This window comes from Microbacterium sp. MYb54 (assembly GCF_002979515.1).
Classification (GTDB): Bacteria; Actinomycetota; Actinomycetes; order Actinomycetales; family Microbacteriaceae; genus Microbacterium.
The window spans coordinates 111707-167748 of the sequence record NZ_PCPA01000007.1; the positions used below are offsets into that span (position 1 = coordinate 111707).

The 56042-nt window shown below is 68.5% G+C and carries 57 protein-coding genes (1 of these 57 cut by a window edge); 26 read left to right on the forward strand and 31 right to left on the reverse strand.

Annotation, left to right across the window (positions count from 1 at the left end; translation table 11 throughout):
- Positions 1-446, reverse strand: partial view of an RES domain-containing protein gene (locus tag CQ040_RS09930; RefSeq protein ID WP_181156861.1) — the 5' portion only. 235 nt of this gene lie to the left of the window's left edge; only the first 446 of its 681 coding nucleotides appear in the window; its start codon is at positions 444-446; its stop codon lies off the left edge, out of view.
- A 50-nt stretch (positions 447-496) separates the two neighbouring features.
- Positions 497-898 (reverse strand): hypothetical protein, encoded by a 402-nt coding sequence (locus tag CQ040_RS09935; protein WP_105527203.1) that lies wholly within the window; start codon positions 896-898, stop codon positions 497-499.
- Positions 899-1058: 160 nt separating this feature from the next.
- Here CQ040_RS09935 and CQ040_RS09940 point away from each other — a divergent pair, with 160 nt between their 5' ends.
- Entirely contained in the window at positions 1059-2060 is a 1002-nt protein-coding gene (locus tag CQ040_RS09940; RefSeq protein WP_105527204.1) for a DUF2971 domain-containing protein, read from the forward strand.
- Between the two features lie 54 nt (positions 2061-2114).
- Here the strand turns inward: CQ040_RS09940 and CQ040_RS20470 are convergent, their stop codons facing one another.
- The gene (locus CQ040_RS20470; RefSeq protein ID WP_146113899.1) at positions 2115-2456 is read right to left on the reverse strand and encodes a hypothetical protein; all 342 of its coding nucleotides are present in this window, start codon (positions 2454-2456) and stop codon (positions 2115-2117) included.
- A 6-nt stretch (positions 2457-2462) separates the two neighbouring features.
- Between CQ040_RS20470 and CQ040_RS20475 the strand changes: the two genes are divergently transcribed.
- Entirely contained in the window at positions 2463-3293 is an 831-nt protein-coding gene (locus tag CQ040_RS20475) for a hypothetical protein (RefSeq protein WP_146113900.1), read from the forward strand.
- 7 nt (positions 3294-3300) lie between these two features.
- Entirely contained in the window at positions 3301-3783 is a 483-nt protein-coding gene (locus tag CQ040_RS09955; protein WP_146113901.1) for a hypothetical protein, read from the forward strand.
- A gap of 37 nt (positions 3784-3820) precedes the next feature.
- On the opposite strand, the gene CQ040_RS09960 is transcribed toward CQ040_RS09955, so the two are convergent.
- The gene (locus CQ040_RS09960; RefSeq protein WP_105527208.1) at positions 3821-4153 is read right to left on the reverse strand and encodes a thermonuclease family protein; all 333 of its coding nucleotides are present in this window, start codon (positions 4151-4153) and stop codon (positions 3821-3823) included.
- 256 nt (positions 4154-4409) lie between these two features.
- Between CQ040_RS09960 and CQ040_RS09965 the strand changes: the two genes are divergently transcribed.
- Genes CQ040_RS09965 through CQ040_RS09985 form a run of 5 tightly spaced genes read left to right on the forward strand, consistent with a single transcriptional unit; the run spans position 4410 to position 8586 of the window.
- Positions 4410-5783 carry a D-alanyl-D-alanine carboxypeptidase family protein gene (locus CQ040_RS09965; RefSeq protein WP_105527209.1) on the forward strand — a complete coding sequence of 458 codons (1374 nt, stop codon included), beginning with the start codon at positions 4410-4412 and terminating at the stop codon, positions 5781-5783.
- Positions 5784-5817: 34 nt separating this feature from the next.
- Positions 5818-6612: a HesA/MoeB/ThiF family protein gene (locus CQ040_RS09970; protein WP_105527210.1), complete on the forward strand. Its 795-nt coding sequence runs from the start codon at positions 5818-5820 to the stop codon at positions 6610-6612.
- Positions 6609-7844, forward strand: a complete 1236-nt coding sequence (gene glp / locus CQ040_RS09975) for a gephyrin-like molybdotransferase Glp (protein ID WP_105527211.1) — start codon at positions 6609-6611, stop codon at positions 7842-7844. Before CQ040_RS09970 ends, glp begins: the two co-directional genes overlap by 4 nt.
- On the forward strand, positions 7841-8356 hold the full coding sequence (gene moaC / locus CQ040_RS09980; protein WP_105527212.1) for a cyclic pyranopterin monophosphate synthase MoaC: 516 nt from the start codon (positions 7841-7843) through the stop codon (positions 8354-8356). Before glp ends, moaC begins: the two co-directional genes overlap by 4 nt.
- Positions 8353-8586, forward strand: a complete 234-nt coding sequence (locus tag CQ040_RS09985) for a MoaD/ThiS family protein (RefSeq protein ID WP_105527213.1) — start codon at positions 8353-8355, stop codon at positions 8584-8586. Before moaC ends, CQ040_RS09985 begins: the two co-directional genes overlap by 4 nt.
- 10 nt (positions 8587-8596) lie before the next feature.
- Here the strand turns inward: CQ040_RS09985 and CQ040_RS09990 are convergent, their stop codons facing one another.
- The 5 genes from CQ040_RS09990 to CQ040_RS10010 form a co-directional block, all read right to left on the reverse strand.
- The gene (locus CQ040_RS09990; protein WP_105527214.1) at positions 8597-9031 is read right to left on the reverse strand and encodes a molybdenum cofactor biosynthesis protein MoaE; all 435 of its coding nucleotides are present in this window, start codon (positions 9029-9031) and stop codon (positions 8597-8599) included.
- Positions 9028-9516: a molybdenum cofactor biosynthesis protein B gene (locus tag CQ040_RS09995; protein ID WP_105527215.1), complete on the reverse strand. Its 489-nt coding sequence runs from the start codon at positions 9514-9516 to the stop codon at positions 9028-9030. Before CQ040_RS09995 ends, CQ040_RS09990 begins: the two co-directional genes overlap by 4 nt.
- A gap of 38 nt (positions 9517-9554) precedes the next feature.
- A complete protein-coding gene (locus CQ040_RS10000; protein ID WP_105527216.1) occupies positions 9555-11165 on the reverse strand; it encodes a molybdopterin-dependent oxidoreductase in 1611 nt (536 codons plus the stop codon).
- A 94-nt stretch (positions 11166-11259) separates the two neighbouring features.
- Positions 11260-11547 carry a hypothetical protein gene (locus CQ040_RS10005; RefSeq protein ID WP_146113902.1) on the reverse strand — a complete coding sequence of 96 codons (288 nt, stop codon included), beginning with the start codon at positions 11545-11547 and terminating at the stop codon, positions 11260-11262.
- An 89-nt stretch (positions 11548-11636) separates the two neighbouring features.
- Positions 11637-12371 (reverse strand): GTP pyrophosphokinase family protein, encoded by a 735-nt coding sequence (locus CQ040_RS10010; protein ID WP_105527218.1) that lies wholly within the window; start codon positions 12369-12371, stop codon positions 11637-11639.
- Positions 12372-12618: 247 nt separating this feature from the next.
- On the opposite strand from CQ040_RS10010, the gene CQ040_RS10015 reads away from it, so the two are divergent.
- Positions 12619-14739, forward strand: coding sequence for an APC family permease (locus CQ040_RS10015; RefSeq protein WP_258131469.1), 2121 nt, complete (start codon positions 12619-12621; stop codon positions 14737-14739).
- Positions 14740-14883: 144 nt separating this feature from the next.
- Positions 14884-15012: a hypothetical protein gene (locus CQ040_RS20985; protein WP_258131468.1), complete on the forward strand. Its 129-nt coding sequence runs from the start codon at positions 14884-14886 to the stop codon at positions 15010-15012.
- Positions 15013-15019: 7 nt separating this feature from the next.
- On the opposite strand, the gene CQ040_RS10020 is transcribed toward CQ040_RS20985, so the two are convergent.
- Positions 15020-16426, reverse strand: coding sequence for a PLP-dependent aminotransferase family protein (locus CQ040_RS10020; protein ID WP_105527220.1), 1407 nt, complete (start codon positions 16424-16426; stop codon positions 15020-15022).
- On the opposite strand from CQ040_RS10020, the gene CQ040_RS10025 reads away from it, so the two are divergent.
- Genes CQ040_RS10025 through CQ040_RS10035 form a run of 3 tightly spaced genes read left to right on the forward strand, consistent with a single transcriptional unit; the run spans position 16425 to position 18609 of the window.
- Positions 16425-17372: a DMT family transporter gene (locus tag CQ040_RS10025; RefSeq protein ID WP_105527221.1), complete on the forward strand. Its 948-nt coding sequence runs from the start codon at positions 16425-16427 to the stop codon at positions 17370-17372. The two genes, CQ040_RS10020 and CQ040_RS10025, sit on opposite strands and share 2 nt — an antisense overlap.
- On the forward strand, positions 17372-18016 hold the full coding sequence (locus CQ040_RS10030; RefSeq protein ID WP_105527222.1) for an FMN-binding negative transcriptional regulator: 645 nt from the start codon (positions 17372-17374) through the stop codon (positions 18014-18016). The genes CQ040_RS10025 and CQ040_RS10030 overlap by 1 nt, the downstream gene beginning before the upstream one ends.
- On the forward strand, positions 18013-18609 hold the full coding sequence (locus CQ040_RS10035; protein WP_105527223.1) for a GNAT family N-acetyltransferase: 597 nt from the start codon (positions 18013-18015) through the stop codon (positions 18607-18609). Before CQ040_RS10030 ends, CQ040_RS10035 begins: the two co-directional genes overlap by 4 nt.
- Positions 18610-18660: 51 nt before the next feature.
- On the opposite strand, the gene CQ040_RS10040 is transcribed toward CQ040_RS10035, so the two are convergent.
- A complete protein-coding gene (locus tag CQ040_RS10040) occupies positions 18661-19110 on the reverse strand; it encodes a hypothetical protein (protein WP_105527224.1) in 450 nt (149 codons plus the stop codon).
- 151 nt (positions 19111-19261) lie between these two features.
- On the opposite strand from CQ040_RS10040, the gene CQ040_RS10045 reads away from it, so the two are divergent.
- Positions 19262-20206, forward strand: a complete 945-nt coding sequence (locus CQ040_RS10045) for an alpha/beta fold hydrolase (RefSeq protein WP_105527225.1) — start codon at positions 19262-19264, stop codon at positions 20204-20206.
- An 86-nt stretch (positions 20207-20292) separates the two neighbouring features.
- Here CQ040_RS10045 and CQ040_RS10050 read toward each other — a convergent pair whose 3' ends face one another.
- Entirely contained in the window at positions 20293-21456 is a 1164-nt protein-coding gene (locus CQ040_RS10050; protein WP_105527226.1) for an SLC13 family permease, read from the reverse strand.
- A 307-nt stretch (positions 21457-21763) separates the two neighbouring features.
- Between CQ040_RS10050 and CQ040_RS10055 the strand changes: the two genes are divergently transcribed.
- Genes CQ040_RS10055 through CQ040_RS10080 form a run of 6 tightly spaced genes read left to right on the forward strand, consistent with a single transcriptional unit; the run spans position 21764 to position 29527 of the window.
- The gene (locus CQ040_RS10055) at positions 21764-21853 is read left to right on the forward strand and encodes a potassium-transporting ATPase subunit F (protein ID WP_017201862.1); all 90 of its coding nucleotides are present in this window, start codon (positions 21764-21766) and stop codon (positions 21851-21853) included.
- Positions 21853-23532 carry a potassium-transporting ATPase subunit KdpA gene (gene kdpA / locus CQ040_RS10060; protein ID WP_105527227.1) on the forward strand — a complete coding sequence of 560 codons (1680 nt, stop codon included), beginning with the start codon at positions 21853-21855 and terminating at the stop codon, positions 23530-23532. Before CQ040_RS10055 ends, kdpA begins: the two co-directional genes overlap by 1 nt.
- A 2-nt stretch (positions 23533-23534) precedes the next feature.
- Positions 23535-25676, forward strand: coding sequence for a potassium-transporting ATPase subunit KdpB (gene kdpB, locus CQ040_RS10065; protein WP_105527228.1), 2142 nt, complete (start codon positions 23535-23537; stop codon positions 25674-25676).
- Between the two features lie 25 nt (positions 25677-25701).
- Positions 25702-26304 carry a K(+)-transporting ATPase subunit C gene (kdpC, locus tag CQ040_RS10070; RefSeq protein WP_105527229.1) on the forward strand — a complete coding sequence of 201 codons (603 nt, stop codon included), beginning with the start codon at positions 25702-25704 and terminating at the stop codon, positions 26302-26304.
- Positions 26301-28859 (forward strand): ATP-binding protein, encoded by a 2559-nt coding sequence (locus CQ040_RS10075; protein ID WP_105527230.1) that lies wholly within the window; start codon positions 26301-26303, stop codon positions 28857-28859. Before kdpC ends, CQ040_RS10075 begins: the two co-directional genes overlap by 4 nt.
- The gene (locus CQ040_RS10080) at positions 28856-29527 is read left to right on the forward strand and encodes a response regulator (protein WP_105527231.1); all 672 of its coding nucleotides are present in this window, start codon (positions 28856-28858) and stop codon (positions 29525-29527) included. Before CQ040_RS10075 ends, CQ040_RS10080 begins: the two co-directional genes overlap by 4 nt.
- On the opposite strand, the gene CQ040_RS10085 is transcribed toward CQ040_RS10080, so the two are convergent.
- Positions 29509-30312, reverse strand: a complete 804-nt coding sequence (locus CQ040_RS10085) for a tryptophan-rich sensory protein (RefSeq protein ID WP_105527232.1) — start codon at positions 30310-30312, stop codon at positions 29509-29511. The two genes, CQ040_RS10080 and CQ040_RS10085, sit on opposite strands and share 19 nt — an antisense overlap.
- A gap of 150 nt (positions 30313-30462) precedes the next feature.
- Between CQ040_RS10085 and CQ040_RS10090 the strand changes: the two genes are divergently transcribed.
- The gene (locus tag CQ040_RS10090) at positions 30463-31305 is read left to right on the forward strand and encodes an alpha/beta fold hydrolase (protein ID WP_105527233.1); all 843 of its coding nucleotides are present in this window, start codon (positions 30463-30465) and stop codon (positions 31303-31305) included.
- A gap of 231 nt (positions 31306-31536) precedes the next feature.
- Here the strand turns inward: CQ040_RS10090 and CQ040_RS10095 are convergent, their stop codons facing one another.
- The 18 genes from CQ040_RS10095 to CQ040_RS10170 all read right to left on the reverse strand — a co-directional run bounded on the left by CQ040_RS10095 (position 31537) and on the right by CQ040_RS10170 (position 50929).
- Positions 31537-32499 carry a siderophore-interacting protein gene (locus CQ040_RS10095; protein WP_105527234.1) on the reverse strand — a complete coding sequence of 321 codons (963 nt, stop codon included), beginning with the start codon at positions 32497-32499 and terminating at the stop codon, positions 31537-31539.
- Positions 32489-33289 carry an ABC transporter ATP-binding protein gene (locus CQ040_RS10100; RefSeq protein WP_105527235.1) on the reverse strand — a complete coding sequence of 267 codons (801 nt, stop codon included), beginning with the start codon at positions 33287-33289 and terminating at the stop codon, positions 32489-32491. Before CQ040_RS10100 ends, CQ040_RS10095 begins: the two co-directional genes overlap by 11 nt.
- The gene (locus CQ040_RS10105; protein WP_105527236.1) at positions 33286-34368 is read right to left on the reverse strand and encodes an iron chelate uptake ABC transporter family permease subunit; all 1083 of its coding nucleotides are present in this window, start codon (positions 34366-34368) and stop codon (positions 33286-33288) included. Before CQ040_RS10105 ends, CQ040_RS10100 begins: the two co-directional genes overlap by 4 nt.
- A complete protein-coding gene (locus tag CQ040_RS10110) occupies positions 34365-35414 on the reverse strand; it encodes an iron ABC transporter permease (RefSeq protein ID WP_028503033.1) in 1050 nt (349 codons plus the stop codon). The genes CQ040_RS10105 and CQ040_RS10110 overlap by 4 nt, the downstream gene beginning before the upstream one ends.
- A 33-nt stretch (positions 35415-35447) precedes the next feature.
- Positions 35448-36473: an iron-siderophore ABC transporter substrate-binding protein gene (locus CQ040_RS10115; protein WP_028503032.1), complete on the reverse strand. Its 1026-nt coding sequence runs from the start codon at positions 36471-36473 to the stop codon at positions 35448-35450.
- A gap of 193 nt (positions 36474-36666) precedes the next feature.
- Positions 36667-36870: a cold-shock protein gene (locus CQ040_RS10120; protein WP_017831237.1), complete on the reverse strand. Its 204-nt coding sequence runs from the start codon at positions 36868-36870 to the stop codon at positions 36667-36669.
- 74 nt (positions 36871-36944) lie between these two features.
- Positions 36945-39839: a helix-turn-helix transcriptional regulator gene (locus tag CQ040_RS21170; protein ID WP_181156863.1), complete on the reverse strand. Its 2895-nt coding sequence runs from the start codon at positions 39837-39839 to the stop codon at positions 36945-36947.
- 68 nt (positions 39840-39907) lie between these two features.
- Positions 39908-40144, reverse strand: a complete 237-nt coding sequence (locus CQ040_RS20690) for a hypothetical protein (protein WP_181156864.1) — start codon at positions 40142-40144, stop codon at positions 39908-39910.
- A 253-nt stretch (positions 40145-40397) separates the two neighbouring features.
- Positions 40398-41462, reverse strand: a complete 1065-nt coding sequence (locus CQ040_RS10130) for a DUF998 domain-containing protein (RefSeq protein WP_219844718.1) — start codon at positions 41460-41462, stop codon at positions 40398-40400.
- Between the two features lie 76 nt (positions 41463-41538).
- Positions 41539-41703, reverse strand: coding sequence for a hypothetical protein (locus CQ040_RS20695; RefSeq protein ID WP_181156866.1), 165 nt, complete (start codon positions 41701-41703; stop codon positions 41539-41541).
- Positions 41704-41740: 37 nt separating this feature from the next.
- Entirely contained in the window at positions 41741-43291 is a 1551-nt protein-coding gene (locus CQ040_RS10135) for a hydantoinase/oxoprolinase N-terminal domain-containing protein (protein ID WP_105527238.1), read from the reverse strand.
- Positions 43291-44439, reverse strand: a complete 1149-nt coding sequence (locus CQ040_RS10140) for a DUF917 domain-containing protein (RefSeq protein WP_105527239.1) — start codon at positions 44437-44439, stop codon at positions 43291-43293. The genes CQ040_RS10135 and CQ040_RS10140 overlap by 1 nt, the downstream gene beginning before the upstream one ends.
- On the reverse strand, positions 44436-45752 hold the full coding sequence (locus CQ040_RS10145) for a cytosine permease (protein WP_258131463.1): 1317 nt from the start codon (positions 45750-45752) through the stop codon (positions 44436-44438). The genes CQ040_RS10140 and CQ040_RS10145 overlap by 4 nt, the downstream gene beginning before the upstream one ends.
- 178 nt (positions 45753-45930) lie before the next feature.
- On the reverse strand, positions 45931-46509 hold the full coding sequence (locus tag CQ040_RS10150; protein WP_105527241.1) for a TetR/AcrR family transcriptional regulator: 579 nt from the start codon (positions 46507-46509) through the stop codon (positions 45931-45933).
- Positions 46510-46602: 93 nt separating this feature from the next.
- Positions 46603-47868 (reverse strand): Gfo/Idh/MocA family protein, encoded by a 1266-nt coding sequence (locus CQ040_RS10155; protein WP_105527242.1) that lies wholly within the window; start codon positions 47866-47868, stop codon positions 46603-46605.
- A complete protein-coding gene (locus CQ040_RS10160) occupies positions 47865-48683 on the reverse strand; it encodes a carbohydrate ABC transporter permease (RefSeq protein WP_105527243.1) in 819 nt (272 codons plus the stop codon). The genes CQ040_RS10155 and CQ040_RS10160 overlap by 4 nt, the downstream gene beginning before the upstream one ends.
- On the reverse strand, positions 48680-49603 hold the full coding sequence (locus CQ040_RS10165; RefSeq protein WP_105527244.1) for a carbohydrate ABC transporter permease: 924 nt from the start codon (positions 49601-49603) through the stop codon (positions 48680-48682). The genes CQ040_RS10160 and CQ040_RS10165 overlap by 4 nt, the downstream gene beginning before the upstream one ends.
- A gap of 3 nt (positions 49604-49606) precedes the next feature.
- Positions 49607-50929: an ABC transporter substrate-binding protein gene (locus tag CQ040_RS10170; RefSeq protein WP_181156867.1), complete on the reverse strand. Its 1323-nt coding sequence runs from the start codon at positions 50927-50929 to the stop codon at positions 49607-49609.
- Between the two features lie 121 nt (positions 50930-51050).
- On the opposite strand from CQ040_RS10170, the gene CQ040_RS10175 reads away from it, so the two are divergent.
- The 5 genes from CQ040_RS10175 to CQ040_RS10195 all read left to right on the forward strand — a co-directional run bounded on the left by CQ040_RS10175 (position 51051) and on the right by CQ040_RS10195 (position 56042).
- Positions 51051-52166, forward strand: coding sequence for an ROK family transcriptional regulator (locus tag CQ040_RS10175; protein ID WP_105527246.1), 1116 nt, complete (start codon positions 51051-51053; stop codon positions 52164-52166).
- A 93-nt stretch (positions 52167-52259) separates the two neighbouring features.
- On the forward strand, positions 52260-53543 hold the full coding sequence (locus CQ040_RS10180) for a glycoside hydrolase family 16 protein (protein ID WP_181156869.1): 1284 nt from the start codon (positions 52260-52262) through the stop codon (positions 53541-53543).
- 54 nt (positions 53544-53597) lie between these two features.
- Positions 53598-54236 (forward strand): hypothetical protein, encoded by a 639-nt coding sequence (locus CQ040_RS10185; RefSeq protein WP_105527248.1) that lies wholly within the window; start codon positions 53598-53600, stop codon positions 54234-54236.
- A 79-nt stretch (positions 54237-54315) separates the two neighbouring features.
- Positions 54316-55353 (forward strand): aromatic acid exporter family protein, encoded by a 1038-nt coding sequence (locus tag CQ040_RS10190; protein WP_105527249.1) that lies wholly within the window; start codon positions 54316-54318, stop codon positions 55351-55353.
- Between the two features lie 20 nt (positions 55354-55373).
- The gene (locus CQ040_RS10195) at positions 55374-56042 is read left to right on the forward strand and encodes a DNA alkylation repair protein (protein WP_105527250.1); all 669 of its coding nucleotides are present in this window, start codon (positions 55374-55376) and stop codon (positions 56040-56042) included.

Here is a 56042-nt window from a genome sequence, read left to right on the forward strand (position 1 = left end):
GCGATCGTTCGAGTCACGCTGCGTCGGTTCGCGTTCTTGAGGAGCGCGACGTCGACCTCACTCGGGGAAACTCCCAGCGAGGCGAGCACGCCGGCGTCGACGAGGTAGCCAACGCCCTGTGACGTGGTGATCTCGGCGTAGCTTCCCCTCTGGCGTCCGCGAGCGAACATGCGTCCGCTGAGCCACGAGAGCCCGATGGCGCCCCGCTCCGGATCCGGATAGGTGTCGACGAGGGCAGCATCGTCCTGGATCTCGTTCAGCTCGAGGAAAGCCGTGTCGTTGGGGCGCTGCGGGGCCAGGAGCTCCAGGAAGCACCCCAAGAGGCTGTCCGACGTGTAGAGAGTGCGAAACTGCGCGTTCTGGTCGTCCCACCGGCCATTGAAACGCCCACCATCCGAGGCGAACTGCCACGGCGCCCACTGCCACGGGTCGGGCGCGTAACCCACCCGCCACACCTCCCCGGGATCGCCAGAGACTGGCAACGGCAAATGCGAGCTCATCCGACGAAAGCGAACGAGTTCGCAGCGGCCATCACATCGCGCGCGGCATCGACGGGATGCTCGTTCCGGATGTATCGGGCCGGCGCCTCGAAGTCCAATGCCGGGTTCGACCCCAACATCCAACTCTGAATCGTCGCTGGTTCATAGCGCTCACGCAGAAGGCGCGCAGCCTGAAAGGCCAGCCGAAGGCGGGCCTCATCCTCCGCACCAGGAGAACGGAGACCTGCGGCCCAGTCACTCACCGGACGAGTGTTCTTCACGTTTCCTACATAAGCCACCAGCCGCACACCCAGCAGATCTCGAAGCCGAGTGACCAGCTCAGAGAAAGAGAGCTCGACCGACTCGCGCTGCGCCTGCAGCCCGGGACGCTGATCGGAAACAACTGCACGGGTGCTCATGCCATCCATGCTACCCCACATCTAGGTAATCCGACCTTAAATCGGCACCTTTATCACGCTCATTTTCAGTAGTCGAATCGCCGACATCGGCTACTATGTCAACTTAAATTGACGGGGTGGCCATCCTTCCCGCTTCTCGCTGCCGTGCTTGAATGAGCGAATGGACCATGCAGCAGCGATGACGCGCGCGAGAACCCCGGGCGAACTCGTCTGGCATTACGCCACCCTCGATACGCTCACACTGATCCTCCAAAGCAATTCGCTGCTGGCGACCGAGGTGAGCTTCCAGAACGATATCCGCGAGACATCCACGGCCGACTCCGCGTTTCGCGAAGCTCTAGAAGCGATGCTGGGCGAGTCGGATGACGCGGGCTTTGCACGCGAGGCCCTCAACCTTCTCAGGGACATCGACAGTGGGCTAGCGTCGTCAGATTCCATGATTGGTGAGCTCACACGGGATGCGCGATTCATCTTATGTGGCACCGACGACCCAGACTCGCTGTATGCATGGCGCACCTATGCGCATGATGGCATCGGATGTGCGATTGGACTCGATCCCTCGGTCGCGCTCGGGATCGTGGATCCTTCCCTCTCCTCGTTCCAACGCCGCATACGTCACTGGCGCCCTGTGGTGTACGAACCAGACGAGACAGCCAGGTTCGCGCGATCGCTTCTCCTTCAGCTCCGGCGGCGATGGCTGGAGGCGCGCGGAAGGACCCCCACCGAGGAGTCGGCAGGTGGGGCATTCGGGATTCTCATTGCCAATCTCACGGAGGCCCGGTCCCGGGTGCGTGCCATCGCGAAAGATCCGTCGTTCCAGGACGAGCACGAACAACGGGTGACGGTCGAAAGCTTGACACGCCACGCGATCGTCACAACCCCGAGCAGCATGGGTCCACGTCCCCACGTGCGACTAGTCGCGGCCGATCACGGCGCCTGGGGTCACGCAATCACGGATGCCGCCGACGCTCCGAAACTCCCCATCCGCGCAATCAGACTTGGCCCCAACGCGCCAGATAGCGCCCTGACTGCCACCAAGTGGTTGCTGTTCGCGAATGGATATGACCTCGACCCTGTGTACATCGAAGAGCACTCGACAGCTACGACGTTCGCAACATCCGTCGTTCTTGACACCTCCCGACACCCGTATCGAACACGGTAGACGCCGGCATCGACTTCAAGGTCGAATAGTACTCCGGAGTACTAATGCGATCCGCTATCGGGAAGACCCGCCGCTCATCGATCGCGCATGGTGGTGCTGCGCTGCTCGATAGACGCTGGTACGCGAGGTGTTGAACAGGCCGGCGATCTCGACCAGCGTCATGTTGCCATCCTCGAGGGGCTTGGCGATCGCCGCGTCCTGTTTCGGCGAGAACCGCGGCTGGCCCCACGCCCGGCTGTCGATGTCGACGACCTGCACGGCCCAGCACAGACGCTGATTGGCTGGGAACCGGGTTGCCTTGATGCAGAATCGCCGACCGTTTCTGCGAAATTCCAGCGGCTTCGCGCGATGTCCGCCAATTGGGGGACAGACGCCAACCCACCAGATCAATAGCATCCAATCATGACAAGACGTAAATCAATACTGATCATCGTTCCGCTCCTGGCTGGTCTGCTCGTGGGTGCGCCGGCCACAGCCGCTATGGCGGAGTCGGTAGCACAAGCGCCCGAAGACGCATGTCTTAGCCGTGCAGCTGAGTACATAGAGGAGAACGCCCAGGCCGAGCAGATTCACTACGCTGCATGCGTAGGGAACACTGCGACGATCTCAGTCCCTGATGGCGCCGGCGGGGCAGTCGTAGTCGCCTCAGAGCAGAGTGCGAGCGATCCGGCTGAAAGAACGCCGCTGGATGGGCAGCAGTCGACGACGACGCGACGAGCAGACGATATGACCGGGAGTTGCACAATTTACGGCTCCTACGAGGTCGGCTGCCAGTGGAAAATCAAGTACACGAAGTGGCAGGGCACGACCCCGGTCTGGACCCGCAGTATTACCGAGACCGCGACACTTTTCCTGCAGACAAATAGCCATGAGTTGAAGTTGAAGTTCAATCACGATCAAGGCATCCCCTTCTTCCTGACCGGGAACGCTGACGTTATGAACATGCAGGGATGGGCGCCTCCGACTGTTGACGACCCCTATCACTACTCGGTGTATGCGTCCCTCGGGTCAACTAGCTTTTCTAACTGGACCGGAAGGTCCAATAGCGGCGCTGCGAAGTTCGCAATGTACTTCACCACCGACTCGATCACCGACGAGGCAGAACAGGCCACGATTCCGATCACGGGCATCGTCATGACTCCTCGGTTCCAGTGCGCCGCCGTTCCGGTGAACGATCCGACTACGGACGTGCAGTGTGAGTATCCGAACGGGGAGGAAGCTCCTGTCTTCTAATCTCAATATGCTCGCAGAACTCGCCGCGGTCGATCCCCCATCGCTGATCCGAGTCAAGGCGCACTGGAGATCTTTCGACAGATCGGAGATCTGGGATGCCACTGTTGATCACGCAAATCAAAAATGGTCAGCCACAGATCTGACCAATGGTCGAACAGTATCCTTCTCTGAAGGATTGATTCACACCGAGACAACCTCCTACCCATCGGCCGCATATCGTTCCCAGGCGCCGGCTTTTGTCCTCAAAATGCTTATCCCGGAGCTCATGAGTGTCTGGGGAAGGCGCAACGACCCCTTGAGGCCCGTGAGCGTGAGAACCATCGAGGACGGCCTGAAACTGCTCACCGTGCAGCACAAGGATGAAGCGGCCGTCCTCGAGACACTGGTGTTGGATATGAGGCTTGGTATCGTCGTCAAGCACTTCGGTATGTTGACCGCGACAGAAGTGGAAGTTCAAGAAGTGCGGCCACCTGCCCCGGTGATTCTCTGAAAGATCTGGATCGGAAGAACGGCAAGGGCCGGTCCCCCTAGGGCCGGCCCCGATGACACCGTTCGGCGATCCCGCTGGTCCCGTCGATGAGCACATATCGGAGGATGCGTCCGCACTTGTCGACGTCTGCTTGCGTGGGGTCGCTGAGGAGTTCGACGTCTTGCCCGTAGACCAGCTCGTTGAGGAATGTGCGGGCTTCTTCGGCGTAGCATTCGCTGGTCTCTCCCCCGCGTCCGATCTCTGGGGTATCGATCCCGATCAGTCGCACCCGTGCGGTCCCGTCGGCGGTGGTGAGGTCGATTGTGTCGCCGTCGATGACCGCCACGACTTCTGCCGTCTCCCTGACCAGCTCGGTCATCGCGGTGTCCATGTCGTGCGTGCAGCCTGTGAGGCCAGGACGGCGAGGAGGGTCGTTGCTCCCCCGGTCAGGCGGTTCATGCGACGGGGCTTTGTTGTTCGGCGGGCTGCCATTCGCCGGTGGGCTCGTCCGCGCCGCGGGAGCGCCGGCGGCGCATGAGCTGCCGCTCGAGGTCCGTGTGGTTGGCCTTTTGCGCCGAATGGCCGATACCGCATGCGTCAGATTTCCGCGAAGATGGCTGTTCGACGCACTGGAGAGGCTCTCGACGATGACGGCACCGAATCAACCGACGGACGACCTGTCCGACTTCGCCGAGCTGATGACCCACGAGCAGGAGTTCCTCTCCCCTCGTGATCGAGTCGATCCGGAGGTGCGCCGGAAGCGCAGGCGGCGGGGGCTCATCATCACGGGGGCCTTCATCTTCCTGCTGCTGGCTGCGGCCGGTGGGTACATCGCGTGGGCTCTCACCACTCCCGTGAATCCGCCGACGGTGACCACCCAGACGCCGCAGGTCCCGACCGTCGAGGCCGCGTCGATAGCCACACCCCCGGCGGGCGCCTCGGCACTCAGCGTCGCCGGTGCAGACGCCTATCTGGGCGAGGGAGCGAGTGGAATCTGGTCGTCGAGTGGAACCGGCGAGGCCCTCCCCATCGCGAGCATCACCAAGCTCATCACTGCACTGGTCATCCTCGACGCCGTCCCGCTCGCCTCTGCCGAAGATCCAGGCCCCACGATCACCTTCAGCAAGTCCGATCACGACCTCTACGACCGGTACTACGTGCTGGGCGCGACCATCGCCCCCATGCCGACCGGCACCTCGATGTCGCTGCACGATGCCCTGGCCGCCATGCTGATCCCTTCGGCGAGCAACTACGCCGAGGCGTTGTCGTCCCGGATCTTCGGATCGCAGAACGCGTTCCTCGGCGCGACGCGCGATTGGCTCTCCGCCAACGGGCTCGCCGGAACGACGATCACGGAGCCCACCGGCATCAGCCCCCGCAACACGAGCACGCCTTCCGACCTCCTGGCGATCGGGAAGCTCGCCGCCGCGAATCCGGTGATCGCTCAGATCGTGGCGACCCCGTCGATCTCGCTCCCCGGCGCCGGTCAGCTCCACAACACCAACGGCCTCCTCGGAACCAGCGGGATCACGGGGTTGAAGACCGGCACGCTGGGCGAGGGCACCTACAGCCTGCTGTACACGGCGACCCTCGTCGTGGGCACCGCCGATCCGCTCGCGGTGACCGGCGTCGTTCTCGGAGGATCATCGCGTGAGTCGGTGAACACCAGCGTGATCGCCACACTGGACAGCCTCCGTGCCGGTTTCCACGCGGTGCCTGTCGCGACGTCCGGGCAGGAGGTCGGCACGATCGCGACGCCCTGGGGTTCCACGGCCCGGCTGGTCATCGGCGAGGAGGCATCGATCTTCACCTGGTCGGATACACCGATCACCGTGACGATGGACATCAAGACCCCGCCTTCCTATCGAGATGGTTCGGCGGTGGGGACCGTGACCTGGACCGCGGGCCCGAACACCGTCACCGCCCCGGTCGAGATCAAGGGGAGCATCGACCCGCCGTCCGAGTGGTGGCGGCTCACCCACCCGTCCGAGCTCGGCTCGATGGCGGATGCCGCCGACTGAGACACCATGCAACTGCCGGGCATACGCTGAACGCATGCAGCCCCTCGTCGCCCCCGCCGCCGCGCTGGACCCGGAAGAACTCGTGCGCACCGCGCGGCACGCCGTGCTGGCCGGTATCGGCGAAGAAGGGCAGCGCCGCCTGAACGCCGCCCATGTCGCGGTCGTCGGTGCGGGAGGCCTCGGCTCACCGGTGCTGCTCGCACTGGCTGCGGCGGGGATCGGCGCGATCACCGTGATCGATGATGACGTCGTCGAGCTGACCAACCTGCAGCGCCAGCTCGCACACCGGGTGGAAGACATCGGGACCAGGAAGACCGCCTCAGCCGCGCGCGCGATCACCGCGCTCGCCCCGCAGTCCGTCGTGACCCAGATCGCCGAACGCCTCGACGCCGCCAACGCCCGACGCCTGCTCGAGGGTGCCGATGTGGTGGTCGACACGAGCGACTCCTTCGCCACCCGCCGTGACGTGGCCGCTGCGACCGAGACGCTCGGGCTGCCGCTCGTGTGGGGTGCCGTGCAGGAGTGGCACGCGCAGGCCACCGTGTTCTGGTCGCGACCGACCGAAGGAGACCCCGTGGTGCTCACCGACCTCTTCCCGCTCGACACCGAGGGCGAGCCGCCCAGCTGTGCCCAGGTCGGCGTGCTCGGCGCCCTGTGCGTGCAGGTCGGCGGGATGCTGGCCGGCGAGGCGATCAAGCTCGTCACCGGAGCGGGCGAACCGCTGCTCGGACGCCTGGCCATGATCGACGCACTCACCGGCCGGCAGCACGAGATCGCGATCCGGTCGGCTGCAACAGCGTCGGCATCGGCATCGGCGGTGTCGGCATGAGCGGCCGTCGGACGGTCGAAGAGCAGCTCGACCGCGTGCTCGACGCCGTGCAGGTGCTCGAGGTCGAGACGCGCCCGGTGCGGGATGCTGCGGGGCGCACCCTCGCCGATCCGGCGACCGCCGCCCACGACATCCCCCTCTTCGACAACTCGGCGATGGACGGCTTCGCAGTGCGCGAAGCGGATGTCGCCGGCGCATCAGAGGAGCATCCGGTCACCCTGCGAGTGGTCGCCGACCTTCCAGCCGGCGTCGCGACCGACCCTCCACTCGGCAGGGGCGAGGCCGCCCGCATCATGACCGGGTCGCCGACCCCGACGGATGCCGACGTGATCGTGCCCTTCGAGGACACCGCGGGCGGGCTCGCCGATTCCCTCGGCGAGGTACAGGTGCTGCGGGCGCCGGCCAAGCCCGGCGTCTTCGTGCGGCGCCGAGGGGCGGATCTGCATGCGGGCGACGAGGTCGTGCTCGCCGGCGAGCGCCTCGGGGCCTTCCAGGTCGCGGCCGCCGTCGCCGCCGGCATCGCCGAGGTCACGGTGACGCGTGCGCCTCGGGTGGCCGTGGTGTCGACGGGCAGCGAGCTGCTCGCTCCCGGCGACACCCCAGAACGCGGCCGCATCCCCGACTCCAACGGTCCGCTGCTGGAGCAGCTGGTGGCGGATGCCGATGCCGAGGTGGTGCTGGTCGCGCGCGTTCCCGACGAGGCCGACGCCGTCAAGGCCGTCACCACCGAGGCCACAGCCCTCGGGGCAGACGTGATCGTCTTCACGGGTGGCGTCAGCGCCGGCGCCTACGAGCCCGTGCGCGGCGCCTTCGACGGCGGTGGCGAGGTCGAGTTCAGCGCCGTCGCGATGCAGCCGGGCAAACCGCAGGCCTTCGGGGTGCTCGAAAGCGGGTGCCTGGTCTTCGGGCTTCCGGGAAATCCCGTGAGCGTGGCGGTCTCGTTCGAGGTGTTCGTGCGACCTGCGCTGTTCGCGATGCAGGGACGCACTCAGATCCACCGCCCGCGTGCGCCGTTCACCGCCGACGCGTCGTGGACGCCGCCACCCGGTCGTCGCCAGTACCTTCCCGCCGTCGTCGATCTCGCCGCGCGCACCGTGCGTCCGGCCACCGCCGGCGGATCGGGTTCGCACCTCGCCGGCGGGCTCGCCCGTGCACACGCGTTCGCGATCGTGCCGGCGGAGGTCGAGACCGTCGCCGTGGGCGATGTGATCGATGTCATGCTGGTCGGATGAGCTTCCCTCACCTTGACGCGGCTGGCCGCGCGCACATGGTCGACGTGACCGCGAAGCAGCCGACCGTCCGCACCGCGACCGCCCGAGGCTTCGTGCGCTGCAGCGACGACGTGATAACCGCCCTCCGCGACGGCACCGTGCCGAAGGGTGACGTGCTCGCCGTGGCACGCATCGCCGGGATCCAGGCGGCCAAGTCCACCCCCGCGCTGCTGCCGCTCGCGCACGTGATCGGCGTGCACCGGGCGAGCGTCGACCTCGAGATCGTCGACGACGGCGTGCGCATCGAGGCGACGGTGGGCACAGCCGACCGCACCGGTGTCGAGATGGAGGCTCTCACGGCCGTGTCGGTCACCGCCCTGGCGATCGTCGACATGATCAAGGGCGTCGACCGCGCCGTCGTGATCGAAGACGTGCGCATCGTGGCGAAGTCGGGCGGGCGCTCTGGCGACTGGGTGCGCCCCGGCGAAGCCAGCCCCTTCGTCGAATCCGGGAACACCGGAGACGCCCGATGACACGCGTGCGCTACTTCGCCGCGGCCGCCGAGGCCGCGGGCACCGACAGCGAGGAGCGCGGCGAGACTTCGCTGGTCGCGTTGCGCGCGGAGATCGTGGCCGAGCATCCGGCACTCGCCGAAATCCTGCCGCGCTGCGCGGTGCTCGTCGATGGCGTCCGCACCGACGGCGACCTCGCCCTCGACGACGCCGAGCTCATCGACATCCTCCCGCCGTTCGCCGGCGGTTGACGCGAACGGCTCAGCCGCCGATGCCCTTCCACGACGACGTCCCGTCGACCTCGAGCTGACGCTTCCACACGGGGAGGTCGCTCTTGATCGCCTCGATGACCGCCCGACACACCTCGAACGCCTCGGCTCGATGCTCGGAAGCGACCGCGATCACGACGGCCGCGTCGCCGACGTCCAGATGTCCGATGCGATGGCTCACGGCCACCACGGCCGGGGTCGACGCTTCGGCACCAGCCTCTTCGGCGATCCGCCGCAGCGTCGCCTCGGCATCGGGGTGAGCGCTGTATTCGAGCCCGACCACCGGCGTGTCCGCGTCAGGGTCGTTGTCTCGCACTCGACCGACGAAGGTCGTCACCGCTCCCAGCCGGGGGTCTTCGACCGCGGCGAGGTGCGCATCGAGATCGAGGCGCTCCTCCGACACCGCTGCGATTCTCACGTCGTTCATGAGTGGTCTCCGCCTTCTACTTGGTCCAGGATGTGGGCGGCGACGCCGAGCACCACGGGTATGCCGGATGCCACGGCGCGCGGGGATCCGGGAAGGTTCACCACGAGCATGCCGGCGGGGTCGACGATGCCGGCGAGCCCACGAGACAGCAACGAGAGCGGGGTGTCGGCGAGGCCGCTACGCCGCAGCTCCTCGGCGATGCCCGGGATCTCGCGGGTGATCATCCGCCGGGTTCCCTCCGGCGTCAGATCTCGCGGCCCGACACCGGTTCCCCCTGTGGTCACGACCAGCCGGATTCCACGCGCTGCCGCTCTGCGAAGAGCATCCGCCACCGAGTCGACGCCGTCTGCGACGATCTCGGCATCCGGGCAGTGCCACCCTGCCTCGCGCAGCAGACCGACCGCGATCGGGCCACCGCGATCCTCACGCTCACCCGCGAAGGATCGATCCGAGACGGTGATCACACAGGCGGGGAGTGGCGTCATGGCTCCACCCTAGGTCGTGCGGATCGTCACCGCACGGGTCAGTTCACCCGGACGAGCGAGCGCTGCCACCCCGAAGAACCGTTCGGCGCGATCGGCGCACGCTCCTCGATCTGCAGGTCGCCGTTCTTGTTCACCGCGCGCACCGCGACGTAGTGCGTGCCGGGGGTCGCATCCCACTCCATGAACCACTGCACCCAGGTGTCGTCGTTGATCGGAGCCGACAGCGTCGCCGCAACCCAGTCGCCGTCGTCGATGCTCACCTCGACGCGTTCGATGCCCACCGACTGCGCCCAGGCGACCCCGGCGATCGGGATCTTCCCGGCATCGACAGCCTCGCCGATCTTGGGGGTGTCGACGCGGGAGGCGAACTTGATCGGGGCCTCGGCGCTGTAGCCGCGCGGCGTCCAGTAGGCCTCGTCGTCGGCGAAGGTGGTGACCTTGAGCTCGGTGAGCCACTTGGTCGCCGAGACGTAACCGTAGAGCCCCGGCACGACCATGCGCACCGGGAACCCGTGCTCGAGCGGCAGCGGCTCCCCGTTCATCGCCACCGCCAGGATCGCGTCGAGGTTGTCGTCGGTCAGCGCCGCGAGCGGTGTGCTCGCCGTGTAGCCGTCGACGCTGCGCGAGAGCACCATGTCGGCGCCGGACTTCACGCCCGCCTTCTTCAACACGTCTCGCAGCGGAACGCCGAGCCACTTCGCGTTGCCGACGAGCTCGCCGCCGACCTCGTTCGACACGCATGTGAGCGTGATCGCGTACTCGTCGAGCCCCATGTCGAGGATGTCCTGGAAGCTCATCTCCACCCGCTGGTCGACCATGCCGTCGATCACGAGACGCCAGGTCTCCGGGTCGATCGAGGGAACCGTCAGAGCGGTGTCGACACGGTAGAAGTCCTTGTTCGGGGTGAACAGCTTGCTGAGCCCCGGGATGTCGAGCTCCGCGCCCTGCGGGACCGGCACGGTGCTCTTCGGCGATGGCAGCTTGAGCGCACCGCGGATGGCTTCGACCGACGACACGGCCATGCTCACAGTGCGAGCGGTGATGCCGACGATCAGTGCTGATGCGCCGGCGACGGCGGCCAGGACGAAGAACCGGCGGCGGTCGAACCCGGGCCGGATCGTCTCGCCGTCGGACATCTCGACATCGGTCGCTGCGGTTTCGCTCTTCTCGTCCGCTCGGACGCCGACGAGGGATTCTCTCCACCCGCGCAGACGGCGGCAGAGGAGGACGAGGATGAACGAGCCGACGATCGTCCCGAGAACAGGCGGGAGGAAGGCGAGCGGCGCCACGGCGGCCCGGGTCACGATCGCCGCCGTCGAGAGAGCCCCCGCGATCACCAGTGCGATCACGCCGAGCGGCGGGCGCACCAGCTGCAGGATGCCGGCGATGGCCGAGGCGATGAGAACTGCCAGGCCGAGGCCGGCCAGCAGCGCGATCTTGTCGTACTCCCCGAAGGTGGCGATCGCGAACTCTTTGAAGGGCTGCGGCACGATGTCGATCACGAACCCGCCCACCGCGAAGATCGGGCTGGCCGCGCGCGCGAAGAGCAGGGCGAACACCTCCGCCGTCGCGAGGAAGACGCCGCCGCCGATCACCCCTGCGAGGGCGGCCCAGACGAAGAATCTCTTGCCACTGCTGCGCTGCGCCATGGTCGTCTCCCGTTCCACCGTCGCCGGTGCTCCCCCGTTGTTCGGAGCCGAGGCGCGATCGGATGTGAGGAGCTTCGGGAGACGCCCTCGCCGGTCAGAGGCGACGCACGGTGATGGCCTCGCGGCCCTGGGCCTGCCGCAGCGTGCGCATGCACCGCGAGCACAGGATCTCGACCCGGCGCGGATGGCCCTCGCCGCAGACGCAGTCGACCGTGACGCGCCACTTCGCCTTGCGTCCGCACGGCTGGTAGCCGTCGTCGTCGCCGTGGTCGCACTCGCAGATCTGCCGCCCGCGGTCGATGCCCGCGAGTTCGTCGATGCGCGCGAGCTCGTCGACATCGTGCTCGGCGTCGACAGCCACGGCTTCCTGAGTTCTCACCACTGACCGATGTTCCCAGGGCCGCGGTGCACGCGCAACACGGCTCGATGTCGCGCGAGCGTCTTGCTGCTGCGGGACGAGAGTTTCCTGGACTAGACCCCGACGACCCGCGGGTCGATCGGGGCGGTCGGCGCAGCAGGCGGGGCAGGAGGGGGCGGCGGGGCGAGCTGGCGCAGCGGAACGCCGTGCGCCTCGCGGTGCAGACGCTCCATCCGGCTGTCGAGCTCGGCGGCGGCATCCGCGGCATCCGACAGACTGTCGACGAGGTGAGAGGGCACCTGGTTCGAGAACTTGTAATAGATCTTGTGCTCGAGGCTCGCCCAGAAGTCCATCGCGATCGTGCGGAACTGCACCTCGACCGGCACCGACAGCGCACCGGTCGACAGGAACACGGGCACCTCGATGATCGCGTGCAGGCTCTTGTAGCCGTTGTCCTTCGGGTGCGCGATGTAGTCCTTGACCGTGCGCACGGTGATGTCGTCCTGCGCAGTGAGCAGGTCGAACAGACGGTACACGTCGGCGACGAAACTGCACGTCACGCGCACACCGGCGATGTCGGTGATCTCCGCACGGATGCGGTCGAAGTCGGGCTCGTCGATCCCCTTGCGGGCGATCTTCTCGACGATGCTGTCCGGCGACTTCAGCCGACTCTTCACGTGCTCGATCGGGTTGTACGCGTGGTCGTGCGTGAACTCGTCGCGCAGGATCGAGATCTTCGTCTCGACCTCCCGCATCCCGAACTCGTACTCGCGCAGGAACCGCTGCAGCTCGTCGCGCAGCTCGCGGGCCTGGTTGATCGTGTCTTCGGTGACGTGAACGGTCGTCATGCCATCGACGTTACGGCTCCGTGATCGGAAACCGCTGTGGATCCCCGATGTCCCTACGGTTCGCGAACGGGTGCCTGCGGTGGGCACCCCCGCGCTTCGGTCGCACTTTCTGCTGCCTCCCGCTCACCGGGGCGACAGGAAGTGCGACCGGAGGTAGGCGCGTGAGAACTTCCGTGTAGCTTTGCGCGTAAGGATTCCGTGAGGACAGCGCATCCCCCCGTAGGGATTCCGTGAGGATCGCGTGAGGATGCCATCAGGAGGCGTAGTGTCGCCGGACGTGTCAGACGAAAACAGGGAGAGCGCGGACGCACCGCCGCTCGCGAAGCGCATCCTCATCGGAGACCCGCTCACGAGCGCTCAGGTCGACGATCAGCTCCTCCCGAAGCGGATGGCGCTGCCGATCTTCGCGTCCGATGCGCTGAGCTCGGTGGCCTATGCCCCGCAGGAACTGGTGATGATCCTGCTGATCGGCGGGCTCACCTTCCTGTCGTTCACGCCGCTCGTGGCGAGCGCCGTCGTGGTGCTGCTGATCGTGGTCGTGCTCAGCTACCGGCAGCTCATCAAGGCCTACCCGTCTGGCGGTGGCGACTACGAGGTCGCGTCGAAGAACCTCGGCGAGATCCCCGGCGTGATCGTGGCCGCAGCCCTTCTCGTCGACTACGTGCTGACCGTGGCCGTGTCGGTCGCATCGGGTGTCGACAACATCATCTCGGCGGTGCCGGGGCTCGATCCGTTCCGCGTCGAGCTCGCGGTCGGCTTCGTGATCCTCATCATCATCGTGAACCTCCGTGGGGTGCGCGAGGCGTCGCTCGTGTTCGCGATCCCCACCTACGTTTTCATCGCCTCGGTCGGCGTCATGATCGTCACCGGCCTGATCCGCACGTTTCTCGGCGATGCGCCTGTTGCCTCGAGCGCCGACTTCTCGGTGCAGGCCGAGAGCCTCGGTCAGGCGGCCGTGATCCTGCTGATCCTGCGCGCATTCTCGAGCGGATGCTCCGCCCTCACCGGCGTCGAGGCCGTGTCGAACGGTGTGCCCGCCTTCCGGGCGCCGAAGGTGCGCAACGCCCAGTCGACCCTCGTACTGATGGGGTCGATCGCCGCCTGCCTGTTCGCGGGTCTCACAGCCCTCGCCCTGATCACCGGCGTGCACTACGCCGAGAATCCGTGCGACCTGATCGGCTTCGACTGCACGGCCCCGCAGCCCAGCCTGATGGCGCAGATCGCCGCAGCGACGTTCGGCGGCGGCAGCATCGCCTTCTTCATCGTGCAGGCCGCGACCGCCTGTGTGCTGCTGCTCGCCGCCAACACCGCGTTCAACGGGTTCCCGCTGCTGGGCGCTGTCCTCGCCCGCGACGGCTATGCCCCGAAGTCGCTCAACACCCGCGGCGACCGCCTCGTGTTCTCGAACGGCATGATTCTGCTCGGCATCGGCGCGATGATCGTGCTGGTGGTGTTCCAGGCGAAGCTGACGACGCTGATCCAGCTGTACATCATCGGCGTTTTCGTCTCGTTCTCGCTCGGGCAGATCGGCATGGTGAGGCACTGGCGGAAAGTGCTTCGCGGCCCTGCGGAAGACTCGGCCGGTTCCGGGATCGACGGAGCATCGGCATCCGATCGCCGCTCGGCGAAGGTCGGCCTCATCATCAACTCGGCCGGGGCGGTGATGACAGTCCTCGTGCTGCTGATCGTCACGATCACCAAGTTCACGCACGGCGCGTATCTGGTGTTCTTCGCGATCCCGATCCTCGCGTTCCTGATGCTGGGGGTGAAACGGTACTACCGCGACGTCGAGCATGAGATCGCGATCGACGACACCACGAAGTTCGGCGCGACCGGCGACCTCGCCATCGTGCTCGTCAACCGGCTGCAGAAGCCGGTCGTGAAGGCGATCGACTACGCGATCGCAGCCAAGCACGGCAAGACGCTGGCGGTGCACGTCGCTGTGGCCTCCGACGATGCGGCCGCACTGCAGAAGGACTGGGCCGACCACCTCGTGCCGATCCCGCTCGTGATCGTCGAGTCGCCGTACCGCTCGTTCGCGCAGCCGGTGTCGCAGTTCATCAAGCAGTACCGCGAGAAGCACGGCTCGTCGGTGGTGACCGTGTACCTCCCGCAGTACATCGTGGGGCACTGGTGGGAGTCGTTCCTGCACAACCGCCGCGCCCGTCGCCTGGCCAATCAGCTCATGCTCGTGCACGGAGTGTCGATCACGCTCGTGCCGTGGCTGCTCGACTCGTCGGAGCTCATCTACGGCCGTCGCTCCCGTCCGCTGCCCGGCCAGGAGCGTGCGGGTCGTCCCGTGGTCGTCAACGGCCGTCGGGCACATCGGCCGGCCGGACCGCCTCAGGACGGCGCACCCGGGGCCTGAGACTGCTTCGACCCGGCCCATCGTCCTTCCGGTCGCACTTCCTGTCGCCCTTCGCGGCTCGCGAGCGGCAGGAAATGCGACCGGAGCGGGTTCTCGCGCACGAACCTCCGTGAACTCATCGGCCCGGATCGAGCAATACAGGGTGTGAGCAACCTCGACGACGCGATCTTCCACCCGGCCCTCGACCCGGCATCCGTTTCGCTGCCGCCGACCGTCCAGGTGGATCTCACCTGGCTCTGGGCCGATCTCGGAGCGAAGCCCGAGCAACGCTGAGCGCCCGTCAGACTCCGTCGAGCACGCCGCCCAGGATGCCGGCGGCCTCGGCGAAACGCGCAGGGTCGGCGTTCGCGTAGTTGAGGCGCACGTACGAACCGGAGGGTTCGGCGGGGAACCACTCGTGCCCCGGTGCGATGATGACCCCGCGCACCTCGCACTCTCGCACGACCTGCACGACATCCATCCCCTCGGGCAGTCGCACCCACAGGTTGAGGCCGCCGACCGGGACTCCCTCGACGTGCGCGGAGGGGGCGTGCGCGGCCAGACTCGAGATCAACAGGTCTCGGCGCACACGCAGGTGCTCGCGGAATCCGCGCAGGTGTGTGCGCCAGGCGGGCTGGGTGACCACGTCGAGCGCGGCCGCCTGCAGCAGCCCGCTCACGTACATGGACTCGGCCGCGCGGTCGGCGAGGATGCGATCCCGCGCCGGGCCACGGGCGATCACGGCCGCGACGCGCAGGGCGGGCGAGGCGCTCTTGGTGAGCGAGCGCAGGTAGACCACGTGGCCGTCGTCATCGGCCGCGGCGATCGGACGCGGGTCGGCGTCGATCCCCAGGTCGTGCGCCCAGTCGTCCTCGATCAGGAAAGCCCCGTGACGGCGGACCGTTTCGAGCACGGCCTCCCCCGTCGAAACGGGCCACTGCGCCCCGGTCGGGTTGGCGAACGTCGGCTGCGCGTAGAACGCCCGAGCCCCGGTCTGCGCGAACGCCCGCTCGACGTCGTCCGGATCGGGACCGTGCGGACCGGACGGGATCGGCACCAGGACCACACCGGCCTGTGCGGCAGCGAGCATCGCGCCCCAGTATGTCGGCGACTCGATCAGCAGCGGTTGTCCGACGCCCACGACCGCCCGGAAGATCGAGCTCAGCCCGCTCTGGCTGCCCGAGATGATGAGGGCGTCCCTGGCCGAGGCCGGGGTGATGCCGGCGGGAGCGGCGGATGCGAGCTCGCCGGCGAACCAGGCCTGCAGCTCGGGGATGCCGGCCGCCGGGGAACGGGTCAGCGCCGCATCCGACCGGGCGGCACGCACGAGCGCCTGTCGCACGAGCCGTTGCGGCAGCAGGTCGACCGCGGGGTAGCCCGAGTGCAATCCGATCGCATCGGGGGCGACCGTGCGCTGCGTCGACGACAGGCTGATGAGCCCCGTGGGTGCTGTGCCGAGGGCCGCCGTCTGCCAGCCGTAGTCGACCGAGCGGGCACTGGGCACGGCACGCACGAACGTCCCTGCACCGGGACGCGACTCGACCAGCCCGAGCCGCACGAGCTGCTGCATCGCCTTCTGCACCGTCACCGGGCTCGCCCCGTATTCCGCCATGAGCGCCCGGTTCGACGGGACGCGTGCACCCGGGGATGCGGAGGTGATCCACGCACGCACTCCGGCGACGATCCGGTCACTGCTACCCTGACTCATGAAAGTAGACAGTAGCGTTATCGCGCCACGATCGACAGTGCTATCGACGCATGCGGGCCTCTGGTGGGGGCTTCTCGGCGTCTTCGCCTTCTCCTTCACCCTCCCGTTCACGCGCATCGCGATCGGCGGGCTCTCGCCGCTCTTCATCGGATCCGGCCGAGCGGTCGTGGCCGCCCTCCTCGCCGGGATCGCCCTGGCAGCGACTCGTCAGCGGCCGCCGACCAGGGCCCAATGGGCACGCCTCGCGATCGTCGCCGGTGGGGTCGTGGCCGGCTTCCCGCTGCTGACCTCGTTCGCGATGACCACGACACCCGCCAGCCACGGGGCCGTCGTGATCGGCCTGCTTCCCGCGGCGACCGCGGTCGCGGTGGTGCTCCGCACACGCGAGCGCCCCGCCCTCACCTTCTGGATCTTCGCGCTTCTCGGCGCCGCCGCGGCCGTGTTGTTCGCGGCGCTGCAGAACGGCGGGCTCGGCTCCCTCTCCGGCGGCGACCTGCTGCTGTTCGGTGCCGTCGTCGCTGCGGCGATCGGGTATGCGGAGGGCGGCCTGCTCGCTCGCGAGCTCGGCGCCTGGCAGACCATCTCCTGGGCGCTGATCGTCGCCGCTCCGTTGATGGCGGTGCTGACCGTCGTGTCGGCGATCCAGCAGCCGCCCGCAGCGACCCCCGTGCAGTGGCTCGCGTTCGCCTACCTCGCCGCCGTGAGCATGTTCCTCGGCTTCTTCGCCTGGTACCGCGGTCTCGCGATCGGTCCGATGGCGCAGGTCAGCCAGATCCAGCTCGTCCAACCCGTGATGAGCATCGCGTGGGCCTCGATCCTGCTGCACGAGCCGATCGACTGGGCCACCGCGGTGGGCGGGTTCGCCGTGATCGCCTGCGCCGCACTCGCGGTGCGCACCCGCCTGATCGACCGCCGACCGACCACGCGCAGAACAGAGGACTCCTGATGCGTCACACACCGCGCTACCTGATGACCGACCCCGACGAGGTCAAGCGCCTCATTCGCGGCAACCCGTGGGCGACTTTCGTCTCCCCCGCGAGCGGTGGCCTCGTCGCCTCTCACTACCCCGCGCTGCTGGTGGAAGACGAGGACGACATCGTGATCGCCAGCCACTTCGGACGGCCGGACGATCAGCTCCACGAACTCGGTCGACACGAGGTGCTGGTCATCATCCAGGGCCCGCACGACTACGTGTCGCCGAGCCTGTATGCGCCCGGCGACCTGGTGCCGACGTGGAACCACGTCACCGCGCACCTGTACGGCATCCCCGAGATCCTCAGCGAGGAGGAGAACTACGCCATGCTCACCCGGCTGACCGACCACTTCGAGAACCACCAGCCGCACGGCCGGCATCTGTCGGAGGACGAGGAAGGCACTCGCCGCGCCGCCAAGGGCACCGTCGGCCTGCGCCTGCGCGTCACCCGCTTCGACGCCCGCGCCAAGCTCAGCCAGAACAAGTCTGCCGAGGTGCGCGCGAACATCACAGCGCGGTTCACGGAGACGAACACCGCCCTCGCGACCGAGATGCGCCGGGTCGGCGGGGAAGCCTCCGGATCGGTGTCGACGGACGAACGCAGGGTGGAGCGATGACCGACACGCGAACCCCGGCGCCGTGGCCGGCAAGGACACCTCGGCTGCAGGTGCGCCCGAGCACTTCCGCCGACATCGATGCGATGTGGGAGTGGCGTCGACTCTCCGAAGTCAACCGGTGGCTCGGGGCCGCGCCCGACACACTGGCGGCATTCCGGGAGCGGTATCTCGACCCCGAACGACTCGCGTGCCTGTACGTGGTCGAGCTGCTGGCCGAAGACGAGGCAGCGGCCCCGACCCCGATCGGCGACATCATGGTGCGGCGCGGCGACGGGTGGGCGCAGCTCGAGGTCGAAGCCGACGCGAAGGGAGTCGAGGCCGAGCTCGGCTGGGTGCTCGACCCCGCATACACCGGGCACGGCTACGCGACCGAAGCGATCCGCGCCGTGATCGACGTGTGCTTCGGACCGCTGGGCTTGCGGCGGGTGCATGCCGGATGCTTCGCCGACAACGAGCCGTCCTGGCGCCTCATGGAACGACTCGGGATGCGCCGCGAGGAGTTCAGCCGCAAGACGACACTGCACCGCTCGGGCGAATGGCTCGACGGAATGCACTACGGCCTGCTCGCCGAGGAGTGGCCGACCGCAGACTGACCGTGGCCCGCGCGGTCTCACCGGTGGGGTGAGCCCGCGCGGACGGGCGTCTTAGATGCACGTCCAGCAGTAGAGGCGGTGATCGGATGCCGCGGCACGGCGTGCGAGGGCGGCGAGGTCGCGCGCGAACGCGGCCAACTGGGCCGGATCGGCCCCCTCGAGCTCTTCGGTCTGCGACCACGGCTCCGCGACCTCCGCCAGACGAGCGTCGTCGGCTGCAGCGAGGGCTGTAGCCAACGCATCCGTCACGGTGATGACGATCCGGTCGTAGTCCTCGCTCATCGCGAGGTTGTGGCCGGCACGCGCGTCGTCGGTCACGTCGTCGTAGGGCGTGCCCGTCAGCAGTGCCTCGAGGGTGCCGAGCTGCACTACCGGGTCGATGCCGCCGAGAGTACCGGCGTCGAAACCGGAGTCCGCCGAGGTCGGCCCGCCCTCCACCTCGAGGACCTGCACGGCCTGCTCGTCGTTCGGCGCGGAGAAGTAGTCGTAGAGAACACCCATGACCGACATCCTGTCAGCCCCCGCCGACGCCGGCATGTCGTGACACAAGTCATTGCCGGGGGTGACGCGGCGACACTTCCGAGGAATGCGCGGTTCGGATGGACTGGACATCAGATGCGGAATCCCGAATCCGCGATCGAGAAAGAGAACCATGCGCAAGCCCTGGAAAGTCGTCCTCACCACCCTCGGAGTCATCGTGGCGGTGCCCGTTCTCGCCGTCGCCACGACCGCGATCGTGAACGTGATCGCGACGAAGGTCGAAGCATCCGTCTTCACCCCCTACGGCGAGACCGTGTCTGTCGACGGCAAGAACATGAACGTCGTCGTGGCCGGCGAGGGAGACCAGACCATCGTGCTGCTGCCCGGCCTCGGCACGGCCGCGCCCGCACTCGACTTCCAGCCGCTGATCGCCGAGCTGCAGGATACGTACCGGGTCGTCGCGGTGGAGCCCTTCGGCACCGGGCTCAGCGACCAGACCGATGTCGCCCGCACCGCCGACAACATCACCAGCGAGGTGCACGAGGCACTGCAGGACCTCGGCATCGACCGGTACGTGCTGATGGGACACTCGATCTCCGGCATCTACGCGCTGACCTACACCGCCGCCTACCCCGACGAGGTCACCGCCTTCGTGGGCATCGACAGCAGCGTGCCCGACCAGCCGGGGTGGGACGACCCGATCCCGACCTCGACCATCAGTACGCTCTCGACCCTGGGTCTGACCCGCGTGCTGAGCGGGATCGCCGCCGACCCCTACGAGGGACTGCCGTACGACGACGCGACCAAGGATCAGATGCAGGTGCTCACCGCCAGAAACGCGGCAGCTCCCACCCTGCTCGACGAGATGGACCATGCCCCGTCGAACTTCGCCGCGGTCACTGGGACGACGTTCCCCGCAGACCTTCCCGTGCTGCTGTTCGTGGCGGATGAGGATGCCGAGGTTCCCGGCTGGCTGGAGCTGCACGAAGCCCAGGCCGCGAGCGTCACCCGTGGCGAGGTCGTCAGGATCGACGGAGCCCACTACCTCCACCACACGCGGTCGCCCGAGCTGGCTGCTCAGACACGGACGTTCCTGGACTCGCTCGGGGCCGACTGACAGTCGGGCACTTCCGGTTCCGGTCGCAGTTCCTGCCGCGGTTCGCGCCTCGCGGGCGGCAGGAACCGCGACCGGAACGGCTGACGCTAGCCCGAGACGAGCATCAGGACGAACACGGCCGCGAGCACGGTCGGCACCGCGGCCACCACACCCCAGAGCATGAAGCGGCTCCAGCGGATGGTGACGCCCAGCGCGACGATCCGGTGATGCCACAGCAGGGTCGCCAGCGATGCCCACGGCGTGATGAGCGGGCCGATGTTCACGCCGATCAGCAGGGCCATCAGCGCGACCGGATCGCCGGCGGCGGGCTCGAGCACCAGGTAGGCCGGGAGGTTGTTGATCGCATTGGCGCTCACGGCCCCGAGCGCAGCCAGTCGGAACAGGTCGCCGGGAGAGTCGCCGTTCGCGGTCGGCGAGGTCAGGAAGTCGAGGAGTCCCTGCGCGTGCGCGGCCTCGACCAGCACGAACAGCGACGCGGCGAGCGCGAGCGCCTGCCACGGCACGAGTGAGAGCCGCAGCGCCCGCCGCCGCCGGACGGCGAAGAGTCCGATCAGCGCGAGCGCGGCGACCGTGGCCGGAATCCACACGTCGTGGGTGAGCGCGAGCAGCGGCATCAGCACGAGGAGGATACCGGTGGCACTCCAGAACAGCATCGGGTCGGCGGGCCGGCGCGGTGCCGGGGTCTCGTACTTGCCGAAGACCGTGCGCCGGTGCATGACCGTGAGGATCGCGACGGGCACGAGGATGCCGACGAGCGTGGGCGCCCAGCTCAGCGCGATGAACGCCGCAGGGCCGTCGCCGATCGCGGGGGCTGCGAGCAGGTTGGTGAGGTTCGAGACCGGGAGCGCGAGGGATGCCGTGTTGGCGAGCCATACGGTGGCCAGGGCGAACGGCAGGGGTGAGACGCCGATGCTCTGCGCGAGCACGACCACGACCGGGGTGACGATCACGGCGGTCGTGTCGAGCGAGAGGAACACGGTGCTCACGACGGCGAGCGCCACGACCAGCGCCCACAGCGCCAGCACCCGCCCTCGGCCCCAGCGGGCGAGCCGCTGCGAGACGACGTCGAACACTGCCGCGTCGCGGGCGAGCTCGGCGACGATGGTGATCGCGACGACGAACCCCAGAACAGGCGCGATCCGCTCGCCGAGGGCCCCGGCATCGGAGCGCGGCAGGAACCCGGTGGCCACGCACACGAGCGCGACGGCCACGAGCCCGGCGACGACACCCGTCCCGGCCCTGATCCGCATCCTTCTGATTCCCACCTCGCGAGCATAGGGCCGCCGCAGGCCGTTCCGGTCGCACTTGCTGCCGCCCGGGGAGCGTCGGAGGCGGCAGCAAGTGCGACCGGAACGAGAGTGGGCGGGAGCGGCGGGGACACGGATGCCGTGAGCAACCCGCATGCATCGGCTTCGGGGGCGTAGGGGAAGCGTGAGGATGGCGGCCGCGGACCCCGTGCGGGAGTTGTATCGGATCCGTGCTCGACATCATCTACATCGCGCTGACTCTCGCGCTGTTCGCCCTCGTATCCCTGGTGGCCAAGGGGGTGGAGCGGCTGTGATCGTCTTCGAGATCCTCGCCGCCGCCCTTGCGGTCGCCGCCGTCGTCTACCTCGTGGTCGCGCTCGTCGCACCGGAGAGGTTCTGATGGACGCGTCTGTCTGGTTCGGCATCCTGCAGCTCACGGCCGTCGTGGTCGTGCTCGTGCTCCTCTACCGCCCCCTCGGCGACTACTTCGCCCACGTCTTCACCTCGGCACGCGACCTGCGGGTCGAGCGCGGCATCTACCGGCTCATCGGGGTCGACTCCTCGTCCGAGCAGACCTGGCGTGCCTATGCCCGCAGCGTGCTGGCGTTCTCGGTCGTCGGAGTGCTTCTCGTCTACGGCCTGCAACGGCTCCAGGCATTCCTCCCCCAGTCGCTCGGACTCCCGGCCGTGCCCGAGGGCCTCTCCTTCAACACCGCCGCCTCGTTCGTGGCGAACACCAACTGGCAGTCGTACTCCCCCGAGCAGACCATGGGCTACACCGTGCAGCTCGCGGGCCTCACGGTGCAGAACTTCGCCTCGGCGGCCGTCGGTCTCACCATCGCGATCGCACTGATCCGCGGTCTCGCCCGTCGCGGCTCCACCACGATCGGCAACTTCTGGGTCGACCTGATCCGCGGTCTCGGCCGCATCCTCCTCCCGATCGCCCTGATCGGCGCGGTGGCGCTGCTCGCCGGCGGTGTGATCCAGAACTTCGCTGGCTTCACCGACGTCACCACGGTGTCGGGCGCTACGCAGACGATCCCAGGGGGACCTGTCGCCTCGCAGGAGGCCATCAAGCTCCTCGGCACGAACGGCGGCGGCTTCTTCAACGCCAACTCCTCCCACCCGTTCGAGAACCCGACCGGTTTCACGAACCTGCTGCAGGTGCTGCTGATCCTCGTGATCCCGTTCTCCCTCCCCCGCACGTTCGGCCGGATGGTGGGCGACCACCGCCAGGGCTACGCGATCGCCGCCGTCATGGGCACGATCTTCCTCGTCTCGACGTTCGCGCTCTCGGCACTCGAACTCGCCGGGCGCGGTACAGCCCCCGAGCTCGCCGGAGCCGCGATGGAGGGCAAGGAGGTGCGCTTCGACATCCTGGGCTCCACCCTGTTCGGCAGCGCCAGCACCCTCACCTCGACCGGTGCCGTCAACTCGATGCACGACTCGTACACGGCGCTGGGCGGCATGATGCCGATGCTGAACATGATGCTCGGCGAGGTCGCCCCCGGCGGCGTCGGCTCGGGCCTCTACGGCATGCTCGTGCTCGCGATCATCGCCGTGTTCGTCGGCGGACTGCTCGTCGGACGCACCCCGGAGTACCTCGGCAAGCGGATCGGCCCGCGGGAGATCAAGCTCGCGAGCCTGTACATCCTGGTGGTCCCCGGTCTCGTCCTTGGCGGTACCGCCATGAGCTTCGCGATCCCCGGCATCCGGGAAGACGTGGAGTCCACCAGCATCCTGAACCCGGGTGTGCACGGTATGAGCGAGGTGCTCTACGCCTTCACCTCGGCCGCGAACAACAACGGCTCCGCCTTCGCCGGTCTCACCGCGAACACCCCGTGGTTCAACACCGCGCTCGGTATCGCGATGCTGCTCGGACGGTTCCTGCCGATCGTGCTCGTGCTGGCGCTGGCCGGATCGTTCGCGGCTCAGCAGCACGTGCCGGCGACCTCGGGAACGCTGCCGACGCACCGGCCGCAGTTCGTCGGTCTCCTCCTCGCCGTGACCGTCATCGTCACCGCGCTCACCTACTTCCCCGTGCTCGCACTGGGACCCCTCGCTGAAGGACTCGTCTGACCATGACACTCATCACCACCCCCTCCGAACAGCAGGATGCTCCGGCATCCACCCCCGCAGAACCCCCGCGCTCCTTCGGCTGGTCGCAGCTCGTGCAGGCCCTCCCCGGAGCCCTGCGCAAGCTGAACCCCGCGTCTCTGCTGCGCAACCCCGTCATGCTGCTGGTCTGGGTCGGCGCCGCGTTCACGACCGTGCTCGCGATCGCCGAACCGTTCCTCGGCGGCCCGGCCGACTCGGGTGGCACCCCGGTCCCCGCCCCATTCACCTGGGGCATCGCGATCTGGCTGTGGCTGACCGTGCTGTTCGCGAACGTCGCAGAGTCGGTCGCCGAGGGCCGCGGCAAGGCCCAGGCCGCGAGTCTGCGCAAGACCCGCACCAGCACCATGGCCCGTCGCGTGGTCGGCTACGAGCCGTCGACGGATGCTGCCGCGGAGCACGCCGCGACCGCCCAGGTCTCCTCCGCCGAACTGCAGCGCGACGACATCGTGATCGTGACCGCGGGCGAGTTGATCCCCGGCGACGGCGACATCATCGCCGGCATCGCGACCGTCGACGAGTCGGCCATCACGGGCGAGAGCGCTCCGGTGATCCGCGAGTCCGGCGGCGACCGCAGTGCCGTCACCGGTGGCACCCGCGTGCTGTCCGACCGGATCGTGGTGCGCATCACCTCGAAGCCGGGCGAGACGTTCGTCGACCGCATGATCGCGCTCGTCGAGGGCGCGAGCCGGCAGCGCACCCCCAACGAGATCGCGCTGAACATCCTGCTCGCGAGCCTGTCGATCATCTTCGTGGTCGTGGTGCTCGCGCTGAACCCGATCGCCTCCTACGCGGCATCACCCGTCAGCATCCCGGTGCTCATCGCCCTGCTGGTCTGCCTGATCCCGACCACGATCGGGGCGCTGCTCTCGGCCATCGGCATCGCGGGCATGGACCGGCTCGTGCAGCGCAACGTGCTCGCGATGTCGGGGCGTGCGGTCGAAGCCGCCGGAGATGTCACCACGCTGCTGCTCGACAAGACCGGCACCATCACCTACGGCAACCGCCGCGCGCATGAGGTGCTCGCCCTTCCGGGGGTCAACGGCGAGGAGCTGCTTCGCGTCGCAGCGCTGTCGTCGCTCGCCGACCCCACTCCGGAGGGCGCCTCGATCGTCGAACTCGCCGCCGTACACGACATCCACGTGACCGCGCCGGATGACGCGGTGGTCGTGCCATTCACGGCGCAGACGCGCATGTCGGGGCTCGATCTGGCCGACGGCACGCAGATCCGCAAGGGTGCGGGCTCCGCGGTGCGGGCCTGGCTCGGATTCGACGGCGACGACCTCGAGCTCACGAGCCGCACCGACTCCGTCGCCGAGAGCGGCGGAACCCCGCTCGTGGTCGCGGTGAAGACGCCCGGTGCCGACGGCCGCGTCCTCGGAGTCGTGCACCTCAAGGACATCGTCAAGGACGGTCTGCGCGAGCGCTTCGAAGAGCTGCGGGCCATGGGCATCCGCACGGTCATGATCACGGGCGACAACCCGCTCACGGCCAAGGCGATCGCCGCCGAAGCCGGGGTCGACGACTTCCTCGCCGAGGCGACGCCCGAGGACAAGCTCGAGCTCATCCGACGCGAGCAGGAGGGTGGGCGCCTGGTCGCGATGACCGGCGACGGCACGAACGACGCCCCGGCGCTGGCGCAGGCCGATGTCGGAGTGGCGATGAACACCGGCACCTCGGCCGCGAAGGAGGCCGGCAACATGGTCGACCTCGACTCCGATCCGACCAAGCTGATCGACATCGTGCGCATCGGCAAGCAGCTGCTCATCACCCGCGGAGCGCTCACCACGTTCTCGCTCGCGAACGACATCGCGAAGTACTTCGCCATCATCCCGGCGATGTTCATGGGCGTCTTCCCCGGACTCGCGGCGCTCAACATCATGCAGCTGCACTCGCCGGCGTCCGCCGTCACCAGCGCGATCATCTTCAACGCGATCGTGATCGTCTTCCTGATCCCACTGGCACTGCGAGGGGTGAAGTACCGCCCGGCGAGCGCCTCGCAGATCCTGCAGCGCAACCTGCTCGTCTACGGCCTCGGCGGCGTGATCGCCCCGTTCATCGGCATCAAGATCATCGACCTCGTCGTCAGCCTCATCCCGGGCTTCTGACCCGGCTCTGAAAAGGAATCCAGACATGTCCTCCTCGCGCACCACCCTTCGCACCACCGGTGTCGCCGTCCGCGCGATGCTCGTCCTCACCCTCCTGCTCGGGGTCGGCTACACCCTGCTGGTCACCGGCATCGGCCAGCTCCTGCTCCCCTGGCAGGCCAACGGCTCACCCCTCCCCGACGAGCGGGGCAGCTCGCTGATCGGCCAGTCCTTCACGGATGCCGACGGCAAGGCCCTGCCCGAGTACTTCCAGTCACGCCCCTCCGCGGCAGGCGACGGCTACGACGGCGCGGGATCCAGCGGCAGCAACCTCGGCCCCGAGAACGCCGACCTGGTGACCGCCATCGAGGAGCGCAAAGCCGCGATCGCGGAGCGCGAGGGCGTGGATCCCTCCCAGGTGCCGGCCGACGCGGTCACCGCATCCGGCTCGGGGCTCGACCCGCACATCAGCGTCGCCTACGCCCGGCTCCAGGTGCCGCGCGTGGCCGAGGCCCGCGGCCTCGAGGTGCAGGAGGTGCGCGACCTCGTGGAGTCTAGGATTCAAGGGCGGGATCTGGGATTCCTCGGTGCGGAGCGCATCAACGTCGCCGAACTCAACCTCGCGCTCGATGATCGGGAGGGCGAATGACCGCAGCGCCGCTTCGCCGACCTCAAGGCCAACCGCGCCGGGGGCGGCTCCGAGTACTCCTCGGAGCCGCCCCCGGCGTCGGCAAGACCTACGAGATGCTCGCCGAGGGGCGACGTGTCCTCGACGAAGGCCACGACGTCGTCATCGCGATCGTCGAGACGCACGACCGCGCGGCGACCCACGCCCAGACCGTCGGCATCCCCGAGGTCCCGCGCCGGGTCGACCTCCACCGCGGCATCGCCCTGACCGAGCTCGACATCGACGCCGTGCTCGAGCGCGCGCCCGAGATCGCCCTGGTCGACGAGCTGGCGCACACGAACGCCCCGGGCTCGCGCAACGCGAAGCGCTGGCAAGACGTCGACGAGCTGCTCGATGCGGGGATCGACGTGGTCACGACCGTCAACGTGCAGCACATCGAATCGCTGAACGCCGTCGTCGAGAAGATCACCGGCATCGCGCAGCAGGAGACGATCCCGGATGCCGTGGTCCGCGCCGCCGACGAGATCGAGGTCGTCGACCTCGCCCCGCAATCGCTGCGAGATCGACTCTCCGCAGGGCTCGTGTACCCGGCAGAGCGGATCGACGCCGCCCTGTCGAACTACTTCCGTCTCGGCAACCTCACCGCGCTGCGTGAGCTGGCGCTCCTCTGGCTCGCCGACGAGGTCGACAGCGCCCTGCGCAGCTACCGCGCCGAGCAGGGCATCGAAGGCAACTGGCAGGCCAGGGAGCGCGTGGTCGTCGCGCTGACCGGAGGGCCGGAGGGCGAGACGCTGCTCCGCCGCGGCGCCAGGATCGCCGCGCGCTCAGCCGGCGGCGAACTTCTGGCCGTGCACATCTCCGCCCAAGACGGTCTGCGCGACGAGACGCCTGGTGCTCTCGCCGCGCAGCGCACGCTCGTGGAATCGCTCGGCGGCTCGTACCATCAGGTCGTCGGCGACGACATCCCGGCCACCCTCGTCGAGTTCGCGCAGGGTGCTGACGCCACTCAGCTCGTGATCGGCGTCAGCAGGCGCAGTCGGCTCACCGCCGCGCTCACCGGACCGGGCATCGGCTCGGAAGTCATCCGCCGCTCGGGCGACATCGACGTGCACATCGTCACGCATGCCGCGGCCGGCGGGCGGATGGTCCTGCCCCGCATCACCGGCGGAGCACTGGGCTGGCGTCGGCAGCTCCTCGGCTTCGGCGTCGCCCTCGTCTTCGGACCGATCCTGTCGTGGATCATGTTCACGTTCCGCAGCCCCGAGTCGATCACCGCCGAGGTACTCGCGTATCAGCTGCTCGTCGTCGTCGTGGCGTTGATCGGCGGCATCCGCCCAGCTGTCTTCGCGGCTGTGCTCTCGGGCGTCACGCTCGACTTCCTCTTCGTCGCCCCGCTCTTCACCATCACGATCGCCCATCCGCTTCATGTACTCGCCCTCGCGCTCTACGTCCTCATCGCGATCCTCGTCAGCATCATCGTCGACCAGGCGGCACGGCGAGCCCGCATCGCTCAGCGCGCTGCCGCCGAGGCCGAGCTGCTCGCCGCGGTCGCCGGCAACGTGCTCCGCGGCGACAACGCCGTGCTGGCCCTGGTCAGCCGCACCCGCGAGGCGTTCGGCCTGAGCGGCGTGCGCGTGCTCGCCCCCGACGGCGAGGTTCTCGCGAGCGACGGCGAGCCCGTGGCCGACGGCCGTGCCACGACCATCCCGGTCGGTGTCGTCCCCGGCGGCGGACCCCGCGCGGTGCTGGAGCTGAACGGCGAGCCGCTCGCAGGCCCCGAGCGCCGCCTGCTCGACGCGATCGTCGCCCAGCTGTCGGCCGCGATCGAGCACACCGACCTGCGTGCGACGGCGAGTGAGGCCGAGGCGCTGGCCGAGACCGATCAGGTGCGCAGCGCCCTGCTGTCGGCCGTGAGCCATGACCTGCGCCGCCCGCTCGCCTCGGCGGTCGCGGCGATCGGCGGTCTGCGCGGCGCGCACGGACTCTCGCCCTCCGATCGCGAAGAACTGCTCGCCACCGCCGACGAGAGCCTCGCGACGCTGTCGACGCTCGTCACCGACCTGCTCGACGTCAGCCGGGTGCAGGCGGGCGTGCTCGCCGTCTCGTCCTCTCGGATGGATGCCGCCGGCAGTGTGCTCGCCGCCGTCGACGAACTGGGCCTGGGACCGGGCGACGTCGAGCTGGCCCTCGACCCCGACCTGCCCCCGCTGCACGCCGACCCCGTGCTGCTGCTGCGCGTGCTGGTGAACGTGATCGCCAACGCGCACCGACACTCCCCCGACGACACACGGGTCATCGTCTCCACGAGCGCACTCGGCGACCACGCCGAGATCCGCATCATCGACCGCGGCGAAGGCGTCTCGCCCGAGCGACGGGATCGCATCTTCCAGCCGTTCCAGCGCTTCGGCGACACCGACAACACCACCGGACTCGGACTCGGACTCGCCCTGTCGCGCGGGTTCACCGAGGGCATGGGCGGTACCCTGACACCCGAGGACACGCCTGGCGGAGGCCTCACCATGGTCATCTCCCTGCCACTGGCCGCAGGACTTGCCGACACGGAGGGCACGGAGTGAAGCTCCTCATCGCCGACGACGACCCGCAGATGGTGCGGGCGCTGCGGATCACCCTCGCCGCGCACGGGTACGAGGTCGTGGTGGCCGCAGACGGTGCAGCCGCGATCGCCGCAGCCGCCCAGACCCACCCTGACCTCATCATGCTCGACCTCGGCATGCCCCGGCTCGACGGCATCGAGGTGATCCAGGCGCTGCGCGGATGGACGAACGTGCCGATCATCGTGGTGTCCGGTCGCACCGGATCCGCCGACAAGGTCGAAGCGCTCGACGCCGGCGCCGACGACTTCGTCACCAAGCCCTTCCAGGTCGACGAGCTGCTGGCGCGGCTGCGGGCGCTCTCCCGCCGCTCGGTGCCGGCGAACGGCGAGTCGACGGTGGCGTTCGGGGAAGTCCTGGTCGACCTCGCCACCAAGACCGTCACCCGGGGCGGCGCGCGCGTGCACCTGACCCCGACCGAGTGGCGCATGCTCGAGCACCTCTCCCGGCATCCGGGCGCCCTGGTCACGCGACAAGACCTGCTGAAGGAGATCTGGGGCAGCGAGCAGGTCTCCGACTCGGGCTACCTGCGCCTGTACATGTCGCAGCTGCGCAAGAAGCTCGAGCAGGAGCCGGGTGCGCCCGTGCACCTACTCACCGAAGCGGGGATGGGTTACCGGCTCGTGCTCTGAGGTGCGGCACGGCGGCGGCGCAGCGATGCGACGACCGCGACCAAGAGCAGCACGACGGCGACGACGATCGCAGTGATGGCGGTGGGGATGCTCTCGGGCTCCCCGGTGAGGCGTCCGACGGCGAGCCAGACCAGACCCCAGGCCGTCGCGAGGGCAGGGGCGATGCGTCCCGTGGCCCAAGCCGCGGCGGCTCCGATCACCAGGACGACGGCGAGTACGGCGATGGCCCAGGCATCCGCCGCCTGCGCCCAGCTCTCGGGAGCGATCTGCGTCAGCCACGCGGCGGTGTTCGCGACGGTGGCGATCGTGACCCAGCCGAAGTGGAGGCCGTTCGCGCCGTCGGTGAGGATGCGGTCGGCGAGGGTGCGCGCCGGAAAGCGGCCGAGCACCACGATCACCCGAGCGAGCACGGCCAGCAGCAGCGCGATCACGACGACGGTGAGCCACAGTGTCAGGAACTGCGCGGTCACCAGCCAGAGGCCGTTGAGCACCATCGATGCGGCGATCCATCCGCCCACGGCCTGCTGGCGGGGATCCTGCCGCTGCGACGGCAACGTCTGCCACACCGTGTACGCGATCAGGCCGAGGTAGATGAGCGACCAGATCGAGAACGCCGGCCCTGCGGGCGCGAGATACGAGCCCTGGGCGGAGAGAGCTCCGTCCTGCAGATCGTCGACGGATGTCCCGCCGAAGGCCCCGGCTCCGACGGCGGCCGCGATCAGCATGAACGTCGCCGCCGCGATGATCAGCGACTGACGACCGATGCCCTTCGTGCGTGATTCCATGGCTCGCACGCTACGGGCGTCGGGTCCCGAGCGCATCGGGGTTGACACTCCAGGCCGATTTCGGTAACCAGGTGAGACAAATACTGAGCATCGTGCTCTCGGTCGCGCAACCGCCTTGCGCCCCACCGCGAGACTGGTAAGGATCGGCGCATGGCATACATCACCGTCGGCACCGAGAACAGCACCCCGATCGAGCTCTACTACGAAGACCATGGGGCAGGGCAGCCCGTCGTCCTGATCCACGGCTATCCGCTCGACGGCCACAGCTGGGAGCGTCAGACCCGCGAGCTCCTCACCCAGGGCTACCGCGTCATCACCTACGACCGCCGTGGGTTCGGCCAGTCCTCGAAGGTGCACACCGGGTACGACTACGACACGTTCGCCGCCGACCTGAACGCGGTGCTCGAGACCCTCGATCTGCGCGACGTCGTGCTTGTCGGCTTCTCGATGGGCACCGGAGAGCTCGCCCGCTACGTCGCGAAGTACGGCCACGACCGCGTAGCGAAGCTCGCCTTCCTCGCCTCGCTCGAGCCGTTCCTCGTGCAGCGTGACGACAACCCCGAGGGCGTGCCGCAGGAGGTCTTCGACGGCATCGAGGCCACCGCGAAGGGTGACCGCTTCGCGTGGTTCACCGACTTCTTCTCGAACTTCTACAACCTCGACGAGAACCTCGGATCGCGCATCAGCGAACAGGCCGTGACCGCCAGCTGGAACGTCGCGGTCAGCAGCGCGCCCGTGGCCGCCTACGCCGTGGTCCCGACCTGGATCGAGGACTTCCGCTCCGATGTCGAAGCCGTCCGCGCCGCCGCGAAGCCGACGCTGATACTGCACGGCACGAAGGACAACATCCTCCCGATCGACGCGACAGGGCGCCGCTTCCACCGAGCGGTGCCGGATGCCGACTACGTCGAGGTCGAGGGCGCCCCGCACGGCCTGCTGTGGACCCACGCCGACGAGGTCAACGCCGCGCTGAAGGCCTTCCTCGCGAAGTAGGCCAGCCCCGCCGCATCCGCCCCGCCGCCCGGCGCCGGCATCCGCGCTCCGGTCGCGCCGGCATCCGCGCTCCGGTCGCAGTTGCTGTCGCTTCGCTCGCGAACATGGCGACAGCAACTGCGACCGGAACGTACGACGAGGTCGGCCCAGAGCCCAGGACCAGGCGCCAGACCGGAACGGGCGACGCGGTCGGGCCGGAGCCCAGGACCGCGGAGGATCGACGACCGCGGGTCAGCCGCGCATGGCGACGCCGCGGCGCCAGTAGCCCATGAAGGCCACCTGTCCACGGTCGATGCCGAGGTCCTTCACCAGGTGGCGACGCAGTGTGGTGACCACGCCGCTCTCCCCCGCGATCCAGAAGTAGCGTTCGGCCGGGGCATCCACCGCGGCGATGTCCTCACCGAGGCCGGAGTACTCCGGCGTCTCCCACAGCAGGTCCTCGCCGTCGATGTCCTTCACCCGGATCTCGTCCGCGGCGTCGGCATCGCCGAGGTGCGCGAGCACGGCCGGGATGAGGCGCAGGCCGTGCGGCTCCCCGGCATCGCGGGGCAGCCAGTGCACCTCGACGCCTGAAGGCACGTCGATGCGCAGGATGTCGGCCGGAGAGGGCACCTCGATGAAGGCGACACCGCGCAGGTCGCGAGGCGCGTCTTCCAGGATGCGCGCGATCGCTGGAGCGGCCGTCTCATCACCCGCGAGCACGACCGATGCAGCGGTACCGGGGGCGAACTCGGCCCCTCCGTGCGCGTCGACATCGACCCCGCGACGCGGCCCGACCAGGTAGAGCTCCTGCCCGACCGCGGCCTGGCTCGCCCACAGCGACGCGGGCCCGGTCAGCCCCGGCTCGAGGTGCAGCACGAAGTCGACGTCGACCTCGGTCCCGCCCTCGGCGTCGACGCGCAGCTCACGCACGGAGTAGGTGCGCATGGACCCGCGCTCATCCTCCGGCACCGCCAGGAACGCCTGCCACCAGTTGTCCGACGCCCGGTCGAGGTCGGGCAGCACCCCGGATGCCGGCGGGAAGACCAGCTTGATCCGGCTGTCGAACACCTCACCGGGGGTCCCGAACTCGCTCAGCTCGTCGCCGCCGAAGGTGACCCGCACGAACGAGGGCGAGACGCGCGCGACCGCACGCACCTCGGCGCGCGTGAGGATGTAGGTCGGCCGCTCGGTGGTGGTCGTCTCAGCGGACATGATGCCTCCCGATGGGTGTGACCATCGGCTTGCCGGAGACCGGGTCGATGGTGATCTGATTGGCGAGACCGAAGACCTCTTCGACGAGTTCAGCGGTGACGATTTCCTGCGGGATGCCCGTCGCGTGCACCCGACCGTCCTTCATGGCGACCAGCTCGTCGGCATAGCGGGCAGCCAGGTTGAGATCGTGCAGCACCATGACGATGGTCGTGCCGCGAGAGACGCTCAGGTCGGTGAGCAGGTCGAGCACCTCGACCTGGTGGGCGACGTCGAGGAAGGTGGTCGGCTCGTCGAGCAGCAGGATGTCGGTCTCCTGCGCGAGCGCCATCGCGATCCACACGCGCTGGCGCTGCCCACCCGAGAGCTCGTCGACGCTGCGGTCGGCGAGGTCGGAGATCCCGGTCGCATCGAGGGCGTCAGCCACCACCTCGTAGTCGTGCGTGCTCCAGCGCGCGAGCATCTTCTGATGCGGATGCCGTCCGCGACCGACCAGGTCGGCGACCGCGATGCCTTCAGGGGCGACGGGCGACTGCGGCAGCAGGCCGAGGATGCGCGCGACCTCCTTGGTGGGGCGGGCGTGCACCGACTTGCCGTCGAGCACGATCTGACCGTCGGTCGGCGAGAGCAGGCGCGCGAGTGAGCGCAGCAGCGTCGACTTGCCGCATCCGTTGGCCCCGACGATCGTCGTGATGCGGCCGGGCGCGATCTGCAGATCGAGACCATCGATGATGGTGCGGTCGCCATAAGCGAGCGTGACCCCGTCAGCGGACAGGCTGTGCGAGACGGTCATAGCGAACCCCCGGAGCGGTTGGTGCGGATGAGCAGGTAGATCAGGTACGGCGCGCCGACCACGCCGGTGATGACGCCGACGGGATAGCGGGTGCCGAAGGCGAACTGGCCGATCAGGTCGCCGCCGAGCACGAGCACGGCGCCGACGAACGCCGAGGGCAGGAGCAGGTTGGCCCCCGGCCCCGTGATGCGTGCGGCGATGGGTCCGGCCATGAACGCGACGAACGCGATCGGACCGGTGGCCGCGGTCGCGAAGGCGAGGAGCGCAACCGCACCGAGCATGAGCAGCAGGCGTGTGGCGTTGACCCGGATGCCGAGGCCCGCCGCTGAGTCGTCGCCGAGCTGGAGGGCGCCGAGCGCCCGCCCCTGCGAGAGCATCAGCGGCACGATGACCACCGCGGCGATCGCCATCGGCAGCACTCGCTCCCACGACGCGTTGTTGAGGCTTCCGGTCAGCCACTGCATCGCCGTCTGGATGTCCCAGTTCGCGGCCCGCGACAGCATGTAGGAGATGATGCTCTGCAGCATCGCCGCGACGCCGATGCCGATCAGGATGAGGCGCGTGCCCGCGAAGCCGCCCTTGATCGAGAGCAGGTAGATCACGAAGGCCGTGAGGATCGCGCCAGCGAGCGCGAGCAGCGAGACGATCGGGCCGTTGAGTGACAGCACGATGATGCCGAACACCGCCGCGGCCCCGGCACCGTTGGAGATGCCGATGATGTCGGGGGATGCGAGCGGATTGCGCAGCATCGTCTGGAAGCAGACGCCGGCCATGCCGAAGCCGATGCCGGTGAGGACGGCCAGGACAGCCCGCGGCAACCGCAGGTCGCCCACGGTGAACGATGCCCCCGGCACCGTCTCACCGAAGATGACGCGGATCACCTCACCGGGCGTGTAGAACGTGTTGCCCACCATGAGGGCGACCGCGAAGAGGGCGAAGAGCAGTACACCGAGGACGATCGTGGCGACAGCGTGCCGACGGTGGCGTGATCGGCGCCCGGCGACGATGCGTGCGATCCGGGCGGATGCCGGCTCGTCGACCCGATCGAGGGTGTGCTCGGAGTGCTCGGTCGTGCTCACAGCTCACGCACCTTCTGCCGACGGACGATCCAGATGAAGAACGGGGCGCCGATGATGGCGGTGATGATGCCGACCTGGATCTCCTCCGACGAGGGCGCGATCACGCGGCCGATGATGTCGCTGGCGGTCAGCAGCGCCGCGCCGGCGATGGCCGAGAAGGGCAGCAGCCAACGATGATCGGTGCCCACCAGCATCCGGCACACGTGCGGGATGATCAGGCCGACGAAGCCGATAGGCCCGGCGATCGCTGTGGCCGCTCCCGCGAGGATCACCGCGCCGAGGGCCGAGATCATGCGCGTGCGGAACACGTTCTCGCCGAGTCCCTTGGCCATCTCGTCGCCGAGGGCGAGGGAGTTCATGCCTCGGGAGCAGAGGAAGCAGATGAGGGCGCCGACCGCGAGGACGGGTGCGGTGAGAGCGATGCGCGGCCACTCCGCCCCACCGACACCGCCGACCTGCCAGGACTGGAACGTCTGCAGCAAGTCGACACGGGGCAGCATGACGGCACTGATGAGCGAGGCGAATGCGGCCGAGGTGGCGGCACCGGCGAGTGCGAGCTTGAGGGGTGTGGCGCCCCCGCGTCCGAGCGATCCGACCGTGTAGACGAAGACGGCGGCGATCCCGGCTCCCGCGATCGCGAAGGCCATCTGCCCGTACGGGTCGGCGAGACCGAAGAATGCGATGCCGCACACGACGGCGAGCGACGCCCCATTCGAGACGCCGAGGATGCCGGGGTCGGCGATGGGGTTGCGCGTGACTGCCTGCATGGTCGCACCGGACAGCGCGAGCGCCGCGCCGACCAGAAGGGCGAGGACCGTACGGGGGATCCGCTTGACGATCGCGGCCTCGGCGATCGTGTCGGTGTGGCCGGTGAGGGCCGCGACGATGTCGTCGAACGAGACGGCGCGCACGCCGAACGAGATCGACAGGATGCTGAGCACCAGGAGCACCACGACCCCGACGAGCAGCCAGAGGGTGCGCGCCAGCACCGGGCGCCGCAGGTCTGCGGCGCCCGGTGCTGGCGCGATGACGGTTGCTGAGGTCACTGAGTATTCACTCCGCGGGGGCGGATCGAACGACTACTTGGAGAGCGGTGCAGCCAGGATCGCGAAGTAGTCGCTGAGGCCCCACGGGATCGACAGCGGCGACGGGTTCGCGGATGCGGCGATCGGCGAGGCGTCGGGCAGGATCGCGATGCGGCCCTCGGCGATGGCCGGGATCTTCGACAGCAGGGGGTCGGCCTGCAGCAGCGGAATGATCGACTCGTCGCCATACGTGATGAACAGGTCGACGTCGTCGAACTTCTGCGCTTCCTCAGAGCTGACCGTCAGGTAGAACTCGTTGCTGTCCTTGTTCTCCTCGACGATCGAGGGGAACGGCAGGCCGAGACCGTGGAGGTAGCCGGGGCGGGTGTCGATCGCGGTGTAGTAGCCGATCTGGCTGAGGTCTGTCGGGTCGATGTAGGAGAACAGGACCTTCTTGTCCTTCAGCACGCTGTTCGCCTCGAGCGCCTTCTGCGCATCGGCATCCAGCTGCTTGATGAGGGCCTTGCCCTCGTCTTCGAGGCCCAGTGCCTTGGAGTCCATCTCGATCATGTCGTTGACCGAGGTGCCCCAGGCGACCTCCGGGTACGCGATGACCGGGGCGATCTTGGAGAGAGTGTCGTACTCCTCCTGCGTGAGGCCGGAGTAGGCGGCGAGGATCACGTCGGGCTCGGTGTCGGCGACGGCCTCGTAGTCGATGCCGTCGGTCTCGTCGAAGAGCACCGGAGTCTCGGCACCGAGCTCGTCGAGCTTCTCCTCGACCCAGGGCAGCACGCCGTTGTCGTCGTCGTCGCCCCAGGCGGCCTTGCTCATTCCGACCGGAACGATGCCCAGAGCCAGCGGCACCTCGTGGTTCGCCCAGGCGACGGTCGCGACGCGCTCGGGCTTCTCGGTGATCGTGGTCTCGCCGTAGATGTGCTCGACGGTGACGGGGAAGGCGTCATCGGATGCGGGGTTGCCACCGGTGGTCGACGACGACTGCGGCGCGGAGGACGCGCAGGCGGAGAGGCCGACGGCGAGTGCAGCTGCCGCGCCGATGGCGAGAATTCGAGAAGTGCGCACAGGCGTTCCCTTCGGGTTCGGGGTGAGGGGGCGGCGCAGGAGATGCGCCCAGCCTTTGGTAAGCCTGGCCTAATCTAACACGGAGGTTAGGCGAACCTCACTTTGGAAATTCCTATGCGACGAGCGCTGTGGGTACACAAAAAACCGGCCGGATCCGTGAGGATCCGACCGGTTTCAGGAAGTCAGCGCGCGCTCAGAGAGCGCGGATGTTCGCCGCCTGCATGCCCTTGGGGCCACGCTCAGCGTCGAATTCGACCTTCTGGTTCTCGCGGAGCTCCTTGAAACCGGAGCCGGCGATAGCCGAGTAGTGGGCGAAAAGGTCGTCCGAGCCGTCATCGGGAGCGATGAAGCCGAAGCCCTTTTCCGCGTTGAACCATTTCACAGTGCCAGTGGCCATGTGTTTCTACTTTCTGTTGACTTAGCCGTTTACACGGCCTACGCCGAATCGGAACATCCGACACGCGCGCACAGTCACGCTACCACGGCAGGCTGATGACTGTCACTGAACTGCAGATTCTTCTGCAGAAGCGCTGCCTCGGTGCGCGTGCTCACTCCGAGTTTGCGCAGCACGGCAGAGACATGGACGCTCACGGTCTTCACGCTGATGAACAGCCGCTCGCCGATCTGCTTGTTGCTCAGCCCCTCGGCGATGAGCTCGAGCACCTGCTTCTCGCGCGCGGTGAGCGGGTCGGTGCCGGCGGAGGGTACAGCAGCCTGCCCGGCAGCGGAGCGGAGCCCTGCATCGGCGGCGAACCGCGCGACGGCGGTCTGCAACTGCGCATTCCCCAAGGCCTCCGCGAACTCGGCCGCCTCGGCGAGCACGGACGACGCCGCAGCACGATCGCCGTCGTGCACGAGCATCCGCGCACGCTCCAGTCGCAGGACGACCCGGAACGTGACCGGCACGTCGTCTCCGTCGGCACGCCGCATCGCGTCGTCGATGGCGTCGGGGCGCGGGTCGAGCAACGCGTCGAGGATCGTCGACCAGGCATCGCGCTGCAACTGCGCCGGTTGCGCGAGCCAGGCCGCGCGAAGGGTGCCGGACGCTGCGGTGACGTCAGCTCCCTCGGCACGCAGCTCGGCGATGATCGCTCCCCCTTCGAGCAGCAGACGGCGCTGATGAAGGAGAGCAGGCTGATCGTCTTGCAGCATCTCGAGGATCGTGTCGAGCGCACCGCGGAGGTCGCCCTCGCTCTCGGCTACCGCGACCGTCATCATCACCCGGTCGTACCAGATCTGCCGCTCCGAGGCACCGGTCTCCTGGAACGCCGGCAGCCAGTCGCGCAGCATCTCCGCGGCCTCGGCCGAGCGTCCGCGCCAGGCCAGCACCCGCACGCGCGTCATGCTCATGTACATGCGGAAGACGCGCAGTGTCCCCTGCACGAAGTCTCTCGACAGCATCTCTTCGACCCGCTCGATCTCGCCGAGTTCGAGCAGGGGCACGACCATGTTCTGCGCCATGATCGACCCCGAGGTGCGTTCGACGCGGAGCTCGCGAGCCCGACGCAATCCTTCTTCTGCGACCTCGACCGCCTCGCGGTAGCGCCCGAGCAGCGTGAGCAGGTCGGAGTAGTTCACGCGATAGCGCATCTCGGCGGTCGAGCCCGTCGCGAGTTCACGGGCCCGTTCGTATTCGCGCACTCCCGCCTCGACCTCGCCCAGGTGCGCCAGCGAGCCTCCGCGGACGTTCGCCGCGATCGACAGCTGGTCCGTGGACTCGGCTCCCGCCGCCCCGCGCTCTGCCTCATCGGCAAGGCGGATCGCCTCTTCGCGGTCGCCCGCGATCATTCGGCGGCTGGCGAGCTGGTTGAGCAGTTCTGCCCGGAACACCTCGTCACCGATGCGCTCCTCAGCGATGGCCAGCGCCTGCTGCAGCAGCGGGATCGCCCCGAGGCGCCCGAGATTGACGAGGTACAGCGCCTTGTTGCGGAGGAGTCGTGCGTGCAGGCGCGGGTCTACCGTCGCGGGGTCGACCTCGGCGAGTGCCACGTTCGCCACCGCGAGCGCACGCTCCCCATCGCCCGCGTTGCGCAGGATGGAGCCCAGCACGAGAAGCAGATCGAGACGCTCGACGCGTGCGGCCTCGGTCGGATCGGGCACCAGCGGCCACAGCTCCAGCGCGAGCTCGCCGAAGCGGGCAGCGCTCGCGAACGCGTACTGCGCCTTCGCGTGGCGCATGGCATCGGCGGCGGCGACGAGTGCCTTTCTGTTGTCTTGTGCGAGTTGCCAGTGATAGGCGAGCGCGGCGGCGTCGTTGGTGTCTGAGCCCACGCACTGCGCCTCGAGCGTCTCGGCGTAGGCGCGATGCAGCCGCGCCCGCTCTCCGGGGAGCAGATCGTCGTGCACGGCCTCGCGCAGGAGCGCATGCCGGAACCGGTAGTCGTCGTCGCCCACGACGAGGATGCCACTGCGGGTCGCCTCGCGGATCGCCTCATCGAGGCGCTGCTCGGGGAGGTCGACGAGGCGCGTGATCAGAGGGTGCGACAGCGGGCGCTCTGCACCGGAGACGACCTGCACGACGTGACGCGCATCGTCGCCGAGCCTGTCGAAGCGGGCCAGGAGCAGGTCGCGAAGCCCGTCGGGGAGGGGTCCGTCCGTGCATCCGGCGATCTCTTCGATGAAGAAGGGGACGCCCTCGGCCCGCTCCTGCATGCGGTCGAGCGCTGTCTCGGTGAGCGGGCGGCCGGTGATCTGCTCGGCCAACTCGCGCACGGCGGCGTCGTCGAGCCTGGCGAGGGTTACGTGTTCGAGCAGTCGGGCCCTCGTGGCCTCGCCGATGAAGCGGCTCACCGCGTCGCCACGGCGAACATCGTCGCTGCGGCAGGTGATGAGCAGCAGGATGCGCCCGCGGCCGAGCGCACGCAGGAGAAAAGAGAGGATGGCGAGCGTCGACTCGTCAGCCCAGTGCAGGTCTTCGACCACGAGCACCTGCGGGGCGCGTTCGGCAGCCGCCTCGATGAGAGAGGCGATTGCGTCGCGGAGGCGCTCAGGGCTCGTGCGATCGCGGTCGGTGGGCGAATCGGCGAGCTCGGGCAACAGCATGCCGAGCGCTTCAGCGCCGACCCCGACCGACTCTCGCACCCGGTCGACGCCCATGCGCGTGACGATGGAGCGGAGGATGCCGGTGAGCGGGCCGTAGGGCGTGCGCGATGCGCCGAGGTCGAGGCACCAGCCCACGTGCACATCGGCGGTCTGCTCGATCTCCGCCGCGAACTCTCGCAGCAGACGCGACTTGCCGATGCCGGCCTCACCCTCGACGAGCAGGGCTGCAGGGACCCCCTCGCGCACCCCGGCGAACGACCGGCGCATCTCGGCGAGCTCGGCCGCACGACCGACCATCGCAGCGCTCGAAGCGGAAGGGGGCATGGACTCATCGTCCCACCCCCGACCGACATTCGGGGCGGCCTGCGTCTCGATCCGAGCGACGACGGCACTCACCGCGCGGTGGCGGTTTCGCAACCGGTTGTGGCGCGCGCGGTCGACGCGCTGCGGGTCGTGCTGCCGGCGGTGCGACCGGACAAGCGGCGCAGCATCCGGCGCATCGCCCCCGCAGGACGCGGCACGATCTGATCGGCGTGCTCGAGCAGGAACAGTCGCCGCGCGGCGGCGCGCTCCATCTGCTCCTGGTCGTGCTGGGTGAGCTGCTGGCTGAAGTACGGGTGCTCGAACATGGGGTTCTCCTCGACGGTTCGCTGTATCCCTACACTCCGCTCTGAGGTACCCGGCCGACATCGGACAGATGCCCTATCTTTCGCCGGGCTGGGACTAGGGATGCCGCGGGTCCGCCGCCGTCGGCCGTCACCCCACATCAGGCCGTCGCGCCGCAGCAGGCCGATCTGCGCCAGAACGGCCTGATCTCGCGTGTTCGCCTGACCCGGCAGGAGGGACCTGACCCGGCAGGAGGCAGAAGTGGAAGCCGCCGGTCTAGCGAGGAGGAGTGCCGAGGCGCAGCAGCGCGCGCCGCGCCGACGGGCGCGACTGCGAGGGCACGAGGATCGCGAGCACGCGCACCAGGGTCGCCATCCACAGCAGTCCGAGTCCGACGATGACTGCTTCGAGAGCGGTAGCCGGATACAGGCCGAACGGGACCCACAGCACGACAGCGACCGCGATGAGGAGACCGACGCCGATCGACGTGATCAGCAGTGCACGGGCATGCCCGGGAATCGAGGTCACGGTGGTCGCGGCCGCAGCAGCGAACAGCACCAGCGTCGCGAAGGCCGCGATGTCGTGCGGGATCGGCGCCCGGTGCAGCGGCAGCAGCCCTACCGCGGCGAGCGCCAGGCCCGTGGCCGCCCACAGCGCCACGACCCCGGCGATGCGCGGGAGCGCGGCATCGCCGAGCAGGCGGTGCAGGTCGCGGCCGATGTACGAGCCGACGGTCGCGATGAGAAGGCCGGCGACCAGGAGCGTGCCGTTGAAAGCCCAGGATCCGGATCCGAGCTGCGAGAAGTTCTGCTCCCACCAGCGGGGGTCGGCCGCGGTGACCATCGCGAAGAGCGTGCCGATCACGAGGAACCCGAACAGGAGGGCGGCGAGGTCGGCCGTGCGCAGGTCGACTCCGGCTCCGAACGCGAAGCGCCCGCCGACTGCGGACGCCACCCCCGTCAGGAGTCCGCCGCCGATCGCCGCGAGTTGCAGGCCCTGGAGCCCGGCCGCGAGGACTTCGGCAGCCAGCAGCACCCCCATCATCGTGACGGCCCCGAACGCGACGGTGAGAGCGCCGGTCGAGAGGTCGGAGACCACTGCCTGCCACCGCGGCATCGGCGTCGTCTCGCCGCGGCGGTGCATCAGCGTGCTCGCGAGGAACGCGACGGCGGCGACCACACCCGCGATCACCGCGGCCGGCATCGCGAGCGCCCCCTCCCCCGTGAGCGGGCGCGCCTCACCGCCCAGGAAGAGCATGCCGACAGACGTGCCAGCCACGAAGCAGACCACGGTCGCCCAGACCGCCCTCGTCTCACCCCGCAGCTTCGCGTCCTGCTCCATGCGCCCATGCAAGCACGCACCTCGGACGCGGGGAAGGCCCGCTCGGTCGGCGGCACCCCGAGAACGGTCGAGTCCGTCAGGCGTGTTGCAGTGCCTTGGGAGTGAAGTAGGTGACTTCCCCGGTCTCGTCTTCGATGCCGAAGATGAACTGTCCCGAGGGCGTCGCGCAGATGTCGATGACCTTTCCTCGTGAACGAGGAGTGACGACGTCATCGCCCGGCTTGAACGTGGTCTTCGTCATGTCGCGATCGTACAACGCGCGCCGGGACACCCGACGCTCAGGCCGCCAGGCGACCTACCGCTCTGGCGCGGATGAGCACCGCGGTGCCGTCGGAGTAGGCCACCGGGAGCTCCTCCACGGCGACGACCTCGATCGTCGCGGGGTCCGCTCCCGCGAGCCGGGCACGCTCGGTCGCCTCGGCCGCCGCATCCGCGCGGGAGGCCCGCTGGTCGGTGGGGTCGACGCGATAGATCTTCTCGATCTGACCGGCGACCTCGCCGAGAGCTGCACCCACCGCGTTGGCCGCGCCGAAGTGATCGGGGCGGATCAGTTCGGCGACGCCGTCGAGCTCGGTCGGGGCGATGATGCCGCCCCCGCCGACGAGGATCACCGGCACGGGGGCCGCGTTCGGTTTCATCCGGTCGATCGAGTCTTCGAGGATCTCCCGCATCGCGGTCCATGCCGCAGCGCCGACCGCCCCAGGAACGGCCGGAGCATCGAGCCCGTCGATCTCGGCACCGCCGACCGCGAGGGCGATGTCGGTGGCCGTGAGGGTGCTTCCCCCGAAGGCCAGACCTTCCTGTGGGAGCCGATAGCCGACGCTGTCGGGGCCGACGGTCGTACCGTCAGCGGTCTCACGGATGATCGTGCCGCCGCCGAGGCCGACCGACAGCACGTCCGGCATGCGGAAGTTCGTGCGGATGCCGCCGATCTCGACCGCGTGCGCCGACTGCCGAGGGAACCCGTCGACGAGCACGCCGATGTCGGTCGTGGTGCCGCCGATGTCGACCACCAGGGCATCCGTGGCGCCGGAGAGGTGTGCGGCACCGCGGATGGAGTTCGTGGGCCCGCAACCGATCGTCAGCACCGGGAACTCCAGCGCGTACTCGAGCTGCATGAGGGTGCCGTCGTTCTGGCCGAAGTAGGGGGTGGCCGGGATGCCGCGTTCGCGCAGGGCAGCGACGAAGCCCGCGGCCATCTGCCGGAGCGTCTGCATCAGCGCCGCGTTCAGCACGGTCGCGTTCTCACGCTCGAGCAGTCCGAGCGAGCCGATGCGCGCCGACCGCGAGACGGGAACACCCAGCTCCTCTGTCACGATCTCGGCGACCCGCTCCTCCTGGCTCTCGTCGATCGGGGCGAAGACCCCGACGACGGCGACCGCGTCGACCTCGCCGCGCATCCGTGCGCAGGCTTCGCGCACGGCATCCTCGTCGATCGGGGAGAGCACGCGTCCGTCGACCTCGAAGCCCCCGGCCAAGAGGTGGGCGTGGTCGCCGATCGCCGCACGCAGGTCGTCGGGCCAGCCCTCCAGCGGCGGGACGGCCGTGGTGGCCGGTGCACCGAGGCGGAGGATGCCGACACGACCGAGGCCGCGCCGCTCGACGATCGCGTTGGTGCAGTGGGTGGTGCCGAGCATCGCATGCCCGATCAGGGCGGCATCGACTCCGGAGGCCGCGAGCACGGCATCGATCGCCGCGGCAACGCCGTCGCCCGTGTCGGCCGTGGTCGGGCGCTTGACCGAGGCGACGACGTCGAGCCGCTCGTCGAGGATCACTGCGTCGGTGTTCGTGCCGCCGACGTCGATGCCGATGCGATACCTGCCGGCCATCACGCGGCCTCCTCGTCCGTCGTGTGCGCACCGGAGCGCTGCGCGATGTCTTCGACCGGAACCCACTCCACGTCGTATCCGAAGTGGGCGGGACCGGCGGTCTCCAGGCCGATCGGCGTTCGCCACTTGTCGTGGCAGGGAATCGCGATGACCGCGACCCGAGCGCCGTAGCGGAGGGACTCGGTCGTGATCGGCATCCCGGTCGACAGGTCGAGCACCGCGATCAGGTCGGGCGTGACCGCCGCCAGCACGCCGTCGCGGCGGCCGAGCAGCATCTCGTTCTGGAAGTCGAGGCGGAACGCGCTCCCCCGGTCGGTGCCGACGCCGACGAGCTCGGCCGCCCCGCGGGTGAAGCCGCCGTCGACGGAGCGCTGCAGGTCAGCCACCTTGCCGTCGAACAGCCGCACCGCATCGAGGTCGGCGCACAGGGCGTCGATCCGCTCGTCGTCGCGCAGCTCGCGTCCGGCAGCGTCTCGTCCCCGCAGGATTCGTCCGATGCGCTGGGCGAGCCCGAGGGTTCCGGGGATCGCGCACTCGCGCACGACCTCGCCGCCGTAGGCGTAGTCGATCATGGTCGCCCCTCCGCCCATCTCGACCGTGACGGCCCGCGCGATGCGCTCCGACCAGCCGCCGTCGACCGGTCGGCTCACCACCTCGTTGCCGTGGTGGTCGACCAGCACGGTCGTGCCCGGTCCGTAACCGGCCAGGTGGAAGGTGACCATCTGCGCCTCGGGGAAGGCTCGTCCCATCGCGTCGCCGTCGACCACCGGAAGACCGGCGAGGGCGGCTGCCGCGATCGGGATCATGGAGTTGCCGCCGCCGACCTCGATCGGCATCACGGCAGTGGCCTTGCGGCCGACGGCGCGCTCGATCGCGTGCAGGGCAGCGAGCAGCTCGGATTCGGCCTGGATGCGCTCGACACTCACCGACGGCGCACCGATCCCGCCGATCGGGATGACGAAATCGTCGTCGGTCAGGTCGTCGACCGCCACCAGCGGCACCGGTCCGTGCAGACGGATCAGGCGCTTGGCGATCAGCGAACCGACGTGGGGGTCGCCCCCTCCTCCGGTACCGAGCACGGCAGCCCCGAGAGCGATCTCGTCGATGTCTGCTTCTGTGAGGAAGGGCGCGGTGGTGCCGGAGGTCATGCGTTCACCTCATCCGTGACGGATGCCGCGGCATCCTGCTGCACGCGACGCCGGAACGGCAGCAGCGCGAGGTAGGCGACGAAGCCGACGAGGAGACCGTCGAGAGCCGAGATCGAAGTGATCGTGAACCAGCCGAAGCCGGGCCCGTCGGCCGGGTTCGTCGTCGCGACGGCCACGAAGATCCCGACCACCCACGCCGCGATCGACCAGCCGTCGACCAGCGGCACCGTGGCGCCGTGCGCCCAGCGAGCCGTCTTGCGGCCTGTGAAGAACGACGCCAGGTAGACACCGCCGTAGGGGGCGATGATCGTGCCGATCACGAGGATGAACTGCACGAAGTAGTCGGCCGCCCCGATCACACCGACGACGATGCCGATGGCGCCGAGCACGATCGTCACGGTGCGCCGGCTCAGTCGCTCGCTGATCGACGCGAACGAGAGTCCGGCCGAGTAGAGGTTGGTCGTGTTCGTGGTCCACTGCGCGAGGATCAGCACGATCACGGCGACGCCGCCGAGGCCGAGCGCGAAGAAGATCGCCATCAGCTCCGTGCCGTTCATGATGCGCGCGAGCAGGATCGCGACGACCAGGATGATCGAGTTGCCGAAGAAGAAGCCGACGAACCCGGCGATCATCGCCTGCTTCGGGGTCTTCGCCCAGCGGGCCATGTCGGGGGCGAGCACGACACCGAGGATGAAGATGCCCATCACGAGCGACACCGCGCCGCCGAAGGTGAACGTCGCCTCGACGGGAGCATCCAGTCCCGCCGAGCCGTTCACCGTGAAGGCGACGATGACTCCGACGATCAACAGCAGAAGCAGCAGCGGCACCGCGAGCGTGCTCAGGCGGTTGATCGAGCGGTAGCCCCAGAACGCGGTGATCGCCATCAGCACGCCGCCGATCGCGGTGAACACCTGCACCGGCACGTCGATGCCGGTGAACTCGGTGAAGGCGATCTGCGCGTTCGCGCCGAAGAAGCCCGCCTGCACGGCGTACCAGCCGACGAGGCTCACGGCGATCGCCAGTGCGAGGATCGCGCCGCCGATGCGGCCGAACACGGCGCGCGAGATCATCGCGGTGGAGAGGCCGGTGGCGGCTCCCACGTAGGCGCAGGCCATCGCGAGCAGCCCGAGCAGGAGCGAACCGAGCATCGTCGCGCCGATCGCCGGCCAGAAGGCCATGCCGGAGGCGAGCGAGACGCCCAGGAACGCCCCGGAGAGGTCGATGCCGATCGCGATCCACACGGTGGCGATCGACAGCCAGCTCTTGCGCTGATCCTGCGGCACGACGCCGTGCTCGTAGTCGGTGGAGGTCATCATCTATTCCTTGAGAAGTGGCCCTGCGAGTCCGTCGGCGGGGATTCGGGTTCCCGGAGTGCGGACGACTCGCAGGGCGGGTCGGGGGCGGCCTGTCGTTTCGGCCGGATCTTGCGATGCCGGTCGGAGTTCGTGGCTCCGAGCCGGCGAGGGGTGTGCCGCATCGGTGCGGCGGGATTCATCGGGAGAGGATCGTGGAGAGGTGTCGCCAGGCCTGGTCGAAGCGCTCGCGGTAGACCTCGGGCGTGTAGTGGGTGAGCTGGAGGAACAGCCCGTCCATGACGACGAACACCAACGCCGTGAAGCCGTCGGCGTCACCGGCTGCGAAGGTGCCGGCCGCGACACCGTCTTCATAGGTACGGCGCACGGCGGCAGCGAGCGTCGATTCCGAGTCGAGGAAGATCTGCCGCAGCTGCTCGCCGCCGGGGCCGTACTCGGTGACGGCGGCTCTGAGGCTGAATTCCGCGAGGTCGGGCCGGTCGCGGTAGTAGGCCTCGATGCCACCGAGGAGGTGCTGCAGACGCGCGAGCGGCTCCATCTCGGAGCTGCGTCGCACGAGCTCGTCGAAGAAAGAGGTGTGATCGACCGAGACCGCGGCATACACCTCGGCGTAGAGCGCCTCCTTGCTCGGGAAGTGCGCATAGAGAGAAGGCGTCTTGATCCCGACGGCCTCGGCGATCTCGCGCAGGCTCGTCTCGGCGTAACCCTGGCGCGCGAAGATCGTGCGGGCCTCAGCGAGGATCGTTGCTCTGGTCATCTTCTACCTAACGACTATTAGTTAGGCAGAGCGTAACCCCGCATCTCCCCGTGACGCAAGAGCCGTAGAGAGATGCAGCGAGGCCCCGCAGGATCAGGGAGCGGGAATCGACACCACGGCGTTGCTCTTGCGCGCCTCCTCGGCGAGCCACACGATCCGGTGTGTGGCGAGACTCTCGGCAGGACCGGACAACAGTCCGGAGCGGTTCCCCGTGCGCAGCGCCTCGAGGAAGGCATGGACGAGCGCATCGTCCGCGCCGCCGTGCCCATCCGCAGCGCTCGCATTGCCCCGCGACTCCGGCACGACCTCGTACTTCTCGTCGCGCGCGAAGTCATGGACGATGAGGGTGCGGCCATCGCCCTCGATACTGCCCGCGGTGCCGAACAGACGCGTCTTGCGGAAGTCGAGCTCGGTGAAGGCGGTGACCGTGAACGATGCCGTCACACCGCCCCGATACTCGATGTTGACCACCTGATGGTCCACGACATCGTTCTGCCCGTCGAAGACGCAGCGACCGTACGGCCCATCGCGAAGGGCTCGATCGACCCCCGCTGCCGAGACGTCGGTCGTGAGTACCGCGAGTGGCCAGCGCTCGAACGTCTCGTCTCCGAGGAACCCGCGATAGATCTTGGTCGCCGAGTAGGCGCACGAGTTCTGGAGCGGGCAGTCGAGACAGCGCGCGGTCGCCTCAGCCGGCTTGTTCTCCGGACGGAAGTGCAGCAAGCTTCCGAACGACGAGACCCGCTCCGCAGGGAGTCCGACGATGTACGAGAGCCAGTCGATGTCATGACTGCTCTTGGTGAGCAGCATCGGACCGGAGTCTTCTTCCCGCGCCCAGTTCCCCCGCACATAGGAGTGCGCGAAGTGCCACCATCCGATCGGTTCGAGATGCTCGACGGACACGAGATTTCCGATGGCACCGTCGTCGAGCAAGCTCTTGAGCGCGCGGGAGTAGCCGGAGTACCGCATCACGTGACAGACGGCGAGCATCACCCCCGCGTCTTCTGCCGCGGCGACGATGCGGGCGGATTCCTCTTCAGTCGGCGCGATCGGCTTCTCGAGCAGCAAGTGATAGCCCGCCCGAGCGAGGCCGATCGCGGGTTCGGCATGCAGTCGATCCGGGGTGGCCACGACCGCCGCATCCGCGACTCTCTCTGCACGGACGGCGACGTCCTCCCAGGTGTCGAAGAGCTCGACCGGCTGCGCGGCGAACTCCGCGAGGAACACTCTCCGCCGCTCCGGATCCGGCTCGACCACAGCGGTGATCGTCGCTCCCTCCGCCACTGCGCGCCGCGCATAGCCGGTGCCCCGCGATCCCGCCCCGATGATCGCCAGGCGGAGTGGATCTGCGACGGTCATTTGAGTGCTCCTTGGACGAGGCCCGCGACGAATTTGCGCTGGAAGATGAAGTAGAGGACGACGATCGGGACGATCACGATGATCGTGCCGGCCGCCAGAAGCGGGATGTTCTCGCCGTACTGCTGCACGAAGGTGCCGAGTCCGGACGGGGCAGTCCGTCGTGCGGGATCGCGGATCAGGATGAGCGCGAGGAGGAACTGGTTCCACGCCCACATGAAGGTCAGCAGCGCATATGTGATGATGGCCGGCTTCGCCCCGGGGATGAGGATCTGCATCAGGGTGCGGAATCGACCGGCACCGTCGAGCTGCGCAGCTTCGATGAGCTCGGGCGGCACAGACTCGAAGTGCGTGCGCATCCAGAAGATGCCGAAGGGCATGAAGGCGCCGACCAACGGCAGGATGACCGCCCAGTATGTGTCGATCAACCCGGTCGACCTCATGGAGAAGTAGAGCGGGATGACGATCGCCTCGTAAGGGAGCGTGAGCCCGGCGAGGAAGAACGCGAACAGCACGCCCTTCGCAGGCATCCTCATCGTCCCCATCGCATATCCGGCGAGGGTGGAGCAGATCACCGAGATGGGTACGACGACGACTGCGATGATCGCGCTCGAGGCGAGCAGCGAGCCGAAACCGGCCATGCTCCAGGCGGTGAGGAAGTTCTCCCAGTGCGGCTCGGCCGGCCAGGTCAACCGGGGCACCAGGGTGCCTGACGGCTGGAGGGCGGCGGACACCAGGGCGAGGAACGGGAGGATGACGCTGAGCACGGCGACGAGGAGGAAGCCCGCGGAGAGCAGGCGGGAGGTACGTGATCTCATGCGTTGCGACGTCCGATCCTGCCGATGACGGCGACGAACACGAGGATGATCGCGCTCAGCACGGTGGCCAGAGCACAGGCGAGCCCGACCTCGTTCGATGTGAAGACGAGCTTGTAGATGAGCACTCCCGGCACGATCGTCTGGTAGCCGGGACCACCGCCGGTCGTCACGTAGACGATGTCGAAGCTCGCCAGCGCCGCGATCATGGTGACTGTGGTCGCGACGACGACCTCCGCCCGGACTCCGGGGACGGTCACATGCCAGAACTGTCGGATCGGACCGCAGCGATCGAGGCGCGCCGCCTCGTAGAGCGACGGATCGATCTTCTGGATGCCGGCGAGCAGCAGCATCATGCACAGGCCCGTGGTCACCCAGGTGCCGATCACTCCGACCGCGGGGTAGGCCCAGGTGAAGTCGCCGAGCCATGCCCGCGCCACATCCCCCAGCCCCATGGCCGTGAGCACCTGGTTGATAGGCCCGTCGGCGGCGTAGAGGTAGCGCCACACGACGCCGACAGCGACGAGCGGGAGGATCTGCGGGAGGAACAGCACCGTGCGGACGAAACCCGAACCTCGTCGAGGACGAGCAGCGATCACCGCGGCGATGATGAGTCCGAGGATGACGGGGAACACCGTGTAGAAGACGATGAACCCGAGCCCGTTGCGCAGTGCGACCAGCAGTCGCTCATCGGTCGCGACCTTCACGTAGTTCTCGATGCCGGCCCAGGTGGCGGCGCCGATGCCGTCCCATTCCCAGAACGACAGCCAGATGCTCTGCACCCAAGGAGCGATGGTGAATGTGCCGTAGAACACGAGGGCCGGCAGCAGGTACAGGAGCGCGCTCCAGCCCCGACGGGAGGGACGGGAGGAGGCGACCTTGGGGCCGGACTCCTCCCGCTCCCGAGACGAAGTGGTCGTCATCGATCAGCCGGCGTGGGCGGCGGCCCAGTCGCCCTGAACCGATGAGAGGAAGGCGTCGACGGTCGTCTGACCGGCGATGAGCTGCTGCGTGCCCGCCTTGAGCGCGTCGTTCATCGTCGCGGTCGCATTGTTGTTGAACGCGACGAGCCCATCGGCGTCGGCGATCTGCGCCCACGCGGCGACGATGTCGCCCTGGAGGGTCCCGTCTTCGGCCACGGCCACGGTCGGGTCGTTCGGCATGAAGCCCTGTGCGAACTGCTGCTCACTCGCCTCGGGCGAGCGCAGGAAGTCGAGGAACGCCGCGGCCTCGTTCGGATGCTCGCTCTGCGAAGAGATGGCGTATGCGACCGAGGTGCCGATCCCCGTGACATTCTCGCCGGGGAAAGGAAGGAAGCCCGCATCGGCGCCGAGGCCGTCGCCGATCTTGCCGGCGTCCCAGATTCCGTCGACAAGGAAGAGCCCCTTACCGGCGATGAAGTTGTCGACGGCGCCCTGGAGGTCGGTGCCGTTCACGGTGGTCGGGTCGCCGAGGTAGCCCGCCTTCTGCCAGTCGACGAGCGTCTGCGCCGCGTCGCGGTTCGCATCGGTCTCGAAGGTCTCGCCCTCGTGCCCGAAGGCCCAGGCGTTGGCGGTGTCGGCACCGGACGATCCTTGACCGAGCAGCTGCACGACGAAGGCGGCATGCCCTTCGGCGTTGCCGACCTGGACCGGAAGCGCGCCCGCGGCGGAAGCCGTCTGCAGCGCCTTCTCGAAGTCGGCCGGCGACTGCGGCGCCTCGATCCCGAGCTGCGCTGCGAGCGCCTTGTTGTAGTACGCGCCGACCAGCGAGAAGCCCGCCGGCGCCGCATAGAGGGCGCCACCCTCGCCCAGCGTGGTGCCGTCGTCGGCGACGCGCCACTGGTTGAGCTGGTTGGCGGGGTAGAAGTCGTCCCACCCGTAGAGACCGGCGTAGTCGTCGAGCGGCAGCACGAGCTTGTTCTTGACGGTGTTGGCCACGGCGTTGAGAAGCACGATGTCGGGCGACTGGTCGCCGGACAGGTTCAGGTTCACGCTCTGGTTGTAGTCGTCGTAGTTCGTCTGGGAGTACTCGATGGTGATGTTCGGGTGCTCAGCCTCGAAGGCCGCGATGGTCGCCTCCGTGGCGGCTCCGGACTCCGGGGTCGACATCAGCGTGAGCGTGATCTCGTCGGTGGTCAGCTCGGTGCTGGCTTCGACGTCTGCTGCGGGACCGCTGGTCGTCGCGCCGGGTGCGCAGGCGGTGAGAGCGATGCCGAGGAGGGTTCCGGCCGCAAGCGGCGCGAGGACGAGTCGGGTGCGTCTTTGCATGAGTGTGTCGCCTTCGGGTGAGGGGAGCGTATTTTGCAACACTCCGGGGTAATTCATAATTTAGAACTCGACGGGCCGCACTGTCAAGCGACGTGCGCACCGGATGTGATAGTCAGGACTCGTGACATCTCAGCCGCTCGGCACCGACCTCGCAGCCATGCGGCGACTCAACGACCACGCCGTGCTGACAACCCTCTGGGAGGCCGACGGACCGTTGACCGCCACTCAGCTCGCGACCGTCACCGGCCTTTCCCGCACCACCGTCGAGGCCGTGCTGCCCGGGATGCTCGAGAGCGGGCTCGCGCTCGCCGAGCAGTTGCGCCCCAACCGAGCCGGGCGCCCAGCGAGGGGCTACAGCTTCGCGGCCGAGCACGGCGTGTCCGTGGGCATCGACATCGGCCCGCACGGCATCGCCGGCATCGCCGGCGACCTGCGCGGCACGGTCATCGCGCCGCACCGCCGGATCGAACAGGACCTCTCCGACGGGGAGGACGCCGTCGCTGCCGTCATCGACCTCGTCAACACGCTGCTCGACGCGGCGCCGGCCACCCGCGAGCTCGCGGCACTCACAGTGGGGATCCCCGGCATCGTCGACGCGAGCGGACACCCCGTGAAGACGACCGTCGTCCCCGACTGGCTGGCCGCCGACATCGACGCCCACCTGCGGCGCGCGTTCCCCGAAGCGAAGATCGCCTTCGACAACGACACCAAGCTCGCGGCGATCGCCGAGATCGAGAGCGGCGCCGTCGGCCCAGATGAGACCGCCGTCCTGCTCAGGATCGGCAACCGGATCTCCGCGGCCTCCATCGTCGACGGCCGCGTCGCCCGAGGCGCACACGGTGCGGCGGGCGAGATCGGGGCACTCGGCCGCGTCGCGTGGCCCCAAGCGCAGCAGCGCCTCACGACCCGCGCCGCCGGCCAGATCGAACGCCTGTTCCTCGGAGGCGATGATCTGTCCGATCAGGCCGACGCCGCCGTCTCCGAGTTCGCGGCGGACATCGCCGACGGCCTCGGCGCCCTGGTCCTCGCGATCGACCCGCACGCCGTGGTGATCAGCAGCAGCATCCCTGCCGCATCCATCCGGCTCGCCGAAGCCCTGAGCCGCGAGCTGAGCGGGCGGGCTCTGTTCCTCCCCGAGGTGAGGGCGTCCGTGCTGGGCGCGGCAGCCCCCTGCCTGGGAGCTCTCGCTGTAAGCACGACGGCCGTCCATGAGCGGTTGTTCGACCGCGAGTATTGACAATTACGCCAGAGTCCGGGTTAATTACCTCGCCGGTCGCTTTCGCATCGACGCGTCCGGGAAGAAGATCACCGCCGATCCCCGAGGAGCATGATGACCCGCCCGAAACTCGCACGTCGCCTCACGGCATCCGCCGCAGTGGTGGCCTCCGTGGCCGCCCTCACTCTCCTGGGCCCCGCCGCCTGGGCTGCCGACACGCCCCCGAACCCCGTCGACAAGTCGGGGTACACCCTCGACTTCAGCGAGGAGTTCGGCGGCACGACGCTCGACACCAGCAAGTGGATGCCGAACTATCTTCCGCACTGGGTCCCCGCAGAGGACTTCGCCGACACGGCGGCTCGCTACACGATCTCGAACGGCACCATCAAGCTCCGGGTCGAGCAGAACCAGCCGCCGTGGAACCCCGACCAGGACGGAACCGTGGTGTCGTCCGCGATCCAGACGCACAACCAGAACAATTGGCATCCCTTCAACGGCAGCGCCGTGAACCGCAACAACCTGCCGACATTCGACGGGTACTCCACGAAGTACGGCTATTTCGAAGTGCGTGCGAAGAACTCCAATGCCGGAGGCGGCGGGCACCAGGCCCTGTGGCTCGTGGGCACCAACACCACCGGCGGGCAGTCGGAGATCGACATGATCGAAACGTTCTTCAGTACTCCGAACAGCTGGCGCATCGCCGCCTACGGGTGGGGCGACCCGAACTTCCTCGGTTCGTGGTCTCTCGACACCGTTCCTGTCTCCGGCTCTCCGACGACCGAGTTCCACGTCTACTCGATGGACTGGACGCCCACACAGCTGCGGTTCTACTACGACGGCCAATTGGTGAAGACGCTCAACGACGCTCCGAACACGGCCATGGGCATCATCATGAACATCTACACGGGAGCGGGCTCCGGCCAGCCCAACAGCGTCTGGCCCAAGCAGTGGGAGGTCGACTACCTGCGCGTCTACAAGGACAACGCCGGCTACTCCGAAGCCGTGTCGCCCACGTGGAAGCTCATCAACAACCGGCACCGCGCCGGCGCGATCAACATCGAGCCGAATGACGGGCTGGTGCGCTTCGGAGAGGTGCCGTCGACGTACTGGAGCGCGCAATGGGTGCCGGAGACGGCTTCGGGCACGACGAAGTACCGGAACCGGTGGACCAATCAGTACCTCTACGTGAACGGCACGAACGTGCGGCACGGAACCGCGGCAGCGGCGGGAACGGCCGCCGAATGGTCGACTCCCGACGCCGGCGGAGGGTTCACGCGCATCCAGAACGCCTCGGGTGCCCTCCACGTCGAGAACAACACCGGCAAGGTCGAGTTCGCAAACGTGTCCAGCAGCTGGTGGTCTTCGCACTGGCAGCTCAAAGCCGCTCCCGCGAACTGACCCCGACATCGGGAGGGGGACCCGTCGGTCCCCCTCCCCTCCGAGGAGAACCTCATGCGCACGACACGACCGCGATCCGCCTCCGCACTCCTGCTGACTCTCGCTCTGCTGGCAGGAAGCGGAAGCCTGATCGGCTGCACCGACTCGTCGTCACCGGCCGCCTCCGCCGCCCCGAGTGCGACACCGCCCGGGTTCGATCCGGACGCGACCCTGTGGACTCTCGCCTCGACCGGAGAGGAGCTGTCGCTCGAGGACGAAGATGTGCAGGCTCTGCAAGAGGTCGTGGCTCTGCACTCCGGAGCCTCGGACAACCGTTCACCCGCCACCATCGTGGACTCCGTCGATGCCGAGGAATCGTTCTTCACGCCGCTGTTCGTCGAGAAGCTCGGGACCGACAGCTACCGCGACGCCCTCGTGGCGATGTACGTGGACAACGACCTGACGATCGAGCAGACCGGCGTCGCCTGGACTCCGTCGATGATCGACGCCGGGCGCACGAAGGCGACGGTCGGGTTCGAGTCACTCTTCCGCATCGTCAGCGCATCGGAGGGTTACCTCCACGAGCTCGGCATCGACGCCGGTGCGGAGTTCGCCCAACCCCGGGAGTACACCCTCACGAAGATCGACGGCGTGTGGCTCATCGACGACATCGCGAAGGGACCACTGCGCGCCACATCCGAACCCGCGCCATAACCACTGGCCGCCCTCTCCTGCGCCCCTCTCCTGCGCCCCGGTCCGCAGCCACGGCATCCGCACGACTAGCGTGGGGGTCATGCGCATCCCCGCCGCGATCCGCGCCTCAAAGCGCTCCCCGCTGCTGCAGGTCGTGAAGTCGGCCGCAGCGACGATCGCCGCGTGGCTCATCGCCGGATGGGTGTTCCCCGCACAGCTGCCGGTCTTCGCCGCGATCGCCGCCCTGCTGGTGGTGCAGCCCAGTGTGAACCAGTCGCTGTCGAAGGCGCTCGAGCGCAGCATCGGAGTGATCGCGGGTGTCGTGATCGCCGTCGCGCTGGGGCTGCTGCTCGGCTCGCCCAGCTGGATCGTGCTGCTCGCGATCGTCGTCGCGATGCTCGTCGCCTGGATCTTCCGGGCCTCACCCGGCACCGGCAACCAGGTCGCGATCTCGGCGATGCTCGTGCTGGCACTGGGGTCTTCCAGCCCCGAGTATGCGTTCGCGCGCATCGTCGAGACCCTGATCGGCGTCGTGATCGGCATCGTGGTGAACGCGCTCATCGTGCCGCCCGTGCTGGTCGCGCCCGCACGCCGAGATGTCGGACTGCTCGGCAGCGAGCTCGCAGCGAGCCTGGACCGCCTTGCGGATGCGCTTCCGGAACCGCAGACCCCGGCGAAGCTGCAGGAGCTGATGCTCGAGGTGCGGCTGCTGCGCCCGATGAAGGACGCTGCAGAGGCATCCATCGCCGCCGGCGAGGAGTCGCTCACCCTGAACCCGCGACGCTCGACCCACCGTGCAGACCTTCGCGAGATGCGGACACTGCTCGACCGACTCTCCCCCATCGTCACGCAGACGATCGGCATGACCCGCGCGTACTTCGACCACTACGACGACACGATCGGCGAAGAGCCTGCGGTGGCCGCGATCGCCGAGCAGCTGCGGCGGGCTGGGCATGATGTGCGCCTCGCCGTGCAGATCGCCGAGGCCTCGCCCGAGCCCGACACCATGACCTCGGCGATCCCCGCGCTCACCGCTCCGCTCGTGATCCGGCCACCGTCGTCGCAGCACTGGATCCTGATCGGATCGCTCATGGAAGACCTCCGCCGAATCAGGGGCGAGCTGGTCGACGAGGACTGAGCCCGGCTTACGCTGGAGGCATGTCCGACTTCACCGTCCCGAAAGCACTCGGGGAACTCGCCGCTCTGGAAGACCCGAAGATGCGCGCGGCCAACGAGAAGCGCGGCGACGACCACGGCATCAACCTCAGCCGCATGCGGGCGCTGGCCAAGCGGATCAAGACCGACCAGCTCCTCGCCCAGGAGCTGTGGGCCACCGGCGAGACGCCCGCGCAACTGCTGGCCCTGCTGATCTGCCGCCCTCGCGACTTCTCGGCCGACGAACTCGACGCCATGCTGCGCGAGACCCGAGCACCCAAGGTCAACGACTGGTTCGTCAACTACGTCGCCAAGAAGACCCCGCTCGCCGAAGAGCTGCGACTGCGCTGGTTCGACGACGCCGACCCGACCGTCGCGGCTGCCGCCTGGTCGCTCACGACCGTGCGTGTGGTGAAGGACCCCGAAGGACTCGATCTGCCGCACCTGCTCGACCTGATCGAGCGGGATATGAAGGATGCGCCGTCGCGCCTGCAGTGGGCGATGAACGAGACCCTGGCGAACATCGGCATCTTCCATCCGGAGCACCGTGCGAGGGCGTTGGAGATCGGCGAGCATCTGCAGGTTCTCGCCGACTACCCGACACCTCCGGGCTGCACCTCGCCCTTCGCGCCACTCTGGATCGGCGAGATCGTGCGGCGCCGCGAGGGCTGA

Bases quoted from the DNA above. Each gene is read 5' to 3' on its own strand.
- CQ040_RS10150 (WP_105527241.1), bottom strand. From the start codon at position 46,509: ATGACCAGAGCAACGATCCTCGCTGAGGCCCGCACGATCTTCGCGCGC.
- kdpB (WP_105527228.1), top strand. From the start codon at position 23,535: ATGACACTCATCACCACCCCCTCCGAACAGCAGGATGCTCCGGCATCC.
- CQ040_RS10170 (WP_181156867.1), bottom strand. From the start codon at position 50,929: ATGCAAAGACGCACCCGACTCGTCCTCGCGCCGCTTGCGGCCGGAACC.
- CQ040_RS10100 (WP_105527235.1), bottom strand. From the start codon at position 33,289: ATGACCGTCTCGCACAGCCTGTCCGCTGACGGGGTCACGCTCGCTTAT.
- CQ040_RS09970 (WP_105527210.1), top strand. From the start codon at position 5,818: ATGCAGCCCCTCGTCGCCCCCGCCGCCGCGCTGGACCCGGAAGAACTC.
- CQ040_RS10165 (WP_105527244.1), bottom strand. From the start codon at position 49,603: ATGACGACCACTTCGTCTCGGGAGCGGGAGGAGTCCGGCCCCAAGGTC.
- CQ040_RS10155 (WP_105527242.1), bottom strand. From the start codon at position 47,868: ATGACCGTCGCAGATCCACTCCGCCTGGCGATCATCGGGGCGGGATCG.
- CQ040_RS10040 (WP_105527224.1), bottom strand. From the start codon at position 19,110: ATGGGTGTTCTCTACGACTACTTCTCCGCGCCGAACGACGAGCAGGCC.
- CQ040_RS10035 (WP_105527223.1), top strand. From the start codon at position 18,013: ATGACCGACACGCGAACCCCGGCGCCGTGGCCGGCAAGGACACCTCGG.
- CQ040_RS09935 (WP_105527203.1), bottom strand. From the start codon at position 898: ATGAGCACCCGTGCAGTTGTTTCCGATCAGCGTCCCGGGCTGCAGGCG.
- kdpA (WP_105527227.1), top strand. From the start codon at position 21,853: ATGGACGCGTCTGTCTGGTTCGGCATCCTGCAGCTCACGGCCGTCGTG.
- CQ040_RS10010 (WP_105527218.1), bottom strand. From the start codon at position 12,371: ATGACGACCGTTCACGTCACCGAAGACACGATCAACCAGGCCCGCGAG.
- CQ040_RS10145 (WP_258131463.1), bottom strand. From the start codon at position 45,752: ATGACCTCCACCGACTACGAGCACGGCGTCGTGCCGCAGGATCAGCGC.
- CQ040_RS09960 (WP_105527208.1), bottom strand. From the start codon at position 4,153: ATGGACACCGCGATGACCGAGCTGGTCAGGGAGACGGCAGAAGTCGTG.
- CQ040_RS21170 (WP_181156863.1), bottom strand. From the start codon at position 39,839: ATGCCCCCTTCCGCTTCGAGCGCTGCGATGGTCGGTCGTGCGGCCGAG.
- CQ040_RS10050 (WP_105527226.1), bottom strand. From the start codon at position 21,456: ATGCGGATCAGGGCCGGGACGGGTGTCGTCGCCGGGCTCGTGGCCGTC.
- CQ040_RS10090 (WP_105527233.1), top strand. From the start codon at position 30,463: ATGGCATACATCACCGTCGGCACCGAGAACAGCACCCCGATCGAGCTC.
- CQ040_RS09965 (WP_105527209.1), top strand. From the start codon at position 4,410: ATGACGGCACCGAATCAACCGACGGACGACCTGTCCGACTTCGCCGAG.
- CQ040_RS09985 (WP_105527213.1), top strand. From the start codon at position 8,353: ATGACACGCGTGCGCTACTTCGCCGCGGCCGCCGAGGCCGCGGGCACC.
- CQ040_RS10180 (WP_181156869.1), top strand. From the start codon at position 52,260: ATGACCCGCCCGAAACTCGCACGTCGCCTCACGGCATCCGCCGCAGTG.
- CQ040_RS10030 (WP_105527222.1), top strand. From the start codon at position 17,372: ATGCGTCACACACCGCGCTACCTGATGACCGACCCCGACGAGGTCAAG.
- CQ040_RS09995 (WP_105527215.1), bottom strand. From the start codon at position 9,516: ATGACGCCACTCCCCGCCTGTGTGATCACCGTCTCGGATCGATCCTTC.
- CQ040_RS09990 (WP_105527214.1), bottom strand. From the start codon at position 9,031: ATGAACGACGTGAGAATCGCAGCGGTGTCGGAGGAGCGCCTCGATCTC.
- CQ040_RS20695 (WP_181156866.1), bottom strand. From the start codon at position 41,703: ATGACGAAGACCACGTTCAAGCCGGGCGATGACGTCGTCACTCCTCGT.
- CQ040_RS10135 (WP_105527238.1), bottom strand. From the start codon at position 43,291: ATGGCCGGCAGGTATCGCATCGGCATCGACGTCGGCGGCACGAACACC.
- CQ040_RS10020 (WP_105527220.1), bottom strand. From the start codon at position 16,426: ATGAGTCAGGGTAGCAGTGACCGGATCGTCGCCGGAGTGCGTGCGTGG.
- CQ040_RS10085 (WP_105527232.1), bottom strand. From the start codon at position 30,312: ATGGAATCACGCACGAAGGGCATCGGTCGTCAGTCGCTGATCATCGCG.
- CQ040_RS10045 (WP_105527225.1), top strand. From the start codon at position 19,262: ATGCGCAAGCCCTGGAAAGTCGTCCTCACCACCCTCGGAGTCATCGTG.
- kdpC (WP_105527229.1), top strand. From the start codon at position 25,702: ATGTCCTCCTCGCGCACCACCCTTCGCACCACCGGTGTCGCCGTCCGC.
- glp (WP_105527211.1), top strand. From the start codon at position 6,609: ATGAGCGGCCGTCGGACGGTCGAAGAGCAGCTCGACCGCGTGCTCGAC.
- CQ040_RS10120 (WP_017831237.1), bottom strand. From the start codon at position 36,870: ATGGCCACTGGCACTGTGAAATGGTTCAACGCGGAAAAGGGCTTCGGC.
- CQ040_RS10195 (WP_105527250.1), top strand. From the start codon at position 55,374: ATGTCCGACTTCACCGTCCCGAAAGCACTCGGGGAACTCGCCGCTCTG.
- CQ040_RS10095 (WP_105527234.1), bottom strand. From the start codon at position 32,499: ATGTCCGCTGAGACGACCACCACCGAGCGGCCGACCTACATCCTCACG.
- CQ040_RS09955 (WP_146113901.1), top strand. From the start codon at position 3,301: ATGCTCGCAGAACTCGCCGCGGTCGATCCCCCATCGCTGATCCGAGTC.
- CQ040_RS10185 (WP_105527248.1), top strand. From the start codon at position 53,598: ATGCGCACGACACGACCGCGATCCGCCTCCGCACTCCTGCTGACTCTC.
- CQ040_RS20690 (WP_181156864.1), bottom strand. From the start codon at position 40,144: ATGTTCGAGCACCCGTACTTCAGCCAGCAGCTCACCCAGCACGACCAG.
- CQ040_RS10000 (WP_105527216.1), bottom strand. From the start codon at position 11,165: ATGGCGCAGCGCAGCAGTGGCAAGAGATTCTTCGTCTGGGCCGCCCTC.
- CQ040_RS10025 (WP_105527221.1), top strand. From the start codon at position 16,425: ATGAAAGTAGACAGTAGCGTTATCGCGCCACGATCGACAGTGCTATCG.
- CQ040_RS10190 (WP_105527249.1), top strand. From the start codon at position 54,316: ATGCGCATCCCCGCCGCGATCCGCGCCTCAAAGCGCTCCCCGCTGCTG.
- CQ040_RS10140 (WP_105527239.1), bottom strand. From the start codon at position 44,439: ATGACCTCCGGCACCACCGCGCCCTTCCTCACAGAAGCAGACATCGAC.
- CQ040_RS20475 (WP_146113900.1), top strand. From the start codon at position 2,463: ATGACAAGACGTAAATCAATACTGATCATCGTTCCGCTCCTGGCTGGT.
- CQ040_RS10160 (WP_105527243.1), bottom strand. From the start codon at position 48,683: ATGAGATCACGTACCTCCCGCCTGCTCTCCGCGGGCTTCCTCCTCGTC.
- CQ040_RS20470 (WP_146113899.1), bottom strand. From the start codon at position 2,456: ATGCTATTGATCTGGTGGGTTGGCGTCTGTCCCCCAATTGGCGGACAT.
- moaC (WP_105527212.1), top strand. From the start codon at position 7,841: ATGAGCTTCCCTCACCTTGACGCGGCTGGCCGCGCGCACATGGTCGAC.
- CQ040_RS10075 (WP_105527230.1), top strand. From the start codon at position 26,301: ATGACCGCAGCGCCGCTTCGCCGACCTCAAGGCCAACCGCGCCGGGGG.
- CQ040_RS10130 (WP_219844718.1), bottom strand. From the start codon at position 41,462: ATGGAGCAGGACGCGAAGCTGCGGGGTGAGACGAGGGCGGTCTGGGCG.
- CQ040_RS10015 (WP_258131469.1), top strand. From the start codon at position 12,619: ATGCCATCAGGAGGCGTAGTGTCGCCGGACGTGTCAGACGAAAACAGG.
- CQ040_RS09940 (WP_105527204.1), top strand. From the start codon at position 1,059: ATGGACCATGCAGCAGCGATGACGCGCGCGAGAACCCCGGGCGAACTC.